The 54577-nt window shown below is 46.4% G+C and carries 67 protein-coding genes and 1 other RNA gene (1 of these 68 cut by a window edge); 15 read left to right on the forward strand and 53 right to left on the reverse strand.

Going from position 1 to position 54577, the window contains the following annotated elements:
• Positions 1-132: 132 nt before the first annotated feature.
• A complete protein-coding gene (locus KFE26_RS13570; protein ID WP_028761276.1) occupies positions 133-693 on the reverse strand; it encodes a DUF4136 domain-containing protein in 561 nt (186 codons plus the stop codon).
• Between the two features lie 179 nt (positions 694-872).
• On the opposite strand from KFE26_RS13570, the gene KFE26_RS13575 reads away from it, so the two are divergent.
• The 4 genes from KFE26_RS13575 to ruvX all read left to right on the forward strand — a co-directional run bounded on the left by KFE26_RS13575 (position 873) and on the right by ruvX (position 2782).
• The gene (locus KFE26_RS13575; protein WP_105253083.1) at positions 873-1190 is read left to right on the forward strand and encodes a hypothetical protein; all 318 of its coding nucleotides are present in this window, start codon (positions 873-875) and stop codon (positions 1188-1190) included.
• A gap of 177 nt (positions 1191-1367) precedes the next feature.
• Complete coding sequence (yciH, locus tag KFE26_RS13580) at positions 1368-1697, forward strand: stress response translation initiation inhibitor YciH (protein WP_028761277.1); 330 nt, start codon at positions 1368-1370, stop codon at positions 1695-1697.
• Between the two features lie 66 nt (positions 1698-1763).
• The gene (locus tag KFE26_RS13585) at positions 1764-2327 is read left to right on the forward strand and encodes a YqgE/AlgH family protein (RefSeq protein WP_173243658.1); all 564 of its coding nucleotides are present in this window, start codon (positions 1764-1766) and stop codon (positions 2325-2327) included.
• Positions 2328-2356: 29 nt separating this feature from the next.
• On the forward strand, positions 2357-2782 hold the full coding sequence (gene ruvX / locus KFE26_RS13590) for a Holliday junction resolvase RuvX (RefSeq protein ID WP_212600716.1): 426 nt from the start codon (positions 2357-2359) through the stop codon (positions 2780-2782).
• A gap of 86 nt (positions 2783-2868) precedes the next feature.
• Here ruvX and hemH read toward each other — a convergent pair whose 3' ends face one another.
• The 4 genes from hemH to KFE26_RS13610 all read right to left on the reverse strand — a co-directional run bounded on the left by hemH (position 2869) and on the right by KFE26_RS13610 (position 6801).
• Positions 2869-3882, reverse strand: coding sequence for a ferrochelatase (hemH, locus tag KFE26_RS13595; protein ID WP_212600717.1), 1014 nt, complete (start codon positions 3880-3882; stop codon positions 2869-2871).
• 32 nt (positions 3883-3914) lie between these two features.
• A complete protein-coding gene (locus KFE26_RS13600; RefSeq protein ID WP_173243652.1) occupies positions 3915-4454 on the reverse strand; it encodes a glutathione peroxidase in 540 nt (179 codons plus the stop codon).
• 187 nt (positions 4455-4641) lie between these two features.
• Positions 4642-5754 (reverse strand): PilT/PilU family type 4a pilus ATPase, encoded by a 1113-nt coding sequence (locus KFE26_RS13605; protein ID WP_028761282.1) that lies wholly within the window; start codon positions 5752-5754, stop codon positions 4642-4644.
• Between the two features lie 9 nt (positions 5755-5763).
• Entirely contained in the window at positions 5764-6801 is a 1038-nt protein-coding gene (locus tag KFE26_RS13610; protein ID WP_006082517.1) for a type IV pilus twitching motility protein PilT, read from the reverse strand.
• 35 nt (positions 6802-6836) lie between these two features.
• Here KFE26_RS13610 and KFE26_RS13615 point away from each other — a divergent pair, with 35 nt between their 5' ends.
• The 8 genes from KFE26_RS13615 to KFE26_RS13650 all read left to right on the forward strand — a co-directional run bounded on the left by KFE26_RS13615 (position 6837) and on the right by KFE26_RS13650 (position 13949).
• A complete protein-coding gene (locus KFE26_RS13615; protein ID WP_212600718.1) occupies positions 6837-7535 on the forward strand; it encodes a YggS family pyridoxal phosphate-dependent enzyme in 699 nt (232 codons plus the stop codon).
• Between the two features lie 216 nt (positions 7536-7751).
• Positions 7752-8570: a pyrroline-5-carboxylate reductase gene (gene proC, locus KFE26_RS13620; RefSeq protein ID WP_212600719.1), complete on the forward strand. Its 819-nt coding sequence runs from the start codon at positions 7752-7754 to the stop codon at positions 8568-8570.
• Between the two features lie 46 nt (positions 8571-8616).
• The gene (locus KFE26_RS13625; protein WP_105251874.1) at positions 8617-9165 is read left to right on the forward strand and encodes a YggT family protein; all 549 of its coding nucleotides are present in this window, start codon (positions 8617-8619) and stop codon (positions 9163-9165) included.
• Entirely contained in the window at positions 9165-9470 is a 306-nt protein-coding gene (yggU, locus tag KFE26_RS13630; RefSeq protein ID WP_028761286.1) for a DUF167 family protein YggU, read from the forward strand. Before KFE26_RS13625 ends, yggU begins: the two co-directional genes overlap by 1 nt.
• A gap of 135 nt (positions 9471-9605) precedes the next feature.
• Positions 9606-10040 (forward strand): DUF4426 domain-containing protein, encoded by a 435-nt coding sequence (locus KFE26_RS13635; RefSeq protein ID WP_105251872.1) that lies wholly within the window; start codon positions 9606-9608, stop codon positions 10038-10040.
• A 122-nt stretch (positions 10041-10162) separates the two neighbouring features.
• A complete protein-coding gene (gene rdgB / locus KFE26_RS13640) occupies positions 10163-10780 on the forward strand; it encodes an RdgB/HAM1 family non-canonical purine NTP pyrophosphatase (RefSeq protein WP_028761288.1) in 618 nt (205 codons plus the stop codon).
• The gene (hemW, locus tag KFE26_RS13645) at positions 10780-11946 is read left to right on the forward strand and encodes a radical SAM family heme chaperone HemW (protein WP_028761289.1); all 1167 of its coding nucleotides are present in this window, start codon (positions 10780-10782) and stop codon (positions 11944-11946) included. Before rdgB ends, hemW begins: the two co-directional genes overlap by 1 nt.
• Positions 11947-12098: 152 nt before the next feature.
• A complete protein-coding gene (locus KFE26_RS13650) occupies positions 12099-13949 on the forward strand; it encodes a DUF885 family protein (RefSeq protein WP_212600720.1) in 1851 nt (616 codons plus the stop codon).
• 655 nt (positions 13950-14604) lie between these two features.
• Here KFE26_RS13650 and KFE26_RS13655 read toward each other — a convergent pair.
• The 5 genes from KFE26_RS13655 to trmB all read right to left on the reverse strand — a co-directional run bounded on the left by KFE26_RS13655 (position 14605) and on the right by trmB (position 18996).
• Positions 14605-15546: a LysR family transcriptional regulator gene (locus KFE26_RS13655; RefSeq protein ID WP_006082526.1), complete on the reverse strand. Its 942-nt coding sequence runs from the start codon at positions 15544-15546 to the stop codon at positions 14605-14607.
• Between the two features lie 439 nt (positions 15547-15985).
• Entirely contained in the window at positions 15986-16807 is an 822-nt protein-coding gene (locus KFE26_RS13660) for a YggN family protein (protein WP_212600721.1), read from the reverse strand.
• Positions 16808-16990: 183 nt separating this feature from the next.
• On the reverse strand, positions 16991-17905 hold the full coding sequence (gene glsB / locus KFE26_RS13665; protein WP_113939414.1) for a glutaminase B: 915 nt from the start codon (positions 17903-17905) through the stop codon (positions 16991-16993).
• Positions 17905-18231, reverse strand: coding sequence for a YggL family protein (locus KFE26_RS13670; RefSeq protein WP_028761293.1), 327 nt, complete (start codon positions 18229-18231; stop codon positions 17905-17907). Before KFE26_RS13670 ends, glsB begins: the two co-directional genes overlap by 1 nt.
• Positions 18232-18279: 48 nt before the next feature.
• Complete coding sequence (trmB, locus tag KFE26_RS13675) at positions 18280-18996, reverse strand: tRNA (guanosine(46)-N7)-methyltransferase TrmB (protein WP_105251866.1); 717 nt, start codon at positions 18994-18996, stop codon at positions 18280-18282.
• A gap of 200 nt (positions 18997-19196) precedes the next feature.
• Between trmB and mutY the strand changes: the two genes are divergently transcribed.
• Both mutY and KFE26_RS13685 read left to right on the forward strand, forming a co-directional pair.
• Positions 19197-20288, forward strand: a complete 1092-nt coding sequence (gene mutY, locus KFE26_RS13680; RefSeq protein ID WP_113939413.1) for an A/G-specific adenine glycosylase — start codon at positions 19197-19199, stop codon at positions 20286-20288.
• A gap of 2 nt (positions 20289-20290) precedes the next feature.
• Positions 20291-20569, forward strand: coding sequence for an oxidative damage protection protein (locus KFE26_RS13685; protein ID WP_006082532.1), 279 nt, complete (start codon positions 20291-20293; stop codon positions 20567-20569).
• Positions 20570-21015: 446 nt separating this feature from the next.
• Here the strand turns inward: KFE26_RS13685 and KFE26_RS13690 are convergent, their stop codons facing one another.
• The 17 genes from KFE26_RS13690 to KFE26_RS13770 all read right to left on the reverse strand — a co-directional run bounded on the left by KFE26_RS13690 (position 21016) and on the right by KFE26_RS13770 (position 38188).
• Positions 21016-21777 (reverse strand): DNA adenine methylase, encoded by a 762-nt coding sequence (locus KFE26_RS13690; protein WP_212600722.1) that lies wholly within the window; start codon positions 21775-21777, stop codon positions 21016-21018.
• Between the two features lie 145 nt (positions 21778-21922).
• Positions 21923-22144: a hypothetical protein gene (locus tag KFE26_RS13695; protein WP_076500504.1), complete on the reverse strand. Its 222-nt coding sequence runs from the start codon at positions 22142-22144 to the stop codon at positions 21923-21925.
• The gene (locus KFE26_RS13700) at positions 22141-23928 is read right to left on the reverse strand and encodes a hypothetical protein (protein WP_212600723.1); all 1788 of its coding nucleotides are present in this window, start codon (positions 23926-23928) and stop codon (positions 22141-22143) included. The genes KFE26_RS13695 and KFE26_RS13700 overlap by 4 nt, the downstream gene beginning before the upstream one ends.
• Entirely contained in the window at positions 23925-24227 is a 303-nt protein-coding gene (locus KFE26_RS13705; protein WP_212600724.1) for a hypothetical protein, read from the reverse strand. The genes KFE26_RS13700 and KFE26_RS13705 overlap by 4 nt, the downstream gene beginning before the upstream one ends.
• Positions 24220-25179 carry a hypothetical protein gene (locus KFE26_RS13710; protein WP_212600725.1) on the reverse strand — a complete coding sequence of 320 codons (960 nt, stop codon included), beginning with the start codon at positions 25177-25179 and terminating at the stop codon, positions 24220-24222. Before KFE26_RS13710 ends, KFE26_RS13705 begins: the two co-directional genes overlap by 8 nt.
• Before the next feature lie 11 nt (positions 25180-25190).
• Positions 25191-27665 carry a hypothetical protein gene (locus KFE26_RS13715; protein WP_212600726.1) on the reverse strand — a complete coding sequence of 825 codons (2475 nt, stop codon included), beginning with the start codon at positions 27663-27665 and terminating at the stop codon, positions 25191-25193.
• Between the two features lie 12 nt (positions 27666-27677).
• Positions 27678-28043, reverse strand: coding sequence for a hypothetical protein (locus KFE26_RS13720; protein WP_212600727.1), 366 nt, complete (start codon positions 28041-28043; stop codon positions 27678-27680).
• Entirely contained in the window at positions 28040-31966 is a 3927-nt protein-coding gene (locus tag KFE26_RS13725) for a tape measure protein (RefSeq protein ID WP_212600728.1), read from the reverse strand. Before KFE26_RS13725 ends, KFE26_RS13720 begins: the two co-directional genes overlap by 4 nt.
• Positions 31967-32085: 119 nt before the next feature.
• Positions 32086-32832 carry a hypothetical protein gene (locus KFE26_RS13730; RefSeq protein WP_212600729.1) on the reverse strand — a complete coding sequence of 249 codons (747 nt, stop codon included), beginning with the start codon at positions 32830-32832 and terminating at the stop codon, positions 32086-32088.
• Positions 32833-32860: 28 nt separating this feature from the next.
• Positions 32861-33304 carry a hypothetical protein gene (locus KFE26_RS13735; protein ID WP_212600730.1) on the reverse strand — a complete coding sequence of 148 codons (444 nt, stop codon included), beginning with the start codon at positions 33302-33304 and terminating at the stop codon, positions 32861-32863.
• Positions 33304-33744 (reverse strand): gp436 family protein, encoded by a 441-nt coding sequence (locus KFE26_RS13740; RefSeq protein WP_212600731.1) that lies wholly within the window; start codon positions 33742-33744, stop codon positions 33304-33306. Before KFE26_RS13740 ends, KFE26_RS13735 begins: the two co-directional genes overlap by 1 nt.
• Positions 33745-33746: 2 nt before the next feature.
• A complete protein-coding gene (locus KFE26_RS13745; protein ID WP_212600732.1) occupies positions 33747-34259 on the reverse strand; it encodes an HI1506-related protein in 513 nt (170 codons plus the stop codon).
• Between the two features lie 82 nt (positions 34260-34341).
• Positions 34342-35262, reverse strand: coding sequence for a Mu-like prophage major head subunit gpT family protein (locus KFE26_RS13750; RefSeq protein WP_212600733.1), 921 nt, complete (start codon positions 35260-35262; stop codon positions 34342-34344).
• A complete protein-coding gene (locus KFE26_RS13755) occupies positions 35262-36419 on the reverse strand; it encodes a phage protease (protein WP_212600734.1) in 1158 nt (385 codons plus the stop codon). The genes KFE26_RS13750 and KFE26_RS13755 overlap by 1 nt, the downstream gene beginning before the upstream one ends.
• A gap of 79 nt (positions 36420-36498) precedes the next feature.
• A complete protein-coding gene (locus tag KFE26_RS13760; RefSeq protein ID WP_212600735.1) occupies positions 36499-36825 on the reverse strand; it encodes a hypothetical protein in 327 nt (108 codons plus the stop codon).
• Positions 36826-36945: 120 nt separating this feature from the next.
• Positions 36946-37902 (reverse strand): reverse transcriptase family protein, encoded by a 957-nt coding sequence (locus tag KFE26_RS13765; protein WP_212600736.1) that lies wholly within the window; start codon positions 37900-37902, stop codon positions 36946-36948.
• Positions 37877-38188: a helix-turn-helix domain-containing protein gene (locus KFE26_RS13770; RefSeq protein ID WP_212600737.1), complete on the reverse strand. Its 312-nt coding sequence runs from the start codon at positions 38186-38188 to the stop codon at positions 37877-37879. The genes KFE26_RS13765 and KFE26_RS13770 overlap by 26 nt, the downstream gene beginning before the upstream one ends.
• A 729-nt stretch (positions 38189-38917) precedes the next feature.
• Here KFE26_RS13770 and KFE26_RS13775 point away from each other — a divergent pair.
• Positions 38918-39772 carry a hypothetical protein gene (locus KFE26_RS13775; protein ID WP_212600738.1) on the forward strand — a complete coding sequence of 285 codons (855 nt, stop codon included), beginning with the start codon at positions 38918-38920 and terminating at the stop codon, positions 39770-39772.
• Here KFE26_RS13775 and KFE26_RS13780 read toward each other — a convergent pair.
• The 26 genes from KFE26_RS13780 to KFE26_RS13905 form a co-directional block, all read right to left on the reverse strand.
• Positions 39755-40216 carry a phage virion morphogenesis protein gene (locus KFE26_RS13780; RefSeq protein ID WP_212600739.1) on the reverse strand — a complete coding sequence of 154 codons (462 nt, stop codon included), beginning with the start codon at positions 40214-40216 and terminating at the stop codon, positions 39755-39757. The two genes, KFE26_RS13775 and KFE26_RS13780, sit on opposite strands and share 18 nt — an antisense overlap.
• 9 nt (positions 40217-40225) lie before the next feature.
• A complete protein-coding gene (locus KFE26_RS13785; RefSeq protein WP_212600740.1) occupies positions 40226-41551 on the reverse strand; it encodes a phage minor head protein in 1326 nt (441 codons plus the stop codon).
• On the reverse strand, positions 41544-43145 hold the full coding sequence (locus KFE26_RS13790) for a DUF935 domain-containing protein (RefSeq protein WP_212600741.1): 1602 nt from the start codon (positions 43143-43145) through the stop codon (positions 41544-41546). The genes KFE26_RS13785 and KFE26_RS13790 overlap by 8 nt, the downstream gene beginning before the upstream one ends.
• The gene (locus KFE26_RS13795) at positions 43145-44785 is read right to left on the reverse strand and encodes a hypothetical protein (protein ID WP_212600742.1); all 1641 of its coding nucleotides are present in this window, start codon (positions 44783-44785) and stop codon (positions 43145-43147) included. Before KFE26_RS13795 ends, KFE26_RS13790 begins: the two co-directional genes overlap by 1 nt.
• A complete protein-coding gene (locus tag KFE26_RS13800; RefSeq protein WP_212600743.1) occupies positions 44785-45354 on the reverse strand; it encodes a DUF3486 family protein in 570 nt (189 codons plus the stop codon). Before KFE26_RS13800 ends, KFE26_RS13795 begins: the two co-directional genes overlap by 1 nt.
• Positions 45344-45616: a hypothetical protein gene (locus KFE26_RS13805; RefSeq protein ID WP_212600744.1), complete on the reverse strand. Its 273-nt coding sequence runs from the start codon at positions 45614-45616 to the stop codon at positions 45344-45346. The genes KFE26_RS13800 and KFE26_RS13805 overlap by 11 nt, the downstream gene beginning before the upstream one ends.
• A 2-nt stretch (positions 45617-45618) precedes the next feature.
• Positions 45619-45915: a hypothetical protein gene (locus KFE26_RS13810; protein WP_006087224.1), complete on the reverse strand. Its 297-nt coding sequence runs from the start codon at positions 45913-45915 to the stop codon at positions 45619-45621.
• Positions 45915-46253: a DUF2730 domain-containing protein gene (locus KFE26_RS13815; protein ID WP_006087225.1), complete on the reverse strand. Its 339-nt coding sequence runs from the start codon at positions 46251-46253 to the stop codon at positions 45915-45917. Before KFE26_RS13815 ends, KFE26_RS13810 begins: the two co-directional genes overlap by 1 nt.
• Positions 46250-46474, reverse strand: coding sequence for a hypothetical protein (locus KFE26_RS13820; RefSeq protein ID WP_028760753.1), 225 nt, complete (start codon positions 46472-46474; stop codon positions 46250-46252). The genes KFE26_RS13815 and KFE26_RS13820 overlap by 4 nt, the downstream gene beginning before the upstream one ends.
• Positions 46475-46558: 84 nt before the next feature.
• Entirely contained in the window at positions 46559-47128 is a 570-nt protein-coding gene (locus KFE26_RS13825; protein WP_212600745.1) for a hypothetical protein, read from the reverse strand.
• Positions 47125-47685 (reverse strand): lysozyme, encoded by a 561-nt coding sequence (locus tag KFE26_RS13830; protein WP_212600746.1) that lies wholly within the window; start codon positions 47683-47685, stop codon positions 47125-47127. The genes KFE26_RS13825 and KFE26_RS13830 overlap by 4 nt, the downstream gene beginning before the upstream one ends.
• On the reverse strand, positions 47675-47983 hold the full coding sequence (locus KFE26_RS13835) for a hypothetical protein (RefSeq protein ID WP_212600747.1): 309 nt from the start codon (positions 47981-47983) through the stop codon (positions 47675-47677). Before KFE26_RS13835 ends, KFE26_RS13830 begins: the two co-directional genes overlap by 11 nt.
• 84 nt (positions 47984-48067) lie before the next feature.
• Entirely contained in the window at positions 48068-48502 is a 435-nt protein-coding gene (locus KFE26_RS13840) for a hypothetical protein (protein WP_212600748.1), read from the reverse strand.
• A 28-nt stretch (positions 48503-48530) separates the two neighbouring features.
• Positions 48531-49088, reverse strand: a complete 558-nt coding sequence (locus tag KFE26_RS13845) for a hypothetical protein (protein WP_212600749.1) — start codon at positions 49086-49088, stop codon at positions 48531-48533.
• Positions 49089-49131: 43 nt separating this feature from the next.
• Entirely contained in the window at positions 49132-50040 is a 909-nt protein-coding gene (locus KFE26_RS13850; RefSeq protein WP_212600750.1) for an SDH family Clp fold serine proteinase, read from the reverse strand.
• Positions 50041-50116: 76 nt separating this feature from the next.
• Positions 50117-50314 (reverse strand): hypothetical protein, encoded by a 198-nt coding sequence (locus KFE26_RS13855; protein ID WP_212600751.1) that lies wholly within the window; start codon positions 50312-50314, stop codon positions 50117-50119.
• 232 nt (positions 50315-50546) lie between these two features.
• Positions 50547-51002 (reverse strand): Mor transcription activator family protein, encoded by a 456-nt coding sequence (locus KFE26_RS13860; RefSeq protein ID WP_006087231.1) that lies wholly within the window; start codon positions 51000-51002, stop codon positions 50547-50549.
• Positions 50995-51615: a gp16 family protein gene (locus tag KFE26_RS13865; protein WP_212600752.1), complete on the reverse strand. Its 621-nt coding sequence runs from the start codon at positions 51613-51615 to the stop codon at positions 50995-50997. Before KFE26_RS13865 ends, KFE26_RS13860 begins: the two co-directional genes overlap by 8 nt.
• Entirely contained in the window at positions 51609-51830 is a 222-nt protein-coding gene (locus KFE26_RS13870) for a hypothetical protein (protein ID WP_212600753.1), read from the reverse strand. Before KFE26_RS13870 ends, KFE26_RS13865 begins: the two co-directional genes overlap by 7 nt.
• Positions 51831-51846: 16 nt before the next feature.
• An RNA gene (locus tag KFE26_RS13875) (hammerhead ribozyme type II) lies at positions 51847-51919 on the reverse strand.
• Between the two features lie 2 nt (positions 51920-51921).
• Positions 51922-52230, reverse strand: coding sequence for a hypothetical protein (locus tag KFE26_RS13880; RefSeq protein WP_212600754.1), 309 nt, complete (start codon positions 52228-52230; stop codon positions 51922-51924).
• 19 nt (positions 52231-52249) lie between these two features.
• Positions 52250-52885, reverse strand: a complete 636-nt coding sequence (locus KFE26_RS13885) for a DUF3164 family protein (protein ID WP_212600755.1) — start codon at positions 52883-52885, stop codon at positions 52250-52252.
• A 1-nt stretch (position 52886) separates the two neighbouring features.
• The gene (locus KFE26_RS13890; RefSeq protein ID WP_212600756.1) at positions 52887-53105 is read right to left on the reverse strand and encodes a hypothetical protein; all 219 of its coding nucleotides are present in this window, start codon (positions 53103-53105) and stop codon (positions 52887-52889) included.
• The gene (locus KFE26_RS13895) at positions 53105-53599 is read right to left on the reverse strand and encodes a helix-turn-helix transcriptional regulator (RefSeq protein WP_212600757.1); all 495 of its coding nucleotides are present in this window, start codon (positions 53597-53599) and stop codon (positions 53105-53107) included. Before KFE26_RS13895 ends, KFE26_RS13890 begins: the two co-directional genes overlap by 1 nt.
• Positions 53586-54152 carry a hypothetical protein gene (locus KFE26_RS13900; protein WP_212600758.1) on the reverse strand — a complete coding sequence of 189 codons (567 nt, stop codon included), beginning with the start codon at positions 54150-54152 and terminating at the stop codon, positions 53586-53588. The genes KFE26_RS13895 and KFE26_RS13900 overlap by 14 nt, the downstream gene beginning before the upstream one ends.
• Positions 54153-54207: 55 nt before the next feature.
• A protein-coding gene (locus KFE26_RS13905; RefSeq protein WP_173497580.1) for an AAA family ATPase crosses the window boundary here: on the reverse strand, positions 54208-54577 show its 3' portion. The gene runs 350 nt beyond the window's last position; 370 of the gene's 720 nt are visible here — the last part of the coding sequence; its start codon lies off the right edge, out of view; it ends in the stop codon at positions 54208-54210.

Raw genomic sequence — 54577 nt, forward strand, 5'->3', positions numbered from 1 at the left:
GTATTAATAACGTAAATCCAATCAGATGATAAATAACTGCAGATCATCTAATACCGTAGACAAAAAGCATAAAAATCAACCACAAAAAAGCGGCCCTTAGGCCGCTTAATGTTCATTCAAACTGAATCAGAACTATTTAGTGTCAGGCTTAGGTGGATAATTTGCCATTACACTGCCCACTGCTTGATTGATGATCTGTACTCTTTCTTCTGGGGTATTTTTGTCGCGAATGGTATCGGCAACAGAACCACGCCAGATCAGTTTAGTGGTTTTATTATCAACCAAATCAATAATCAGGGTACCGACTTCATATTCTCTTACTGTGGTTTGGGTCTGCATATTGCCGCCCCAACCCCATCCTGGACCATAGTATGGGTTGTAGCCAAAATTACTATTGAAGGTATCAACATTAATCTTCTTATCAACTTTGGTCAGATAATTAACAAGTACATCAGCATCTTTTGCATCAACTAATGTCATCCCCTTACTCGCTAACTGGCTATTCACCGCTTCTCTGACCCGTTGATCCATCAAGCCATCTAGATGATATCCGGCAGAATCCGTTTTCTGAGCAACCCAAGCATAGGTTTTATATTGGGTAAAATTTGCGCTAGGGTCAAAATCCCAACCAGACTTCATCGAACTACAGGCACTGAGTGCCAACACAGCTAATGCTACAAAAATATTTTTCATCTTAATTTCCTCAGATGTTCGACCCGAACAAAGACAAGTATCAGAGATATGAATTTAGCTTACAGAGCAATAGCCAAATCTACAACTCAATTGATTAAAAAGCAGCATCTCATTCAGCTTGACTTCAGCAAAGCCAAAGATGATAATGATTATCAATTAAGATTTAAAGGGGTGTTGAAATGTACTGGTTTATTAGCGCGTTTATGGTTGCATCTGCCATTTTTTTCCTTGCACCAGAAAAAATTTCTCTCGAGGCGAATAACGCAAAAATTAAACGTCATTTGCCTACCAGTTTACTGATATTACCCCTCCTAGTGCTTGGCTGGTTGGTTATTGATACCATTGCTAATGGCACTAACTATGCCACAGTCGCCGCATTTGGTTTTGTTACAACAGCCTGCTTAATTGCATTACCTAAGTTACATAAATTTATTATGCCCAGTGCATTACTCACCGCTGTGGCGCTGATAGCCATGGTATTCATGCGAATGAATTAATCCTGAGCTTTAAGCTTACTTTTCAAAAATATGCTTACTTCCCTGCAAAGAGTTAGCATTTTGTATTGGCCACTTAAGGAGAATCCTCAAGTGGTCTTTTTTTACCTCCCAGAACCTCTGCAAATTTGATAAACTGAGTCGGTATAAGTCACCTTCTAATATCAATGAATGAAACCAATGAAAGCAGATCCTAATGTATCCTTAGTGTACAGCACCGACAAAGGCCGTATAAATGCAGAGCCCGCCACTAAAGCGATTCCGGAATCCGATGGCATAGTCAGGATCCATAGAGACAGTAAAGGCCGCAAAGGTAAAGGCGTTTCGATTATCTCTGGGTTAGGTCTCGATGAAGCAGCGTTAAAAGCAATGGCACAAACCCTTAAGAAACAATGTGGTTGTGGTGGTACGGTTAAAGATTTCACTATTGAAGTCCAAACGGACAACCGCGAGCAATTAAAGCTATTACTTGAGAAACAAAACTACAAAGTTAAATTAGCTGGCGGTTAATCTCGCCCGACTTAGCAATATAGCAGCAAGCTAGATCAACTTAGCCACATCAAACGGAGTAGTTTAATGGAGAGTTTGCAGAACCATTTCTTAATTGCGATGCCCTCACTACACGGTACGTTTTTTGAACGCTCAGTCATTTATATCTGTGAACATGATGCCAAAGGCGCCATGGGGCTGGTGATCAATAAACCGCTCGGTATCGAAGTTAATTCGCTATTAGAACAAATGGATTTGCCGGCAGAGCAAGTCTCCGCGGATTTAGTGCTCAATGCCAATGTCATGATGGGCGGCCCCGTCTCCCAAGATCGCGGCTTTGTGCTGCATACCTCTCAGCCCTATTGGGCCAATAGCACAGATCTGGGTTGTGGTTTAATGCTAACCACTTCACGTGATGTGTTAACCGCGATTGGAAGCAACAGATCGCCCGAGAAGTTCCTCGTCGCCTTAGGTTATGCAGGGTGGAGTAAAGATCAGCTCGAACAAGAGCTTGCCGATAATTCTTGGCTCACAATTCCAGCAACGAATGCGCTCTTGTTTGACATTAAACACGAAGACCGTTGGCCACAGGCCAGTCGTGCTCTCGGATTTGATGCTTGGCAAGTTTCAGCTCAAGCGGGTCACGCTTAAGCCTATTTATTAATATAAGTCCGCATACTATGAATTCGAAAACCGTATTAGGCTTTGATTTTGGCACTAAGAGCATTGGTGTGGCTATAGGCCAAGAGATCACAGCCAGCGCCACACCATTATTATCACTCAAGGCCGTCGATGGTATCCCAAATTGGGATCAGATAGGCGAATTAATCAAAGAGTGGCAACCAGACTTAGTCGTCGTTGGCCTCCCCTTGAACATGGATGGCACAGAGCAAGATATGACCCACAGGGCGCGTAAATTTGCGAACCGCATCAATGCTAAGTTCAAAGTCAAAATAGCCACTCAAGATGAGCGATTAACTACCACTGATGCTAAGGCCAGATTATTCGAATTGGGCGGGTTTAAGGCACTGACCAAAGGTCAAGTCGATGCGGTGTCTGCCGTCCTTATCATCGAAAGCTACTTCGAAAATAACTTCAGCAAGTAATGCCACAATAAATAAAACTACAAAAAAAGAAAAGGATAAGTTGCCTTATCCTTTTAGTTTGATGTTTAACCCGATAAATTACCGGATCAAAAATGTGGCTTCACTAAGTTGGCCATCATAGTAATGTGTGCATCATCATCGTTTAGTGCAGCGATGTAACGGAACTTCTCACCACCCGCCTCGGCAAAGAGATGACCATTCTCACCAACAATTTCTTCCAGCGTTTCTAAACAATCAGCGCTAAAAGCTGGGCAGACGATAGCAATATCACGCACGCCTTGTTGCGGCAACGCTTTCAAAGTCGCATCGGTATAAGGTTGTAGCCATTTGGCTTTACCGAAACGCGATTGGAAAGTCATGACAAACTCATCTTTACCTAACCCAAGCTTTTCGGTGACAAGTCGAGTTGTTTTCATGCAGAAGCAGTAATACGGATCACCTAAATGCAAATTACGTTCAGGCATTCCATGGTATGACAACACCAATTTTTGCGGTTTACCATGGGCTTCAAAATCAGCCGTGATCGAATTGGCTAAAGCATTAATAAAGTCAGCATTGTCATGATAAGTATTAATAAAATGCAGTGCTGGAATATAGCGCCACTTGGACAACTCAGCCGCAATCGCATCAAAAGCAGAACCCGTAGTTGGCGCCGCATATTGGGGATACAGAGGTAACACCACGATTTTATCAATGCCATTTTGATGCATAGTTTGCAATGTACTGGCGACCGATGGACTGCCATAACGCATGGCTAAATGCACAGAAACATCATGGTTATCAGAGTTAAGCTTATCCGCTAACTTTGCCGTTTGACGCAAACTAATGTCCATTAACGGTGAACCTGCCGCAGTCCATACCTTTTGGTATAATGCTGCCGATTTTGCTGGCCGTACCCGCAAAATAATCCCGTGTAAAATCAACATCCACACTAGCTTAGGAATTTCGACGACTCGGGGATCCGCTAAAAACTCTGCAAGATAACGTCTAACAGCAGATGCTGTGGGTTCATCTGGAGTACCTAAATTCAACAACAACACGCCTACTTTGCCGCGCTGCCCGTGTCCAACTTCTTTGGATAAGCCTGAAAATTTAGCCAAAACAGCCTCTTAATTAATAAATATTCGTAAGATTAAAGTACAGATTCTATCGCTTGCTTAAGCTCTTCACTATCTGGCTTCACTTTAGAATTGAACTGTTGCACAACCGCACCATCACCGCTGACGACATACTTATAAAAATTCCACTTAGGCGCACCGGTTTTTTCGGCTAAGTATTTGAAGACACTATTAGCGTCACTACCACGTACTGGCGATGTCGACAGCATAGTAAAGGTGACACCGTAATTGATGTAACACACCTTAGCCGTATCTTTCTCATCATTTTCTTCTTGGAAAAAATCATCCGATGGGAAACCAATGACCACTAAGCCTTTATCTTTGTAGTTTTCATGCAATTTTTCGAGCGCTTTAAACTGCGGGGTGTAACCACAGTTACTGGCCGTGTTAACAATCAACACTGGTTTTCCCTGAGTCAATTCACACAGATTAACTGTCTCTTCAGAATGTAATTTTCGTACTTCAAGGTTCAGATACTCGGGACAAGTGGCCGCCATAGCGCCAACACTCATCAAGCTCGCTGTCATAGCGAATATCATGGGTAATTTTTTCATTGCTTTCTCCTTTACCAGTACATTACGCAAACGCACAAGGTAAAGATCATATTGAATTAAAAAATAAAAGCTATGGTTAACGACTGCATAGCGATGAAGTAAAACCGATTGAGCTGAACGAAAATCTAACTACACCAACAAAAAGCAGCCCATAAAGAGCTGCCTAACCCAGAACCTGACTATCGCGTTAGTCCATGTCTAAGGTGACACCTTCCATAAAACCTGAGCCCGTGGATTCTTTATTCTGCAATTTAATCATCAAACGTAAATCGTTTGGTGAATCAGCATGGTGCAGCGCATCGGCGTAACTAATCTCGCCATCGACATAAAGTTTCAGCAAGGCCTGATCGAACGTCTGCATGCCCTGCTCGTTGGATTTTGCCATGGTTTCTTTGAGTAAATGCAGCTCGTTCTTCGCAATTAAACTCGCCACCCTTGGGGTGTTAATCAATACTTCAATCGCGGCGCGACGCCCTGTGCCATCGACTTTAGGGATCAATTGTTGCGCCACAATACCGCGTAAATTCAATGATAAATCGAACAATAACTGTTGGTGTTTACTCTCAGGCACGAGATGCATAATCCGGTCTAACGCTTGGTTGGCGTTGTTGGCATGCAAGGTTGCCATACAAAGGTGACCCGTTTCAGCAAATGACAGCGCAAACTCCATCGTCTCTTGGGTACGAATTTCACCAATCAAGATCACATCGGGAGCTTGGCGAAGGGAGCTTTTTAGCGCCGCATCAAAAGACTCAGTATCTATACCCACTTCACGCTGAGTGATTATGCTTTTTCTGTGGTCGTGAACGAATTCAACCGGATCTTCAATAGTCAAAATATGCCCACGGGCATGACCATTGCGATAACCCACCAAGGCCGCCAAAGACGTTGACTTACCCGTTCCCGTTCCGCCTACCATAATGATGAGACCACGTTTACTCATCACCAGATCTTTTAGAATAGGCGGCAATTTTAAATCATCGACATCAGGGATTTTAGTCTCAATACGGCGCATCACGCAGCCAGGCGATTCACGCTGCCAAAAAGCGCTCACCCGAAAACGACCTAAATCCTTTGCCGCAAAAGCGAAGTTACACTCACGAGTGGAATGAAACTCTTGCTTCTGAGCCTCTGTCATTAACGACTCAACAAAATCCAGTGATTGTGCTGGTGTAAACGCACTTTCTGCCAAGGGACGCAATTCACCGTCAATCTTGGCACTCGGCGGAAAACCCGCTGTGATGAACAAGTCGGAGGCTTTGCGTTCCACTATCACTTTTAAAAACGGACGAACATCCATCATAAATCCTTAAAATGTCGCTTGTTTATTCGAACTTTTCGCCATTGCATCTTCACGAGTGATAAGACCGCGATTGACTAAGTTTTGTAAACATTGCTCTAAGGTCTGCATTCCATGGGCCATACCTGTTTGAATTGCCGAATACATTTGCGCCACTTTGTCTTCACGAATTAAATTGCGGATAGCGGGCGTGCCCATCATGATTTCATGGGCGGCGACACGGCCTCCGCCTACCTTTTTAATCAGGGTTTGCGAAATAACCGCTTGCAGCGATTCCGACAACATAGTGCGCACCATGTCTTTTTCACCGGCGGGGAATACGTCGACCACACGGTCAATAGTTTTCGCGGCAGAGGTCGTATGCAAGGTACCAAACACTAAGTGGCCTGTTTCAGCGGCAGTCATAGCCAAACGAATGGTCTCAAGGTCACGCATCTCACCGACTAAAATCACGTCTGGGTCTTCACGCAGTGCACTTCTAAGCGCCGCATTAAAGCTGTGGGTATGGCGGTGAACTTCACGTTGGTTAATCAAACATTGCTTATTTTGGTGAACGAATTCGATAGGATCTTCAATGGTTAAGATATGATCATGTCGATTTTCATTCACGTAATCCACCATGGCGGCAAGTGTGGTACTCTTACCGGACCCCGTAGGTCCAGTCACTAGCACCAATCCGCGAGGGAAACTGGCAATTTTTTTAAAAATTTCCGGCGCACCTAATTGCTCAAGTGACAAAATGTCACTTGGAATGGTACGAAACACAGCCGCTGCACCACGGGATTGATTGAATGCGTTAACACGAAAGCGTGCAAGATTAGGGACTTCAAACGAGAAATCGATTTCTAAATGTTCTTCGTAGTCCTTACGCTGCTTATCATTCATTATGTCGTACACTAAACTGTGTACACCTTGATGATCGAGCGCGGGCAGGTTAATTTTTCTCACTTCACCGTCAACACGGATCATAGGAGATATCCCTGCAGAAAGGTGTAGATCCGAGGCTTTGTGTTTTACACTAAATGCCAATAACTCAGTGATTTCCATCGTTTGGGATATCCTTGCAACTAGATAATTACATCATGACAACAATAGCAGACAGACTCGCAATCGCACAGCGCAGGATCACACAAGCAGCGCAAAAATGTGCCCGCCACCCCAGCAGTATTCGCTTACTTGCCGTCAGCAAGACTAAACCTATTGAAGACATTATAGCAGCCTACCAAGCGGGTCAGCGTTGCTTTGGCGAAAACTACGTCCAAGAAGGCGCTGAAAAAATTACTGCACTCAAGGGGGATTTCCCGGACATAGAATGGCATTTTATCGGCCCACTCCAATCCAATAAAACCAGCATAGTCGCCCAGCATTTCGATTGGATGCATACCCTCTCACGCGACAAAATTGCCCTGCGACTCAATGAGCAACGTCCGGCCGAATTGACGCCATTAAACGTCTGTATTCAAATTAATATCAGTGCTGAAGACACAAAATCTGGCATAGATGCGGCTCAAATGCTGCCACTGGCCGAACTGATAGCTCAGCTACCTAACTTAGCACTGAGGGGCCTAATGGCAATTCCAACGGCTACCGCGGATACAGAGTTACAGCTTAAAGAGTTTTCCATGTTAAACAATCTATTTCAAGAACTTAAAACGCATTATCCCGCTGTAGACACGCTTTCAATGGGGATGAGTAATGACCTAGATACAGCGATTAGCAGCGGTTCAACTATGGTGCGTATTGGCAGTGCCATTTTTGGTGAGCGCAATTACGCTGTGTAAAATCCACTTTAGGCATTTAGTTAGAAGTCAGTTTAACCTTGTTTTTAGCTCTTTATGCCCAAATACTGTATTTAAGAACACCGAACATTAACGATTTAAGAGCAATTTGCGAGAGTCGATAATCAGGCTCAGTCATTCAAATGACTAACCGTTTTATCATCTTAATTTAAGGTGAAGATGTTACAAGTCAACGGTTAACACACTGAAGAGAATCAAATGGATCAACAGAAAATCTGCTTTATCGGTGCCGGCAATATGACGCGCAGCATCATCAGTGGCTTAGTCAATAGCGGCTATCCAGCTCAACTCATCCAAGCGACTAATCCCAGCCAAGGTAAACTCGATGCACTAAAAGCCGATTTTGGGATTTTGGTTTCTCAAGATAATTTAGCCGCGGCGCAAGCTGCCGATGTCATAGTACTTTCGGTAAAACCACAATTGATGCAACAAGTTTGTGAAGCATTACAGACAGTCGAGCTGTCGAATAAGTTAGTCATCACTATCGCTGCGGGCATTAAAGCAAAGCGATATACCGACTATCTGGCACAAGACATCAAGCTTATCCGCGCCATGCCAAATACGCCGATGCAAATTAGTGTGGGTATGACTGGCCTCTATGCGCCTCAAAGCATTACTCCCGAGCAGAAAGCCATTTGCGATCGTTTGATGTCAAGCGGCGGCGAAATAGTGTGGGTAAATGAAGAGTCAGATTTAGATCAAGTGATTGCACTATCGGGCAGTTCACCGGCTTATTTCTTTTTGCTAATGGAGTCTATGATAGATGCAGGCAAAGAAATGGGAATGGATGAAACAAAAGCCAGAAGTTTAGTGCAGCAAGCTGCGCTTGGCGCTGCTATGATGGCAAAGCAAAACCCACAACTGACCTTAGGTAATTTAAGGGAGAATGTTACTTCAAAGGGCGGCACCACCGCACAAGCGCTGGCGACATTTGAAGCTGCGGATATGCGCGGCTTAGTAAAAAAAGCCATGGAAAACTGTATTAATCGTGCAGAAGAAATGGCTAAAACATTTTGATCCACTAACACGTTTTTATATCGAACTTTAATAGGTAGAAATCTCGATGAATGCATTTACCTTTTTAATCACCACTCTATTCGATCTCTATTTGATGGTGGTGATTTTGCGGATTTGGTTACAACTGGCAAGGGCTGATTTTTACAATCCTTTTAGCCAATTTATTGTTAAAGCAACTCACCCGCTCATCGCACCAATGCGCCGTATTTTGCCTTCCTTAGGGCGATTTGATACCGCATCTTTCGTCCTCGCATTATTGGTTGTGATAGCCAAGCTGCTACTAATTAGCCTCATTGCGGGCGGTGGCATAGACATACTGTTATTTTTGCTGTTTGCCGTTGTATCTGTGGTCAAAAAAGCAGGGGTACTGCTATTTTGGATGCTATTAATACGCGCAATCTTAAGCTGGTTTAACCAAGGCTATAATCCAATTGTAATGATCATGGGTCAGTTAACTGAACCCGTATTAGCACCAATACGTCGTATCATACCGCCAATTGGTGGTTTAGATTTATCCGTAATGCTGGTCATTATTGGTATGAATTTCCTCAATATGTTACTTGCTCAATATATCCCTTATTGGGCTGTGATCTAATGAGTGCAGTGACTTTGCAGCAAGGTGACTTGCTGCTTAATCTCTACATTCAGCCTAAGGCTAGCCGAGATCAAATTGTAGGATTGCACGGTGATGAGCTAAAAGTAGCCATCACTGCGCCGCCTATTGATGGCAAAGCGAATGCCCATTTAAGCAAGTACTTAGCAAAAGCTTTTAAAGTGCCAAAGAGCGACATTCACATAATAAAAGGTGAACTTGGCCGACATAAACAAATCCGCATTATTGACCCTAAGATCATCCCAAGTGTCATTACTGAACTGATGGGGCAAGATAGTGAAAAGTAATTCAGTTGAAAGATCAATTAGTTAAAGAATCGTACAACTGAAAACGAATTAATCCTTTGAATGCTATTAATTTATTGAAAAAAATAGTCACAGCGGCCCTATAATCCAACATTCCCTAATATGAGGTATCCCATCATGTTCCGTAATCTTCTCGCTGTATTAGCCCTCACGGCCAGCCTTTGCGGTGTTGCAAATGCCGAGCAAAAAGAAACTGTCGGCAATTTTGATATTCATTACATGGCACTTGGCAGTACATTTTTAACGCCTAGCATAGCCAAATCCTATGGCATTAAGCGCAGTAACTACACTGGCATCATCAATATTGCCGTATTAGATATTAGCGAAGCGAATAAGCCCGCAGTACCCGTTGAAATTACTGGAGTTGCTAATAATTTGTTAGATGCGCGAATCAATCTAACGTTTAAAGAGATCCGCGAAGGTGATGCGATTTATTACATTGCCGAAGTGCCCTACCGCGATGATCAGGAAATCAACTTCAATATCGCAATTAAATATGGCAATCAACTGAACACGAACTTACAGTTCAAGCAAAAATTCTACGTTGAATAAACCTATTTTATACCTTTGTTGGCGTTGCTTTCCTGTAGCGCCAACCCCTTTCCCTGTCCTTTACTATTGAGCTTGGGTATCATAGTGCCAACGCACGTCGTCCCATTTATGATAGGTATTCCATGCAACAAATCGTCCTCGCCAGCGGTAATAAAGGCAAACTCGCCGAATTCGATCAAATGCTCGCAAGCTACCGTGTCACTGTACTGCCGCAGAGCCAGTTTAATGTCAGCGAAGTAGCAGAAACGGGTACCACTTTTGTAGAGAATGCCATTATCAAAGCAAGGCATGCCGCCGAAATCACCGGACTTGCGGCCATTGCCGATGATTCGGGTTTAGAAGTGGATTTACTCCAAGGCGCTCCAGGCATTTATTCAGCACGTTACGCAGGCGAAAATGCCAAAGATCAAGACAACGTATTGAAACTACTTGAGACGTTAAAAGACCAGCCAGCACCTCGCGGGGCAAGATTCCAATGCGTACTGGTATATATGCGCCATGCGAAAGACCCTACCCCGATTATTTGCCAAGCCTCATGGGAAGGCCAAATCGACTTTAGCCAACGCGGCGCCAATGGCCATGGTTACGATCCGATTTTTATCCCTGAAAATTATCAATGTAGCGCGGCAGAGCTGAGCAGCAACGAGAAAAATGCCTTAAGTCATCGTGGTAAAGCTCTAGTGCAACTCATCGCCGCCATGCAAGCCCAAGGCGTATTAACAGGCGGGAATGCACAATAATGTCGTCAACTGCCGTGACTACTGCAATGAAGCTCGAACTGCCACCACTCAGTCTGTATATCCATATTCCCTGGTGCGTACAAAAGTGTCCCTATTGTGACTTTAATTCCCATGGCCAAAATGGCGAACTGCCACAAGAGGCTTATGTTGATGCGCTATTGGAAGACTTACGCCAAGATTTACATCTCGTCCAAGGGCGGCAAATTCATACCATTTTTATCGGTGGCGGCACGCCATCATTATTCGATGCTAAACAAATCAAACGCATACTCGATGGTGCCAATGCGCTAATTCCCTTTAGTGACAATATCGAAATCACTATGGAAGCCAATCCTGGCACTTTAGAACACGATGACTTTAGTGCCTATCGTGCAGCGGGCGTCACTCGTTTATCTATCGGGGTGCAGAGCTTTTCTAAGGATAAACTCAACTTACTTGGACGTATTCACGATCAAAACGAGGCACAAGTCGCCGCTCAAAAAGCCAGCCAAGCGAGATACTTGAGTTTTAACCTCGATTTAATGCATGGATTACCCAACCAAAGTTTTGCTGAAGCTATGGCCGATATCGACACGGCAGCGGCGCTTAACCCGCCACACCTATCTTGGTACCAGTTAACGATTGAGCCCAACACCCTATTCCACTCAAAACCGCCGCAGCTGCCCGATGACGAAGCGCTCTGGCATATCTATGAGCAAGGTCAACAAAAGCTGGCCGCATTAGGGTATGAGCAATACGAAATATCTGCCTACGCAAAACCTGGTTACCAATGTAGGCACAATCTCAACTACTGGCAGTTTGGTGATTATCTAGGCATAGGCTGTGGCGCACACGGCAAAGTGACGCTGCCAAAAGAAAACCGCATCATACGCACGGTAAAAATTAAACATCCCAAGGGATATCTGAGTGCCCACAACTACACCTTCGAATCGATTGAAGTTGCAGAGGAAGACCGCGCGCTCGAATATTTAATGAATCGCCTGCGTCTGATGACACCTATTCCTAAGCAAGAATTTGAACTGCGCACCGGACAACACAGAGACACATTGACCGAAGGAATGGAAAAAGCCAAACAACGCGGTTTACTCACAGAATCCGCTGAACATTGGCAATTAACCAGTAAAGGTCATATGTTTGTTAATGATTTACTGACACAATTCTGCTAAGCCTGCCGTTAAAATAGCTCTATAAATAATGTGTTAGCTTTCAATAGTGCAGTTTAATACTATTACTGCTAACACATTTTCTAACACTAATATCCATACATTCTTGTTCCGCTTCTTTAGTATTGATGCAAATCAATCTAGGAAGCCTGATCATGCCAATAAAAACTAAAATCAGCTTAGTCGCACTGACCCTTTCAGCTCTGCTGACCATTCCCGCATATGCAGCATCAACTTCGCCAGCCTTAAACAGTGCAAGCGAACCTGTGAATGCAGTAGCGCAAACCGAGTCAGAAAAAGCCAATGCTCTGTTCGAAACCATCTTCATGGAAAACATTATGGCGAGTCCCATTTCGCAGACCTATATGGGGATCAAGCAAGACTATGATAAATGGGATGAACTGGGTGATGCCGCCGATGATAAAACCTTAGATCGCACAAAAAAACAACTGGCGCAAGTCAATCAGATTGATGCGGCCAAACTCGATCCACAAACAAACCTTAGCCTCACGTTACTGAAGCAAAATCTGCAAAATGACATCGAAGATGACCAATGGCGCTATCATAATTATCCTGTGAATCAGATGTATGGCGGCCACTCTATGATCGCCTCCTTCTTAATTAACCAACATCAAATCACAGATGTCAGCGATGCTAAGGCCTATATCAGCCGCTTGAATGGCATGCCCAAACGCTTAAGTCAATTACAGACAGTATTAGACGTTCGCGCAGATAAAGGCATTATCGCGCCTAAGTTTGTATTCGCTTATGTGATTTCAGACAGCCAAAACATTATCAAAGGTGCGCCTTTTGATAAGGGCGACGATAGCGCGCTACTCGCAGATTTTCGCCGTAAAGTGAACGCATTAGCGATTCAAGAGACAGAGAAGCAAGCACTGCTTCAACAAGCTGAACAAGCACTAGTGACTCAAGTCGAGCCCGCCTATAACAAACTCATCAGTTACGTAAAAACCTTAGCAGCTAAAGCTGATGACCGCGATGGTGCTTGGAAACTCCCTAACGGCTCCGCCTATTACAATAATGCCTTGGCACGAACGACCACGACAAACATGAGCGCCGATCAAATCCATGACTTAGGACTTTCTGAGGTGGAACGTATTCACAATGAAATGCGTGCCATCATGAAGAAGGTCAATTTTAAAGGCGATTTGCAGCAATTCTTTAGCTTTATGCGTGATGATCCCCAGTTCTACTACCCCAATACCGCCGAAGGCAAAGCCGCCTATTTAGCTGAGGCGACTAAGTTCATCGACAATATGAAGTCGCGCTTGGATGAAGTGTTCAAAGTAAAACCTAAGGCCGCCATGGTAGTGAAGCAGGTTGAAGCCTTTAGGGAAAAATCTGCTGGTAAAGCCTTCTATGAACAACCGGCACCGAATGGTTCGCGTCCCGGTAGCTACTATGCAAACCTATATGACATGAAAGCCATGCCAAAATACCAAATGGAGGCGCTGGCCTACCACGAAGGTATTCCGGGTCATCATATGCAGATCGCCATTTCCCAAGAACTGCAAAATATTCCTAAGTTCCGTAAGTTTGGTGGCTATACCGCGTATATTGAGGGCTGGGGTTTATATAGCGAATTTTTCCCAAAAGAAATGGGACTCTACGCCGATCCATATTCTGACTTTGGTCGCCTAGCAATGGAGCTATGGCGTGCCTGTCGCTTAGTCGTTGATACTGGTATCCACGCTAAAAAGTGGACCCGCGAGCAAGGCATAACCTATTACGTGGATAATACGCCAAATGCTAAATCAGATGCGGTGAAAATGGTTGAACGCCATATCGTTATGCCATCACAAGCGACAGCCTATAAAGTGGGCATGATTAAGCTGCAGGAACTCAGACATAAAGCAGAGCAACAGCTTGGCAGTCAATTTGATATCCGCGACTTCCATACGCTAGTACTTGCTAACGGCGCATTGCCACTGGATGTGTTAGAACAACAAGTCGCTCTCTGGATAGCCAGTAAGAAGAAGGCCTAATGCCTTAATGCTTAGCCGTGAAGCACTGTTAACTTGCTTCACGACTAAAGCGACATAAGTGAAAGTCTTAAGCTGCGCCCAATAAAAAAGCCACTCGAAAGTGGCTTTTTTATTGGTACCATTATCCCGTTAGATAACAGAACCCTTCTCACTGTGGGTCACTATATTTGTTGCATTAATATATGCTTTAGCACTCGCCTTCACATCATTTAACACACAGTTGCGACTTTAGGGTACAGGGAGACAAAACTTGTGCTCAAGGCTGCAAACCATCAATAAAAAATTACCTCAGCGATAAGGCTGAGGTAAACCAAAAACTAGGATGATGGTTTAAAGAGCCAACATTGTTTTAGTTCTCAAACTTCTGTTGGCTGTGATCCAAAACTGCATTAACGCCGACCTGTATACAAAAATTGAAAGGGGTCATTTCCAATAAACGTATAGGACTCAGATCATTCCGAATCAACTGTTACCATTGTATTCAATTAAGAACAGAGTTCAAGGATGTTATAAAAAAGTGCTTTAGTAACCCCTAAAAAACCATCAACAAATGTACTCATTAACTCAACCTAAAGCATTGATTTTAAATGACCAGAAAAGTACCTGCCCAATTTAAAACCACATAAGACTGCTTTTGAGAACAATGTTTCCTATTTTACTGACGTTTACTGAATAATTCGACATAGGGAGCATCCCAATACGGTGGCGTTCCTATGTGATCTTTGATGAATTCGATAAAAGAACTAACCTTAGGTGCTAAGTGCTTACGACGGGGATAAACCGCCTGCAATGGCAGATGGTGGGTCAATTGCCAATCCTTCAGTAAAGGCACTAATGTCCCTTTGGCAATTTCATCTTCCATCAGATAACTCGCAAGATACACAACGCCAAGACCACTGATTGCAGCAGATTTTAATGCAGGCGCATTATCCACCCTGAAATTACCCGATACGCCAATTTCACAGTAGTCATCACCCTTCTTAAATTGCCACATGCTGTGCTCGTGCCACTCGCCTTGATAGACCAAACAGTTGTGGTCAACTAGCTGCTCAGGTCGAGTTGGCTCGCCATGTTGAGCAATATAGCCAGGCGAAGCAACTAACAGGAATTGGCACTTCATCAGAGGTCTAGCAACCATGCCAAGCGGTAATTGCTCAGACATAGTTAACAGTAAGTCTAAGCCTTCGCTCACGACATCCACTTTATGGTCCAGTAAGCTCACTTGTAGCTCAAGCTCAGGGTGTTTTGCCATAAAAGATGGCAACGCAGGAATGATATGCATCACCCCAAAGGATTGGGAAATTCCCACCTTAAGCACGCCGCGGGTCGCATCATTTAAGTTATGCACGCTGGCTATCGCTTGTTCAGCGTCACGTAGCAATTCTTCACCTTGCAGATACAGCAAATGCCCTGCTTCAGTCAGACTTAAGCTGCGGGTGGTACGTTGAATTAATTGAACACCAAGTCTATGTTCAAGATCGGCGACTTGTGTACTGACCTTAGACTTAGAGATCCCAAGCCTTCTTGCGGCGGCACTAAAACTACCTGCTCTGGCCACATGAGTAAAAATCGCAATAGGTTCTAACAGTTCTAACATGGAAGTCGCCTTAAGCTGTTTACGACAATGATATTAACTTTCGGTGAGCAGCTATGGTTAGCGTAATCATCGCTTAAAAATAACCATAGCATTGATATCTCGCATTAAAATGATATAACGCAGAGATTTAGACCGAAAAAGTCCACTAAAGTAGGGGGTTATATCTGACTGATATGCCAGCTTTTAATTATATTTTAAGAGTATACCAAATATTCGTCTCTAGACTGTAACATTCCGAACTAAATCGCTGCAAGCCTAGCCTATAAGCCACATCAACTTAGCCATAAAGGTTGTCACCACGATTAAACAGTAGCCAATAAAAAAGCCCCTAGTCGATTAATTGACTAGGGGCGTAGCATTCAAGTTTGACTCATGCACAAGGAGATAGAAGTTATTGCAGTTAAAACTAAGGGCTATTCGCAAGAGATATTTACAAGAACTATTCACGCAGTTCCTTGGTTGAGTTTTGTGTCAACACATAAGGTGCTAGTTCTGGCACTTCTTGGCGCAATTGATTTTCAAGCACTAACAAATTTTCAAATCGGTCGCACAAACGGTCAGCCTTAGTTTCTAATCCCTTAGATTGGCTCTCAATTTGTTGCTCAATATCTTTGCCTAAATTGTCCATTTTTTTGGAGAAGGTATCCATCTTGGCTTCAAAATTTTCACCGCCACCAGACATGATTTGGCCACCTAAGTTCATCATAATTGCGCCAATTGAATTCTGGACAATTTGTTCCATTTCCTGCTCGAATTCATCGTTAAATGTACTTTGCATCGAGTCTTCAGTCGCCCCTAAATAGAAGCTATCACCATTCTTATAAGCCACTGAATCAACCCGTTTTTGAACGCCAGCCATCATTTCATCAAATTTTGCACCAGCGGCATCACCCATTAAAGGTGTTAAGGCCATACCAACCGCTTTGGAAGCAAAAGATACTGCCTCATTCACCAGTTCAATCACTTCTGGCACTTGAGTCGAAACTTCATCGGCATATTGAGTAACCAATTTTTTCTGCTTGTCGGTTAAGTTAACTTGCTTACCTTCCACAAATAACTTGTCAACTTCGATACGATACTTTTCTGTGCCCTTCTCGCTCATGACTAATTTTTTAGGCTCAACCATAACGTCATAATTTAAGGCGACTTCACAGCGTTCATCTATTTTTGGCTCTGTTTGTGCTTGCGCCAGCTGTACGCTAGATGTTCCTAAAATCACGCCAGATAATGCAAATCCAGTTAATAACTTATTTAATTTCATTTTTGTTCGTCCTTTAATCTGAATAATTCGATAAACCTAAACTACTGAATAGCTTATAGCAGGAGATGTGCCAACTTTATAACAATATGATTATGTTGGATTTTGAAATTTAGCACTAAAAGGTCATTAGCGAAATTCGCTAACATTTAGTCTGATAGTGCTAATAAAAAACGAGAGATAAGACTAGAAAATAGAACGACCGAGACGCTGACTGAGATGCTCAAGCATCGCAGTGCCCGCAAGTGAGTTGCCATTATTATCGAGTTCTGGCGACCATACACAAATCGACAGTTCTCCAGGGATCACGGCAATAATACCGCCGCCGACGCCACTTTTACCTGGCATACCAACACGATAAGCAAACTCACCAGCACCATCATATAAGCCCGAGGTTGCCAACAGAGCGTTAAGTTGCCGAGTTTGCACTTGAGAAATAAGCTCAGTCCCTGTGATACTTTTGCCGCGATTAGCCAAATACAACATGGCCTTAGACAAGTCAGCACAATTCATCTTCAAGGCGCAATAATGAAAATAGGTGCGCAGCACTGTATCAACATCGCCTTGAAAATTACCAAACGACTTCATCAAATAAGCGATAGCCGCATTGCGCGCACTATGCTGATATTCTGAATCTGCCACTTGTTTATCGAAACACACTTTATCGTTTTGGCTTAGTTGCCTGACTAACTCAAGCATTCTGTGTTTAGGAGCACCTAAACGACTCTGCAATAAGTCAGCAATCACTAACGCGCCAGCATTGATAAAGGGATTACGCGGCTTGCCACGTTCTAACTCGACTTGTACTAAAGAGTTGAATGAATGGCCCGAAGGTTCTTTGCCAACACGGCTCCAGATTTCGGCTTCTTCATATAAAGTTAACGCTAAGGTTAAGCTGAAAACTTTGGAGATACTTTGAATCGAAAACGGCTCAAGGTAATCGCCCGCACCTAAAGTTTCACCGTCAACAGTCGTGACGGCAATGCCTAATTTGCCAGCATCAACGCTGGCCAGTGCGGGGATATAATTTGCAACCTTTCCTTGGCCGAGCAAGGGTCGAACTTTCTCGACCACTTCCTCAAGTAATGCCAACTCGGGCATTAACCCCACCAAATGTCGTACAGTTCGCTAACTTCAACCTGAGATACTTTTTGGGTCGCCCAGAATGCCTTAACTGCAGCAATATCTTCTTCGGTACATTTACCAATCGTTTGGGTGGCGATAATGCCTTCCCATTCGATGTGGCCGCCGCCATGGAAACCTAATTTACGGGTTTCGATCACTTCATCGATGAATTTATCTACAGTTGCATCGATATCGGCTTCAGATACTGATGCATCAAAAGTCCAAGCCATATCGAAACCTAACTCTTGGAATTCATCAACGCGCATTTTCTTACGTAAACGACGGCTACGATTAGTTGCCATAGTGATTTTCCCTTTTGTGTTTAAAATTAGCTAAAATTGAGTTCGTGATTAAGCGATACGCTCAAACATCAGATCCCATACACCGTGACCCAGTCTATGGCCGCGGGCTTCAAACTTTGTCAATGGACGATGATCAGGACGCGGCACCACACTGCCGTCGGCCGACTGGTTTTGATAACCCGGTGCGGCTTGCATCACCTCTAACATATGCTCGCTGTACTCTTCCCAGTCAGTTGCCATATGGAAAACACCGCCAATTTTTAGCTTGCGACGAATAAGTTCGGCAAATTCAGCTTGTACGATGCGGCGTTTATGGTGACGTTTTTTATGCCAAGGATCTGGGAAGAACAATTGCACTCGGGCTAATGAACCGTCAGCAATCGCATGTTCTAATACTTCCATGGCATCGTGATGATACACACGTAAATTAGTCACACCAGCAATGGCGGCATCACTAAGGCAAGAGCCTACACCCGGTTTATGTACTTCAATACCAATGAAATTTTGCTCTGGTGCATCTTTAGCCATTTGTACTAAAGAGGCGCCCATGCCAAAGCCAATTTCCAGCACAGTATCAGCTTCACGACCAAAAACGTCGCTTAGTACCAATGGCACTGGGCTGTAATCTAAACCCATTGTTGGCCACTGGCTTTCAATAGCGTGTGCTTGGCCTTTGGTTAGGCGACCTTCTCTCAGGACAAAGCTTCTGATCTTGCGCAGATACTTGCCTTCTTCATTAAATTCAGCGGTAGTGACTTCGCTCATTTTTGCCTCGTCTAGTGGACAACACCATCATAAAAGAAGGGCATTATCCAAAGTTCAACATACAGTGCAAGCACTAATGGGGCGAAAGTATACCAAGATTATTTAAGAGTGCGAATTTAGCAGCGATTTTTAGCTTTAGATCCCTTGCCAACTTATCTTTGACGCTTGTCTAAGAAGATAACTGCCGCTACACTGCGCCGATGAAATCTACAGCCTCCTTCGCTACACGTATCGTCTCTTGGTACGACAATCACGGTCGTAAAACCCTCCCTTGGCAGCAAGATAAAACCCCATATCGCGTATGGGTTTCTGAAATTATGCTGCAACAAACTCAGGTTGCGACTGTTATTCCCTATTATCTTAAATTTATGGCGCGTTTCCCCGATGTGTTAGCACTTGCTAACGCGCCAGACGATGAGGTATTACATCATTGGACCGGTCTTGGCTATTACGCTAGGGCGCGTAATCTGCATAAAGCAGCCAAAATAATCCGCGATGATTATCAGGGATTATTTCCAACACATTTTGAACAAGTGCTCGCCCTACCTGGCATCGGCCGCTCGACGGCAGGCGCAGTATTGTCATTGTCACTTGGGCAACATCACCCCATTCTCGATGGCAACGTAAAACGTGTATTAGCAAGACATGGGGCAATCGCAGGTTGGCCAGGGCAAAAGACGGTTGAAGAGCAACTTTGGCAACTGACGGATGCCTTCACACCGCAGCAAGATATTCAGAAATATAATCAAGCTATGATGGATATCGGCGCCAGTATTTGCACTCGTAGCAAACCTAACTGTGCCGCTTGCCCTGTAGCGATTGATTGCAAAGCTCAACTGATTGGCAGACAAACCGATTTCCCTGGCAAAAAACCTAAAAAAACCATACCAACCAAAGCGGCGTGGATGTTAGTGATGATGCAAGACAACCAAGTCTTTTTAGCTAAACGTCCGCCAGCGGGAATTTGGGGCGGACTCTGGTGTTTCCCTGAATTCGCTACCCAAGCCACCCTTGAAACTCATCTTGAAGAGCAAGGGTTTGATGCGCAGCAACTCGAATGGTTAACTGGCTTTAGGCACACATTTAGCCACTTTCATTTAGATATTCAGCCCATGATGCTTAATCTAGATAAAGCCCTCGGCAATAAAGAGAGCGTGGGCGCTGTCATGGAACAAAACCAGTCTCTCTGGTATAACATAAGTCATCCTTCCAAAGTGGGACTCGCCGCCGCCACCGAGCGCGTGCTAGCCAATTTGGGATCACTCGTTCAATCCGCAGTCAGTAAGGAATAATCATGGCGCGTACAGTCAATTGCGTATATTTAAATAAAGAAGCCGACGGCCTAGACTTTCAACTGTATCCAGGTGATTTAGGTAAGCGCATTTTTGATAACATCAGCAAAGAAGCTTGGGGCCTATGGCAAAAAAAGCAAACCATGCTGATCAACGAGAAAAAACTCAACATGATGAATGTTGATGATCGTAAATTTCTTGAAGAACAAATGACCTCTTTCCTATTTGAAGGTAAAGAAGTAGAAATTGAAGGTTTTGTACCAGAAAAAGACCAAGATTAATTCTGGTCGTTAGTCGTGTAGCGCGCCGACCAAAGTGAGAAATGGTATCGCCTATATGAGAAAAAGCAAAGGCCCTCACTAAGAGGGCCTTTCGTTTAGTCATCCTTAGACTGAATGTGGTTACAGTATGCACATCGCTTAGTCTTAAAATATACCGCTCTTTCGTCATAGGAGATTAAGCCACCATGGATCTCACATCTATAATCTTCTAATAACGCCTTGGTATTCCAATCGTCTTCATTCTGAAGTTGCCTTGCTTTCTCTCTTCCCATAACTTACTCCTTAACATTTCTTAATACCCAAGCATCAGAGTAAGGAATAGTCACCAGAGTGCAAGCAACCAATTTTTAGCCAGTTTTTTATAGTGATGTAGCCAAAAAAACTGGAGGTTTAACAGGAGTCTAAAAAGCTGAACTGGCCACATTGAGTGGCCATTATCATTTACTTTACCAATTCCAGATGAGTAGCTCTTGCTGCTCTCCTGAACGGCCTGAGCCTCCTACCGTGTAACGTATTCCCAGCGTCTTCATTTGTAGCCCAGCGAATGCCTCGCGCATCTCTGGTATGTCATTCACACTGATCACCATCTTGCCTTTGATTGTCTTCGCAAGCTCGGCCATCAAGGCATATTGTTCTAGTCCAAACTCTACACCATAGCCTGCCGTACTCCAGTAAGGCGGGTCTAAATAGAACAAGGTTTCTGGCTTATCGTATCGTCTTACGCACTCAGCCCAGTCCAACCGCTCGATATAGGTTCTTGCCAAGCGTAGGTGAGCAACGCTGAGATCTTCCTCAATCCTTAACAAGTTCAAACCAGCGGGGCGAGACGCTGAACACCCAAAATTCTGACCTGATACTTTCCCGCCAAACGCCAGCTTTTGAAGATAGTAGAAGCGACTCGCTCGCTGAATATCGGTTAGTGTTTCAGGGTTAGTATTCTTCTGCCATAAAAACTCTTCACGGCTAATTAAAGCCCATTTAAAGTGCCTTATAAACTCCTCTAAATGATGTTTAATGACTCGATAAAGATTCACCAAGTCGCCATTCATATCATTAACGACTTCCACCCGCGCTTCGTCTTTGCTGAAGAACATTGCAGCACCGCCGCAGAAGGGTTCTACATAGGTATGGTGTTCAGGGAATATCGGTAAAATCTGCTTAACTAATCTACGCTTACCGCCCATCCAAGGGATAATCGGTTTTGGCATGTGAGCCTCCTTTTTTAGGATTTTTTATGCTAGGCTCGGTTCGCCGTGTCGACGCGGTGAGGGAGCCTTGGTTGGCTCACAGGGTGTTATCCTGTGTGTTGACGGTCTAGCAGTGTTGGTAGCATTGCTAGACCGCTCTCTTTTATCAAATCTCTAATTCAACATACGTCAGGTCGGCGGCTTGGCCTTGGATCTGACCATCGACGATATACACTTTCCCGCTGGCAACTGAGTCACCCAAAACGGTCTGATAACTGCCATCGGCGTGTTGTACTGTCGTGGTGCCATTCGTCACGTTAATCACAGTGGCAACACTGCGCTGGGGCTTAGGGTTTAAGTTCGCTAAGCGTTGATAGATGTTGCTCATGCAGCCACCTCATTACGCAATAGCGTCACGGTCTGATTCACTGTAACCATCCCCGTTGACTCATTAACGCTGCCGCTTATGCTGAAGCTTTCACACACTGACTTAAACACCTCGGCACCTTTGCGAACCCCAATTAACATGCCTGGTCGCATGGGTGGCAAATCCGCCATGACCTTTGCGCGAATGCTGTTTTGCACCTTATTACCTGCGTTGGCTAATTCGGCCGTTGCGCGCATTCTTGCGGCTTGATTATCAGTGATTAACTTATCCACTATATCACCAGCAAAGTTGTCACCAGCGGTCCCGAAACGTTTCACTTTCGCCGCCACGCCTTGCTGTTCACCACGTACAAACACCGCATTAGCATCGGGACGAATGTCGATACGCTCGTTAAATTCGAGGATCACTCCATCATGCAAAATCACATCGGGAATTGCGCTTGCGGTATTCCAAGGCACGACTGGCCACTGAGGGATCACAGTTATAGTCTGAGTTTCATCGTTCACATCGAGCATGGCCCCAATGCTATTTGCCATCATGTTAATCGCTTCAGCGGGTGTTTTAGCGGCATAGCTAAAGGCGTTTGCGGGTACAGGGTAATCACTAATTTTACTGGCGACAGTCCACCCAGTATTGGCCACAATATCGGCCATCAAACCAATAAAGCTGCGGGCTACCACGTTCACATAGTTGATGGCCTTTCGGTTCGGGCTGGCGAGTGTGGCTAAGCGGCCTCGACCTGTCGCGCTATAACTGGTTTTGCCAAAGGCTTTTGACTCACTGGGAGACTCACAAAGCAGGTAAAAGTCATAGCCATTAATGCTTATTTTCAGTAATTCATTAGCGGCACGCTCGGCATCAATACGGGATGAAAACGCTAAGCTTCCGCTACTGGCCCATTGCGAACGGGATTGAGAAATGGATACTGATTTGAGCACCACAGCAACGCCGTCACTCACACGAACACAACTGATTTGAGGCTGCATGAGGTAACTCCTTCTGATTTGCGGTTCGATAGGGATCTTAAAATCAATGGTGGGTAACGATGGATTTGTGCCTATCAAGCCGCCGCCATCATCCCAGTAACATATGTTTGGTGAAGGGGTAAAGTTGAGCACAATCGGGCTGGCTGCATTTACCCAAGGATCGCTAAAGTTAATGGTGATCTTGCCTTTGGGTGGTCGATACTTACTCGAGCACACCCACCGCGCAGCATGTGGCCCCCATGCTATTCCTTTCATATCGCCTGCAGCACGAATATTCGAGTGGGCAAGCTTAACCTCAGTCGCGACTAACTCACCTTGCCTTAAACCCAGTGCGATAATCTGCGTGGTAGCCTCTGGCTGCCGCCATAGCATTTCAACCCGTGATGGCACTAAATCAGGCAATAGCCATAGGCTAGAAGCTTGCACACCATGTAACTGTGGCACCAACCAAAGCAAATCAGCTTTACATGGCACTAGGTTATTCCAGCGCCATACCACTGAGGTGGTAATGCCCATTAATGCCTTAGCTTGCCACTTGGCCGTCACGATTTGCGTCACATGGCCAACTTGCCATTGTGACGTTAACTGTGTGGCATGGCTTTGGGTGGCTTCTTTAATGGTTAGCTGCTGTACAACACTCGGCGCAATCGCAATACCTATGCCGCACATTATACCAATTGTACCTGGGCTAATGGGTACCTCTGGTATCTCTGGCGTGGGTTCATCGGTAAAGCTAATGACAATAGGTGAGGCTGAGGCAATCCATGGCTTATCAAAATTGATAACAATGGCTGTCATGGGCGAATCGTCACTTGATTGCCGTTAATTAAATCGGCTTGCCGACCATCTAATAATTTAGCGTTATAGTTGCGGTCATCATCGAGTATGCCGACCAATAACTCATTGTTTGTTGTATGTTCCAATGGCATTATTAATTTGACATTCTTCACTTGATTGCAATTAAAAACATAATAAATTTCGCATGTTAAGCGATTCATTACAATTAATCGCTCTGCGTTGTTATCAACTTTAATATCTATAACTGCTTGATGATAAACCGATGACTTTACGGGTTTTACATCGATAAATTTACTCATACCAGTCACCCGTACTAATCCATAACTTATTGTTGTAAACAGATCTGAGTAAAATGTAAGTTATCCCGTCAAAGATTCGATCAACTGGCCAGTTGTTATTACCGTAGCCAACAAATGAGGAAACCTTCATCCCTGGTGCTGTCCCTCGACAAGCTGGTAATGACGTGCTGATATTTGCAGGAACTCCACTTGCATCATTGATGTTGTATGCAATCTCTAAATACGGCATAACAAAATTATGTTGTAAGTTCGACACCTCTGCATCGTTAAGAAATGGTGCTCCTGGTGAGCTTGTATTGACAAACGGAAGAGTCATTGAATACATTCGGCTAGTATTGACACCATCAACCGCATATAACTGGGCAGAAAGTGTCGTAGTCCAACCAATGACACTACCTGCAGGTGTTGAAGGTAAATCACCAGCGGTGTTATTACCTGAAATAAGTGAAAAACAGTTGATATCATTAGAATAAAAACTATGAATATCACCAATGAAGTAACACCAAAAGATAGTGTTAGCAGCAACAAGCATCTTTGGTGAATCAGTCCGATGCTGCATTAGGTAGAATCCCCTTGATGTACCTATAATTTCCCACCCTTTACCAGAGTTTGAAAGTGTTGCAGCTCTAAGACCACAAGCTTTAGAAAATACATCTATAGCAGACATATCCCCTGCACATTTTATATAACAACCTTGCTGCGAAGTATTGCCACCATTAGCTGACCAAAATTGAAAATAGCCCCCTGAGCCACCATTCGCGAGTGAGTTTCTAAATGCCACCTTAAACGCTGCGGCATTCTCGAATTCAAGAGTCCAGCCTAGCGGGGCTTTATTGCCATAACCCTCAACCAGCACTTTTTTTAGGATGTTAATCCACTCTGAGGGGGTGGCATTAACCAACTGTGGCGCACCTGGGTCTGTGTAGCGATAAACTGTAACTGGTAATCCCATTTCAATTGCTCCTATGACTCGTTACCGAAAAATGACAATACGGCTTTATCTGTAGTGATTTGGCTGTGGCCAACCTGCACATTTCGCAGCAGCATAATCGGATTTGAGGCCGCAAACGTGGCGAAACGAATCGCTTCGCCTTGCTGCCAACCGCCACCCCATGCACCTGAGCGAATAATGAAATAAGGGGCATTAGTCAGTGGGTTAATCGGTGCAAAATCATTGAGTGTGTCACCTGTGGCGATTTGGCCAAGACGGCGGCCAACACAACGAAATGCGCTGGCTGAGGTCATAATCAATACCCAATCTTCATTCACTGCAGTGGTGTTTTTGACCTCAAACGGATAGTCAACCGCATTCACGTTGCCCGTAGCTGGGTCGCCATCGAGGTCCCAATTGTTGGCCCATGCCGTCATATCCCGCACTCTACCAACACGCGCCTGCAGGTCACCAAGGATTTGCACACTGGCTAATGTGGTACCTGCTGGATATTCACGGGACAAAGGCTTGGCCAACACAACGCTATTGCCTGAAAACGATGAAACTAGACCGAGTTCCATAATGGTATCGCTCAGCACAAACGGCGCAGCAAACCCAGTAAAATCACTGTTAATCGTGACCGTTCCTGCCACCTTGTTTACCGTAAAATGGTCATTATTAGTGGTCCATAGGCTTGCGCCATTGGCATCGGTAATATCAACAAACTGAGCATTTTCACGAATAGTAAACACTGTGCCGACAGAGCCTGTGACTTGCTGCACTTGAGTATGAGAAAGCGCGACAGTGCCCCATCGTCTGAACATATCGACAATGCCGTCATTGGGGATACGCAGTGGGTTTAGCCCGTAAATCTCGGCGGGGGGTAGCTGGCGCAATTGGTCGGTAATGTCATAGCGCAGCGTGGTTAAATCCACCGGATTGGTAAATAACAGTTCAACCAAACCATCAACAATGGTCCCTTCAATACCGCTACCGGATATGACTCCTTGGTTGTCAGATGAGGCGCTAATAATGGCATGATCGGATATCCGTTCAACCTGCACGTAAAAGCTCTCTAACAATGGATTAGCCACACTCAAGGCAAATTTAGCCGTAGTATCGCCTGCAGCCGCTGCAGTGGTTGATTCAACTAAACCTGAATAGGTCAATTCAAAATCACCACGGCTGACCGTTTGCTTGGTAACGACACCCGTAAAATAATCAATGGTCGCCAGTAACTCAGTGGTGTCATACAGCTTACCGATACCGCTATTCACATTTTCAAATACATCCTGAGGCACATAGTTACTATCGGCAAACACAGCGCGGCCTTTGATACTGCCGACCGTTAGCTGCTTATTGGCTGGGAATGCATTAGCACTTGAGTAAATGCTGTATTTATACGCAGAAACATAATAGAGCGAGACTGTGGGATTATAGGCAACGCGCACATCAGGCCGTAGCGTAACGGTCACGTTCCCCGTTCCGACAGTAATCGACTGAACTAATGAACTATTCCCACCGAAAACGCCAAAAGGATCGGTAGAAACTGCAGTGACAACATCAGTGTCTATCAATAAATCCGCTGTGGTGAAGGTATAGCTGTACGTCCCTTCTGCACTTGGCTGACTAATCACTTTGCGGATCACTTGGCTAACAGTGGCATCGCCGTTATCACTGCCACCCGTGATGGTGTTACCTGGCTTTGGCGCTAAGGTGGTAATCGCAGGCAGTAACGATAATTGAGTCGCGCCCACAGCTAAACTTACCCCGCTGGCGGCGGCAGTCAGCTTAGTTACCCCGTGGAATTTCAATGGTGATGCAGTGTTAGATAATCGCAAGCGAGTGCATTTACTCTGGCCATTGATTTGCAAACCTGGTTCTGGTGTCGCAAACGGTATCGGCGGCTCGAATACAACAGTGCCCACCGCGCCAGGCACTATGCTAGTACGAGTGACTTTGCAAAAATGGGTTTTGCGGGGCCATGCCACGTTTTCAATGCCAGGATATTCCACGGTGATGCAGATCACTTGGCCAACCTGTAGATAAGTGGTTTTCCAATAGTCGCGGTCATTAAAGCGATAGGACGACTGCAGGTAATCTGAGGAAAACGAGTTTTGGTTCACAAGGAAGCCTGGACCACCTTCACGGATCAATTCCCCTGCTGTGACTGACGACTCAATGATCTCTTTCATATCTGTCATGCGAGACTCATCATCCAGCGCGGCAGACTCGATCATGAATACGTTAACTAATGGGTCTATGGGTGGCTCACTGATAAACACATGTGCATCAATCAAAGTGCTGGTGTCTGGCGTATCGAGCGCAGGGAACGCTTTTACAATGTCGATACTGGATTGGGCATGGTCGATATCGGATATCGCTGAAAATAGCTCATTAAGCTTGCCAGACTGCACCACTTGTTTAGTCCGTTGGCCGCCTGCCTCATTACTTGAACCCAGTAACTCGGGCTTAAATACTTTTAAATCTAAACGGGAAATAGTCATATTAAACGGCCTTTAAACAGTGATTAACTTCAAGGTTATAGCCTCGATTTCGTCGGGGTCGGTATCGCTGTAATTGATCGCTGGCGTGCCGCTAATGGGCTGTTCGCTGTAGTCCCACATCACAGTTAATGCAGTGCCATTGATATCCAGGTTAAAGCTGTTCGCGCCCTTTGAATTGGCGTGGGCCTCAAGGGCGTTAAACACAGATAAGGCTTCTGCATCGCTGAATAACACCACAGGGCGGCCCGCTTGTTTGGCGGCTACTTCAACATGCTGCGAGCCATCGAGCGCAAACTCAGTGCTACTCACAAAGGGCGTATACCCAAAGCGGTTAAGCCAAATAAAATGCGGTAATTGAAGCGTGTCTAAGGTGATCATGAGGTGGCCTTAATCTGTTCTAGTTCGCGCAAAAACAGCTGCTTAAACTCATCAAGCAAATCGGCTTTCACCACATTGCCCGATGGCATTGCCAGCTCTAACCGATAAATTTGTACACTGCCGCCTGTGTTCTGATTGCTCATCGATGGCGAAGTGGTTTGGCTTGAGGGACTGCGAGTGGAATTCGTCGCGGTGCTTGCACTGCTTGATGCACGCTCGATCGCCTGTGCGTTACGTTCTGCCGATTCAGCTTCGATTTGTTTTAGCTTAGTACTGTAGATTTGCTGACTCAGTTGCAGTGCTTCTTGGGCACTGGCGATGGACTCTTTATCCTGGGCTGTGCGGGCAGCATCGAGCTGCGCCTTAAGCTCAGCCTGTTGCTGCTCATAGCGACGCTTCTCGATAGCGGCTTGGTTATTGTTGAGCTGATCCATCTCATCTTTGAGACTGTCCAAGGTCGCGTTGATATCGTCACGCAGGCCGAGAATACGATCACGGGTAGCATCAATGGCCGCTTGCAGAGGCTTAAGTTCTTCGTCGCCTAGCTCGCGTATATTCCACTTTGCCTCGCGGCTAATTTGATTGACGCGATCGAGGCTAATGCTGGAGCTTTCAAGTTCATCAGTCCATTTACGGGTCAGTAAGGTTTCATTGATGATCTGCTTTTCGCGGATAAAGGCTTGGTTACTGAGCTGCGCCAGCACACCCCAAAAGCCAGTATTCACCCGCATATTGTTCATGATGCTTTTAGTCAGCTCATCAACGCGGGCGTTGAGTTTTTCGGTGCTATCTTCGTTAAAATTGAACTGTTTGTTTAAGTGGGCATAGGCACCCGCGAACAGGTTTACATACTCAGTAGCACGGCCAGTGGTTTCCTCTAATTGTTCAAGTTCTTCACGTTGCTCAATTAAGGTTTTAGTGGTCTTTTTTACCTGTTCGTCAGTCTCTTGCTCACCATCTTCCAAACCGCCCATTAAGCGTTGCAATATTCTGAGCACTTCAACTAAGCGCTCTTTTTGTCGCAGGTATTCTTCCGCCGTGATGCCGCCGTCTTTATAGGCTTGTTCGAGCCTTAACATCTCGTCAGATACAGCGGCATACTTGCTTTTTATCTGTTCATAATTAGCCGCTTCGAGCGCCTGAACCTCACTGAGCTGCTTAGTTTGGTCACTTAACTTGCCCTGTAAACTAATCAGATCTTGTTGAGCTTTTGCTTTGGCTTTACTCGATACCGTCGAGCTGTTCATCACATCATGGCATTGCTTCAAACGTGCTTCAGTTTCTGCCACTGCGCGGCTTAGCTTGGCTTGCTCGGGTGAAAGCTCCTTCACGCTGTCTGTATAGCCGTATTGCTTTGCTGTCAGCTCGCTCAGTTCTTTGGTTAGCCCAAGGGTGGCGGCTTGCGCTTTCAAGGTTTCTGGTACCGCAGCACCCGTCGCTTCGGCGGCTGTTAATGCCGCTTTCGCCCAGGCTAAAAACGCATCCTTTTGTTGCTCAATCGGTTCACGGTTGTTCTTAATCAGATTAAAGGCCGCTTCGGCTTTCGTATTCACCTGCTCTAAGGCATGGCTACTGGTCAGCCCTAAGTCCTTATAGGCTTGCTCCAATGCCTCGGTGCCCTTAGCCGTGGCATCTAGATAGGTTTGCTGCTCTTCAAACTTGGTGCGCAGTATTGTGAGTAACTTAACGTGGCCTTCGTATTGATCCCCCGCCGCCTTTAACGGCACTAAGGCGGCGTCAATTTGCCGAATGAAACCGCCCATACCACCTTTAACGCCATCGAGCGTTTTAGTTTGTTCGCTTAAGGTAAAGGTCAGGCGCAGCGCTTCTTCAACCGTTAATTTAATCGGCGCTACGACGTCAACCGCAGCCTGTTTGACTTCTTCCATGGCTTTAGCGGCGTTCTTCCACTTACCAGTGGCATCGTCATAAATCAGTTTGCCTTCATCAACCGCCTTGTTGAACTCGGCCATAGTGGTAAAGGCAACGCCCGTTTGCTCGCTGAGATCCTTAAGTGAGTACTCCAACTGTTTGGAGCTAGACGCGGCAGCGCGTTTAGATTTTTCCAGTGCTTCTTCAGCGATTAATAACTCTTGGTATACCCGAGCAACCTCGATCAACTCGCTAATCAGGGCTAAGTACAAACCCGCTTTAGCCGCTGCTGCCAAGGCGGTTTTAAGTTTGCCAGCAGCTAAGGCCGCGCCCTCACTCGCCGCAGTGGTACCCATGATCGCGCCAGTGTAAAGACGCATCACGCCGATGGAGGCATTGGCTCCGATGATCACATCACTAAAATAGCTACCGACTTTTAACGCGAGAAATGCCTTAGCCACAAAACCAATTTCATCACGGTAGTGGTACAGCATAGCAGCGCCATCTTGCACCGCTGAGCCTATGCTCACGATCGTATCGCTGACTTGCTGCGCCCATTCCTTTAAACGGCCATCGGTGGCCATGGCGGCAAACTCAAGATTCAACTCACTGATCTGGCCCTTGAGCCAATCAAGTGCACCGGACTGAGCCACGAGATCATAGAAGGATGAAAGGTTATCTTTGAGGTTTGATACTTGGCCACTGAGCAAAGCCATCTGCGACGCTGCGCTGCCATTAGCGGCTCGGCCCATTTCATCAATCAAGCCTTGGATCACATCGCGGCCAAGCTTGCCTTGCTCACTGAGTTTTTGCAGTTCGGTGGTGTTCTTTCCCGTGACCTTAGCCAGCATGTCCCATACGGGCACGCCGCGCTCAATCAACTGCAGGATCTCTTCGCCCTGTAGCTTTTGTTTTGCCCAGGCTTGGCCGAGTGCCAAGGTGATCCCCTCGACCTCTTGAAAACCGCCACCGAGTTTAAAGGCTTGATCCACAATCGCCTTCATGGTGCCGTTCATAGGATCAAGGCCAAAGGCTTTGGCCTTCACAAACGCTTGGTTGACTTCGTTCAGTTGCAGTGGCACATCGATGGCGAATTGCTTTACCCAAGCGGTGGCTTGTTTGCCAGATTCAAAACCGCCCATCACAGCATTCATTTGCACGCCAAGACGTTCGAATTGATCGCCCGTGGCAAAGACATCCTTCAACGCTTGTGCCACGCGGTCAAAGCCCAAATAAGCACCCGCTAAGGCGGTCACTTGGCCGATCACGCCACGCAGGGAACTGGCATGATCACGGGCGCTGGCATTGCCCTTATCTAACTGATTGGCAAACTTATCGACATTGCGGCCAGTGCCGTCAAATTCGGCGCTTAACTTGCGCTGCGCTGTGGTCAGGTTGTTGTAGTCAATGCCCGATTTCGACAGGGCATTTTGCAGCTTAGTGTGGCTGGATGATTGCTGCGCTAACTCGCGCTGCATTTGCTCCAGCTCTTTTTCGGCCACATCAATAGAGCGTGCCAGCTGCACAAAAGGCGCATCCGTTTGGCTGGCACGTTGCTTTAAGTCCTGCAGTGCTAAGGCGGTAGCAGTGACAGCAAGCTCTTGTTGTTCAAGCTCATTACGTGACCGCTTAAAGGTGTTGATCAGGTCTTGCTGGTTAGCCAGCTCATCGAGCTTATTGGCTAAGGTATTGGCTTTTTGGCTGGTCGATTGGCTGCTATCGCCTACGTCATCAAGCCCAGTTGCTAAAGGCTTGAGATCATTAGTGAGCTGCTCTGTTTGGTTGCTGGTATTGCGGCCGCTTTGGGCCACTTGGTCTAACTGGTCGCTTAACGGATCAAGGCTATTTTTGAGTTCATCAACTTGGTTAGCACTTGCTTGGCTGGCATCACTCACGCCATCGAGTTCATCAGCGAGCGCCTGCGTCTTAGGATTCGCCGCATCCGACTCAGTGCCGATGCGCTTAAGCTCATCGACTAAAGCCGCTATGTGTTGCTTGCCCGTGGCTTCTGCCACGATCCGCAGGGCGAGTTCTAAGGTTTTATCAGCCATGGCTATCTCGTTAATGCTCTCGTTAGTATCTAAATAATCGGTGTTTAAACGGCGGTTAAATGGGGATTAAAGGGCATGGCAATTGAGTACGGCCATGCCCTTGGGTTAAGCAAAACCGCTTACGCATCCAGCTCTAGGTACTCGAACGGATGATCCTTACCCGCGACTAACTGGGCTTTACCCGCAAGGGTGGCGCTCACAAACTCACTGGCGGCAAAATCGATCGCAGCCGTAGGCGATAAGCTGGCGTCGAAAACATCGAGCTTAATCGGCTTGCCTGTTTCTAAGTTGGTACCTTCGCCGAAGATCCGCGCGCGGGTTTGGGCGTTAATGCCACCGCGAATGAGGGTGCCGCTAATGGCGTTATGCTGGCCTGTCACCGTCACCGCGCCGCCCGCTTCAATTGCGCCGCCTTTTACGGCGCGCACTAGCCCTAGGGCATAGTTCACCTCATAGTCAGTGCCCAGCACTAAGGTGGCAGCGTCTTTCTTCACCACAAAACCGAGGGCAGCAAAGTTACTTTTAGGTAGCTGTATCCAACGCTGATTATCAGGCAAGGTCACGGCCTCATCAGTTAAGGTGCCGCTGCCCGTGTTCAGCACTTGGGTATCACCCAGCAGTGCCATAGCAATCAGTTCGGCGGGTTGATCGTCAAACGACCATTCCACCTCAACAGGTTTTGCAATTTTCACCACGCTTAAAGCTTGGCCATAGCTGTCTTTCTTTTTACTGCCACGTACCTTTTCGTCGGCGTCGGTTTTAATGGCGAGCTTAGTGGTGTTGATGGGACCAATGATCCCCGTTGATTGCCCTTGGGCATTTAAGCGGTCAACAAAAAAGTTGCCTGCGACTAATAATCCATTCATAGGATTTTCCTCATCTTAAGTTGTTGGGTTAGCTGGGTTTGAATCTCAGTTGCACACTCACGGCCACGGGGTAATAACCGTGGCTTTTAGTGAAACGGGGTTTAACGGGACTGTTAACGCGCACAAAGGGGCCAAGCATCTGACCATCCACCGCAATGGACTTACCCACAATCGCGTTTAACAGGCTGACTAATAGCTCACCTGCTTGGCCTTCGTGGATAGATAAACGGCAAGCCAATACCACAAGCCAAGTCTGCTTAATTTGGCTGGTGTTGCCGCCTTGTGCGGTATCCGCCAGCGTATCGCCCAGATACAGCACATGGGCGGCGGGGGTGATTTGGCTGCGCTCATCCACTTCACTTAGCTCATTGGCTTGATAGACCTTTTTCAGCTTCTGGCTCATCACTAATGGCTCAAGCAGTTGAGTCAGCGCATCACCTGCAGCAAGGTAGTTATCTTTAATCTCAAACATCAGATAAACCCCTTAGATGCACGGCGGCCAAACACGCTGCCTGCACTTTCGATGCTGACCACTAACTCACTTTGGCTAGCGACTTCTCCCGTATCAGCTAGCCCCAAACTGATATCGCCTTTGCTCACTGCGGTTAAAAACTTCACCACAGCGGTATAGCGTTTCTCGACTTGTTCAGGGGCTTTATCGCCATACAAGAAGTAACGGGCGATATCGCAGCAGTTACGCTCAAGCACGGCGGGAACCGTGGTTAACGGCAAGGTGTAACGGCCCACGATATAGCCATCAATCTCAGCCGCAGCATCACGCAATGCTTGCTCAAGCACGACGGTATTGATTTCCCCTGGCACACTGTCTTCACGCTCGGTAAGCAGCATTAAGTCCTGTGCACCAAAGCGACTCAGCATGTTGTCAGGGGTGGCGTACATCAATTGGGCCATGGCTATTCACCTGCTGCGTTGGTGACGGTGCCCGATGGTTCAGTGCCTTTCGTTTCAGTGCTAGGCATTTCAGCGCCTGGATTAGCAGTTTCGTTTTCACCTGGCACAGTGACTTTTACTGCCTGAATAGCACTAATTAAGTCATTTTTATTCATCGAGTTAACACCCGTGATCGCCAAGTCTTTTGCCAGTTCTTTCAGCTCTTTTACTGACAGTTCACCCAAGGCTTTCTCTTCAGCATTGGGCTCTTTCACACCAGTGAGCGTGCCTGTGATATCGGAGCCTAATGCCTGATCACCGTCTGGAATGTCCACACTCCCCGACGCTGGTGCCATATCACGCACGGATACTTTAAGGCGCTGATCAGCTTCAAACGCTGCAACTTGCTCATCCGACAACTCGGCCAGCGGTATAAGGTTTTCGCCTTTGGTAAGCGCCATGCCCGCACGGCGATAGCCAGTGTGCGCAAGACAGATAACCAACAGGACTTGAATGTTCTTAGAAGGATTCGCCATTTCATTGTTACCTCACTCGATGTTGGGGTGCGGGCGCATCCTTGCGCCTGCGATTCGCTGCTCAAACTTAAGGGGTGAACACCTAAAGCTGTGGCACCACAAGGATCTCGAACTTGCCTTTCAGTTCGTTATCCACGGTCACGCCACCTTCATCAATGCGCTCACGGGTCATTAACTTGAGTGCGACGTCTTCAAGAGAAGCTGGGATCACCAACAAATTGGGGCGTATCTTGAGCTTCTTACCGCCATCGCTGGTAAAAGCTTGCATGGCTTTGTAAGCGCTCCATAGGTTGGTGGCATTGAGAGTACGCTTGTTGGCGAAGGCCATTTGCCAGAAGCCAAAGCCCGCTTCACAGCGCATATCGGTGCCGAACTGGAACTCGTTATTGGTCCAAACTGCAGGGTCGGTTGGATTAAACAGGGTGTTTAAATCCAGCTTGCGACGCTCTTGAAAGATGAGTGGCTTTAATGGGCGCGTGGTATCGAGCAAAAACCAAGGTTCCCCTGAATAAGCGCCATCAACCACCATATTGGCCACCGATACGTCAGCCCCCGTACCATCGTGCTTCTCGTTAACGGGATGGTCAGTGTCAAAAAAGTTCTGCCCGTCATAACACAAAGTGCCAAAGCCTTCGGCTAATAGCTCGAACACCAAGTCGTCGGGAAACTCTTCACCTTCCTGCGCCAATGCCTGCACCATAGGTTTGTAAATCCCTAAAGTGTCATCTTCCACATCATCACGACTAATACCGATGGTGGTTTCAAAGGTACGGTTAGTGATTGAATAACCATGCTCTTTGATGGAGTTGATCACCCGCGCACCAATCCATTCGCGCATAGTCGGCATGGAGCCTAACCAGCCATAGGTATTGGACTTAGTATTGCTTGGCACGACTGAGGCAATTTTTAAATACAGTGGATCAGTCTTAGCTAAAGCATTTTGAAACTCGCTACGCACCATAGTGCGCAGAGCTTGTAATACTGGGGCGTTAATAGCAGCCATTATTTGTGCTCCTGATCAGCGGCGATAGCTTTAGCAAAGTCAGCGTGCGACATGCCCCAAGAATCGGCCATTTTGATTTCGTCGGCAGTCAGTGCCGCGAGTTTGGTTTCCTTGTCCTTGATAGGATCGGGAACTGTGGTGGTTTGCTTGGCCGTTAATGCGGCAATAGCCACACGCTCACCCAAGTTGGCTGTAAGCGCCGCCATGGATTGCTTGCCTAACTTGGTTAGGTAATCACGTTCGCACTCAAAGGCTTTGCCTTCATCTATCGCCGCCTTCACGGTTTGCTCAACGGTAAGCACACCGTTTTCAGCAGTTAGCGCAACCAGCTGCGCGCGCAGGGCCGCGACCGTGGCCACAGGAACGTACTGGCTTAGATCAACCGAGGGCGATGTAGCACTCAGCGCGGTAAGCTGTTGCTTTAAGCCATCAGCGCTATTTGCTGCCGTGGTTAGCGTATTAAGTGCAGATAGCGCCGCGACCTCTTGCTCAGCGGTTAAAGCTGTCACGTCATCTGGAATTTCAACGCCCAAGGCAGCTAAGATTTTTTTAAGTAATGGGTTCACATGGAGTTCCTCCGTGTCGGTGGATTGGATAGGTTCGTGTGGATTGAGGCTTGTATTAAGTGCAGCCAGAGCAGCCAATGATGCGAGTGGCAACATGCCATCGACACCAGGGCGGTTAGTTAACGCGGCTGAGTGGATAAATTGCGGGCGGCCAGTGCTGGTGTCATAACCGAACACTAGGCTGAAGTACTTGTATTCTTTGGCGGTGAGGTAAGCGATGGCGTTCTCGGTAAAGCGCGGCTTAATGAACAAGCCCTTCCCTTGTCGATATTGCACGTCATCAATGTTAAACCAACCCGCAGCGGGTGCAGGCTGGCCATTCTTCTCCTTGTTGAGGGTTTGGTGTTCGTAGTCAATAACCAGATCACCGGCTTTATGGGGAGTATTTGCTTGCAGGGCCGCGAACGCAACGCAATCCATCAACCACTTGCCACCAGCTACATCATCAGGGCGACCATCTACGCTGGCAAAGTGGCCATCAGGCAGTGCCTGAATGTAGCCATCTTCACCAACCACAAAGGCGGCTTCTGGATTGACATTTAACTGGCTGCTTAAGGCGGCAAAGCCCAAAGCGATGGATGTTGCAGGCATAAAAAAGGCACTCTCAATTACATTGGAGTGCCTATGATGATCTCGCTTGACTTGCTAGCGGATTGGAAAGGTTTCGGGATTAATCTTCTGCGGGAACACGAGAAATTATATAATCTAATTGGTCATTGATTAGAGATTGGAGCACATTAATTTCATAATGCACTTTATTTTCGCCACCATTTTCCTGACGAAAACATTTCTTATGATCAAAATAAATGACTAACCAACGTCTTATCTTGCCCACTTTTTCCTGAATGTAACTGTCACGCGAATACATTCTGTCGCACAAGCCTAAGGCTTGTGAAAGTAAGCGCTGGTCTGTACCAGGGTAACTTTGGTTAAGTAGTTTTCCGAGTTCTTCATTTGCAACTTTAATCGAGTTCAAGTGTTCTAATAAGTTCAGCAAGTTAACTCCTTAAGTTATCGTTTTAAGGTAGCACTGTACATGTTTTACAGAAGAAACCCCTAAACTTGAAGGTGTACAAGAAAAATCAAATTGAAACAAAGTAGTTAACACCACATTTTGCTAAACTTGTGGGTTAGGTTTGTAATTTTTGATGCTTCTAGCTTTATCTTTAAGCCTTGGTTCCACAACAGACAAAGAATTAAGACGGCCAAGTAATCTATTTTTTAAGCTCGCAGGTACATATTTGTCTCTAACAACTTTCCAAAGTAAAATATCTTCATGAATTTTTTTATGTTGTTGATTTTTTATTGCTATTTTACTTCCACTCAAAACAACTCCAGTAATAACCTTAGTGTCATCACCTTTGTACAAAACAGTTTTTCTGGGATGCATTAAATGCCCATGCCGACTGATAATACTTTTAACAGTCTTAGTGAAGAGTTTGTTTATGGTAACACCAGAAAATGTCACATCATCAACGTAGACAGTCATACATACGTCATGCATATTGGACAATTTCTCGAGTTCAAAAAACATTTCTGCATTAACCCAAAATGCCAATGGCATACTAATCCTACTACCTGTTGGTAAATGACCATTGACAGAGCAAATATCGGCAAGAATATCTGCAACATTCGAAGAACATTTCAAGGTTTTATAAAAAAACCTAAAAATCATTTCTCTTGTCGTAGAAGGAAAAAATGACTTTATATCAGTCGTCAAAACTTTGCTGTTTGTAGAATGAGACTGTGCATTAGTGATGTGTGATAACCCCTTCATTCCTGAGTGAAGAAATGGTGGAGGTTCAATTCTACACATCAAACTAGCAATTCTAGTGTGAACTTTCTCTAATTTCTCTCGTGGGTGCTCGATTACTCGCTCTTTTTCATTATTACCTTTCTGAATAAAAACATTATATCTTTCAGGTGAATACCTTAAATATGATAGTTCTTCGGAAGTAATACAAAGAATAGATAATAAACGACTTTGTTTGATTAACTTATAGAAAGGAGAGTCATGTAATCTGTATGATTTTCCAGCAGTATTTATTTTAAGCCTTAACTTTTTCCGTGTCATTTTTATCGTTCAACCATTCCATTAACTGAATTAGCTTACCTGTAAAAGCCAGTCTTATTTTCTTTGGAATTTTCCCTTCGTTTCCAAGACTCTCTGAGAAAAAAACTAGCGACGACACAGGGATATCAAAGAGCTTTGAATACCCTTCTAAGAGACTCATTGTTACAGTTTTCTTACCACTTTCAATTTCTGATAGGTGAGATTTAGAAATACCTAGACGACTAGCCAGTTCGACCTGAGTCAAATCGTGAAATTGTCTAACAACTTTCAATGCTTTATGAATCATAATATGAATTCCTTCGGAAAATCTAAGGGGAACACTGTACTCATAATCAAATGTCGAATTCAGAATCTGTGAAAAGTTTATAAATCCAAACGGCTATTCTAACGCTCCATTTGAATGTTAACAAAGCCCATTTTTTGAACTTTTTCTTCCGATTTTTTTCTTGTGTCTGCTGGTTGTGATCACTATTTACCATTTAAGTCTCCTTTGATTGCCATTCACAACACGTGAATGGTCTCGCCCAATCTCAGGAATGAGAGTAACCAGCATTAACCCCTAGTTTTCCGGCTACGGAGCTCGCCCCGTAGCCGAGTCCCCCCCACGTGATCCCGATGCAGAACTACATGAGCTGCTGGGCATCGTGCGGCGGTCAAAATGTTAGAGAATTTCTTCTCCACGCCCCAAATTAAAAGCAGGCACTTGTTATGGCGAATGTCTCTCAAATAATCACGAAATAATCATAACTTAGATTAACGTCTAGCACAAGCAAAAGTTCGCACACAGCGAACTTTTGCTTACAGAAAGGGGTAATGAGGTTTAGGCATACTTTATTTTAACTCCTTTATTGTGTTTAAACCCCGTTTAAATCCTTTGTAAAGCGTTTAAGTTGTGTTGAGATAAGCCGTTGTACCAAGTTGAGAGTTAAGTTGCTTAAATCGCGTTTGAGAGCTTTACGCTTCGGAGCTTGTCACCTTAGAATACCGTTATTACTTTTAAAACCATGGACGGCACATGACCACCAATCCCCCTAAGCAACCCCAAACAGAACAGGCACAAACTCCTCGCGCTGAAACATCGTTTAAATGGCTCATCATTCTACTGGCCATAGTTGCAGGCTGTTTGCTGGCTTTCTACTTTTCAAACTTCCACGGGGGTATCGGGGATAAAGGCGACTTTGGAGCCTTTGGGGATTACTTTGGTGGTGTACTAAACCCTATTCTTGGTTTTGCCACCGTTGGGCTGCTTGTATGGTCATTAAAGTATCAGCTGGATGAGCTAGCGCTTTCACGGCAAGAACTTGCTCTGACTCGCCAAGAGCTCGCAGAGACCAAAGAAGAAACGGCTCTAAGTCGGAAGGCTATGGAGGAGCAAGTGGCCCACATACAAAAAGAAGCAAAGTTAAATGAGCTTATGCGATTAATGTCAGATTTGAGGTCACAGTATCAAATTTTACTAAGCCAGGAGCTCAAGAGTTACACGAGTGACTTAAGTACCCAGATATACTACCATTATTCAGGTAAGGAAATTATTACAATTGATAGTGTCATCTATGGTAATAAACCGTATTCAGCCAGTGTAGCTGAATCAATAAGAATCGCATTGAAGAATGCATATGATTTTTTCGCACAGCAAAATATGGTTTGTCAATTTAAAACGCTTGAGGAAATCTTAAACTTATATACCACTGTCGTATGCAGATATTCTCTTAGTTCTAGTCACTCTGATATTTCAACAATTTATTTAAATGAGGCAAGGCAAATGCTCCAACCTTTTCAGGATGTATTCTGGAGCGAAGCTATTAGTGAGCAACTTAAAAAAATAAACTCATTCTATGAATTGGCAAAAAAATCAAACACCACTGCTTAGAAACAGTTCCAATATTTTCAATACTTGGTGTTTATCTTCTTGCCCTAAACCCAAATAAGCCCTTGCAGAAATCCCCGCTGGGCCTGCGGGCATATCGTCGGTGCCACCGAATTGGTGAATAGCGGCATAGATTTTATTGCTACCAATCGCCGCCCAAAAGTCGCCGCTGTCGGCAGTCACGCTGGCAGCTAATCCACCTGCACTGGCTTGTAATATCTTACCGCCTTGGCGTTTAGGGTTGGCCTTAAGGTAGGCATCACTTAAGGATGCCCAGGCTTGACCTGTCGTGGGATCGGCCTCTGCTTCAAAGGCTGATTCGGTGGCGGACTCTAGCACAGCGGCAATATCGTTCATGGGTTCGCTTAAGTCATCGAGCTTAATCAGCAAGCTATCAAGCACCTGCAATACAGTGCCGTTGGTAAACTGAATATCCACTTTATTCATAGTGCATCCCTACCCTTTTAACTGACCTTCAAGCACTTGGTATTGGGCTTGCTGCAATTCAACTAGCGATAACTTAAGTACTTCCACTTGGCCCTCATTAGGTGTGCGCTGTAATGACCAATGGTTCGCGATAAGTAATTTACTATTACTAGCAGGGTCATTGGTTGCTTGCCCTTCCATTGGATACACATAGAGCAAGGTTTGATTATCGTTATCCCATAGCACGGCCTCGGGCTTAGCCAGTAGCAGCGGTAATTGCTGTAACTGGTTAGGCGTCACCGAGGCTTGCGCTGTACTGAGTTGCCGCTCAGTTATAGCGAGCAATGCGCTAGGTTCTCGCCCTAAACGCGCTGTCACTGCGGTTTGAATCGAGGGCGTCATAAAACCTAAAGCCTGTACGCCTAAGCCTGGTCGTCGTTTCTGCCCTGGATTGGCGGCAAGGACTTCATCCGTCCATTGGGCAAACTGGGCGTGGCGCAGTGGGCTATTATTGAGTGCTTGAATAAACTGCGCGCGGGTATCGAGGGATTGAATAGTGCCAAGCTTTTTAGCGACGGCCACGTCGGTACCAAAGGCGGCTTCGCCTGGACTATAGGCCCAGCCTAAATCGGGGCTCATGCTGCTGCCATCGGGCAGATCGATACGCGCATGGGGCACGGTCAATACTTCACCCGTTCCGCGCGCGACAGTCTCAGTATCAAAGCGCTGGATATAACCTTCGCCATTTTCGACAGTGATCCCCATCGCCTTAACCTGCGCTTCAGTTAACGCCCGAACGCGGCAACGACAGCCCCAACCATTGGGCGGATAGATGATGTCCCATATTGGATCGTCAAAGCGGAACACTTTACCCCTAAGCCGCGCATGGGCTGGCCGTGTCTGGCCGTCATCTATCGCCACATACTGCCAATAGGGGTGGGTTTTGCTGCGCGATAACATGCGCCGATAGCGCCCAGCCATGTAAGCGGTTTGCAGGTTTTGACGATAGATAGTGTTTAAGCGGTAGGGACTACCCAGCTGTACCTCGCGGCCATCGACTTCCTTTTTACCCCACCATCCGAGCTTTTCGAGTTGAGGTTTAAGGTTGGCCTGAAACTGCTTAGCGGTTAACCCTTGGCTTAGGGCTGCATCCACTTCATTACGGATCGCCGTGAGCACATCCATCTGTGCCGCCTTGGCCACAGTAAACGCACGGGCGTGGGCGCGGGTCCACACGTCTTGCCAATCGTCACTTATAGCAAAGCCTTTGGCACGGAAATAGGCCACCGCATCGGCGGGGGCTTGGTTAATGGCAATGCTTAAATCAACGGTTTTAGGCACTCTTGGTTTAGGCATTGGCCATGCCCCACAGTTCGGCCACAAACATTAACCGCGCTAAGGTTTCGGTAAGCTGCTCGGTATCCATGGCGGGATAGTCCTGTTCCAGTTGCGCCCGCAACTGCTCCGGCTCGCTCTGCAGTTGTGCCAGTAATGGCTCTACCATCGCCATATAGGCTTCGCTCATTTGACCTTGAGTGAGTGCATCCAAGGCTTTATCTAAGGCGGTTTGGCTCGGTTCACTCAACGGGGCATCTGACTGCTTAGCGGCCCCCTCTTGCGCAGAGAGCGCAGCCAATGCCGTCTGGTTAGCAGCGCTGGCATTGGGGTCTTCTTGCTGGATCACCAACACGGCTTCGCCATTAGCGGGCTTAGGGATACGGGTCTTTTCATGCAGCCAGTTTTGTGGGATCTGCATGCCCATGCTGACGAACGCACGCAGCGGATACGCTAAGGCCCGTAAGTCTTCGGCTTCTGTGGTATCAAAGACTAAACGTGGATGACGACGGTGGCTTTGATAACTCTTGCAGTTAAGCGCATATAAAGGGGCCACTAAGTCGCGGGTTAAGGTTTCGGCAATCAGGGTAAGGTCAGCATCACGCAGCTCTTGGCGCACTTCGTTATGCACGTTACCGAGCGCATTGGTTGAGCTTTTACCGTCGGCTTGGCTGGTCAAGGTGCCGCCTAAAATCACCTTGCTCATGGTCTTTTCAGCCCAGCTAATCATCAAATCAAAGGGATCGGCTTGACCTGTGGCGGCACTCTCAAAATCCATCACCATGCCCTTGGGCATAATGCCACCCGCGTTATGGCCAATGCTCATCACTGCATTTAACAGGGCGCGCTTTTCCTCATCGCTGGCACCCGCTGGATACTGACCAATACGCAGCGGCAAACCGTAGATCTCAAGGAACTCGGCTAAGTCGCGCACACTGTAGTTTTTAAAAATAAACGGCCAGATTAACTGACGCACTAAACCACTGCGGCTAACATAGCCCGACTTGGCAGGGTGAATATGTTTGATCCAACCAAAGGGCCACAGGTCAGCGCCATTGACCGTGGCATCACGCAGCCGCAGTTCGTTGCGCCGCTCAGGATGAGTCATAAACCAAGACGGATCGCGATACTCTGGCACTTCAATAAACCATTCGCCCAGCTCACGCGTCCAGGCTAACTCGTGCATGCTAAAGCCCTTGAGAATGGCATCACTCATTGACTTAATGAGCGTCTTTATCCAGTTACCTTCCTCAAGCATTTCTTGCAGATATTCAGTGTCGGCCTTTTCCTGTGGCGTCGGGTTACGTGGTGGCACTAAGTAATAGTCCACGCCGATCAGCGCCCGTTTGCGCTTGTCTAACTCGGCATAAAGGTGGCCGTCTTTCTCTTCGATATCTTCGGCTAGTTCACATTGGGCAATGAGATCGCCTTGCTCGGCGGCCTGCAAAATATTGGCTGCACTGGCGGGCGTTAAGCCACTACTGGGGTGCTGACTAAAGGTACGTTGCAGGCCAATTAAACGCACATCGTCGGTCTGCAGCGCTTTGGCTTCACGCTGTTTAAACGGCCGACCACTGGCGTCCAAAATACGTGATTCAGTTGTTTTTTCTTGCATTACCAGCAACCTCGCTGCGTTTGATGATCATCATCCTCATGGGCACTTGCATGGGCATTAGGATTACGGTGATCACTTCTAGGAATGGGGGTGAACTCTATGGGGGCACCGTCTAAGGTGGAGGCGTATACCATCAAGAACAGGCTGATTGCGGCATCACCGTGACGTTCTTTTTCTTGGCCTGTGCGTACATCGCCAAGGCATGGCGTACCTCGACGGTTAATGCTTAAGGCCCTCAGATCAGTACTGGTGTCGTCATCCCTTGGGATAGTGATTAAGCCGTCTTCAAAGTGACTTTTAAAACGTGGCATTTGCTCGCGGTAAAAGGACTCAGATAGCATCACACAGGCGATCACTTCACTACCGTATTTATCCTGGGCGTATTCCGCTAACGCTTGGCCATTCCCGCGCGCATCCATCGCGCCGCCCCTCATCCGTGGCAAGCGGTCCACAATGTAAAACAGGATCTGTTCTTGTTGGCGAAAGGGAATGTTTTTAAGCTCAACCTGTAACTTGGTTTTAATGTGGAGATCTTGGGCTATTTCACCCACGTCAATCACGGTTAAGTCACCACTACGGGCAAAATCTTCACCAAAGCAATGGGGGCGTGCAGGATCTAAGCTATCGAGAACCGGCTTGAGTTCATCCTCACACCACTTAAGGATCTCCGCCGCCCGTAAACTCTCTGACCATTGTCCAAAAGCATCGTCTTTTTTAAGGCGAATAACGGGGCCGCTATCTGTCACGCTGGCCATGCGGGCTTCGATTAACGCGCGGTTAAGATAGGCACCACCGCCCGACTTTGGCACGCAGAAGTATTCCTCTAACGCATCCTCTTCGGTGGCGGTGGCTTTGAGTAATTTCGCTTTCCAGTCATCCTCGGCCGCTTGGCTCCATTCGATGCCGCGCACTTGGCAAATACGCTTATACAGCCCCTCATTACAGGCATCATCTAAGGTGACGCGGTGAATGGAGTAATCTTTTTTACCCGCACGGGAATCGTTAATCAACTCATTGAACTGGTTATCAATGCCATTATGGGTGGAGATCAAGCGTACCTTCGCGCCCCACATGGTCAGCGCCAATGCCGCTTTTAGCACTTCGGCCAAGCGTTCGTGGAACGCCGCTTCGTCTATAGTCACATTGCCTTGCATACCGCGCAGGTTCGAGGGATTACTCGATAGCGCCTGCACCTTAAAACCTGAGGCAAAGTAAATGGCAAAGGTCAGGATCTCTTTACCATCTTGGCCTTCATCAACAAACACTTCTTCTTGGATTTCGCCTGCGGCTTTATCAAATACTTTGGCCCACATGGCCGCAGCGTCGATAAATTCCCGCGCCATCTCCTTGTTACTGCCCACATAAAAATGGTTAGTCCCCCCTTGGCCACGGGCAGCGCCTGCGGTAAGAGAAGCATCGGCAGCCTCAGCCCAAGTGAGTCCAGTTCGGCGCGACTTTTCGGCAATTTTCAGCGGTGACTCGTCGGCTATCCAGCGTTTCTGATAACCGAGCAGCACCTCTTTAGGATCAAAGCGACTTAGGCAACTTGCCTCATACGTGGGATCAAAGCTGCTTGCCGTTGGCGTGATGGCTAGCGCTACCGCAGTCGCGGCTGCTAACACCTTTTTCTTAATGGTCATCAGGCAATCCCCAGTATTTCGCGCTTAAGCAAGGCCACGGCATCACTGGTTAAGCCAGCGGTTTTCGCGACCTTCTCGGCGGCATTAGCCGCTTCGGCCGCGAACGCGGTGCGGATCTCTTTCTCGCGCTTATGGCTGGCCATGGCAGCAGACTCCAAACGCTGCACCGCTAACATGGCATCTTTAATCATGCCAACATCGGCACCTTCGCCCGTTTCATCTTGGTTTAATAGGGCTTTAAACAGCTGCGAACGCGCCATTTCGAGGATGAGTTTAGTCACTTCACCCGTGGGCTTGTCACCCAGCTCTGCCGTCCACACTTGGGTGATCTCACGCATTTCGCGCAGGGATTTACCCACAGCCTCCATCTTGGTGGCATAGCGGTTGATGCCTGCGCGGGAAAGCTGGTTTTCCTCAGGCAAGCCTGCGGCTTTAATCAGCGCATTGATTTCATCGAGCAAATCAATCTGCTGAATCGAACCATTACGCAGCCCCGCATCGAGCTTTTTACGGATAGGATCGGGCAGTAAATCCACCTTAGAGCGGCGACCTCGGGTTTCATTTGCCATTGTCAGCTCCTTTAGAAGACTTTATCGAAGCAGCAAGATCCTTCTGCGCTTGAGCCATGGCTTTTTGCAAAGCTCTTTCGGCCTGTGCGACTTGGGGCACTTTGGCGAAATACATCTTGCGGAACTCACCTTCGATATACCGCTTACCTTCTTTTTCCATCATGGGTTTAATGACTTGGTTTTCTACATCAGCGGTAACCAAAGCGAGGGCTAAGTGATAAAGCACGTTCTTTTGTCCAGCAGTTAACGGCTTAACGGCCATGGCTACTCTCCCGCCCGTGGACGTTTAACCCCTGGCACTACCGCGCGGCCTGTCGCCACATCTTGGCCGCGACCTGTTAGCGTGGCCGTGGTCACTTTGCCCACTAACTCGGTTTTAATCAGCCCTTGCTCATTAAGCCAAGCGAGCTGCACCAGCAAGGCATCGCGGCTAATGTCGAGGCCGTAGGCATTTAAGCCATCTTGTAAGATGGACTCATTGAGCGCGAAGGCTCCCGCCTCGGTCAGTAATCGAAGCACCACAAGGCGTTGGTGCTCATTGATAATTTGCTGCATCGCCATTATTGGTGGCCTCCTTTCAGTTCGTTTTCGAGAAGCATGTCGGTCTTGGTTTCTAAGCGCCTAATGCCTTGTTCCATTGCGCCAAAGCGCTCACCTAAACCTGTGAGGGTTTTATCGAGCGCATGCAGTTCGTCACGGGTAGGCATGTACTCCAATTGCATTTCAGTTTCGCTAAGGCGCTTGTCGATTTCAGCCACCTTTTGGATCACCTTTTCATGCTCAATTCGTGGGGTAAATCGCGTGCTAAACCACGCCATCAGCAGTGCACATAAAACGCTAATGACGCTGCCAATGAAGCCCCAATACTTACCGAAATATTCAAATAGCGATTCGATCATAAACGCTTCCCATAGCGCATCTTCTGGCGCTTATCTTCATCCTGTTGGCAACTGATACAGCGCAACTCGTTAAGCCGCTGTGGCTCATTTGGCTCTAAGCAATCAATACAGATGCCATTGCCAGTGCTGTGTTGTTTGTGCCTGGCGGCATCCCTTACTGCATCAACACAGGCAGCTCGCTCGCGGGTTTCCATATTGCTAGCCCAATCGGTTTCGTCCATGGGGTTCCTTATTTTGTTTGGTCAATTTGATGGCGTTGCCGCCAATCGTGCAGGGCTTGCCAGTCGAGGTTGCATTGCCCAAGGTCAGCGGTGAGAGACAGCATCAACTCGGCTAATGCTGGGTTGGCTAGGCACAAAGTTTGTTGAGTCAGTAGGCACTGGATCACTGGCTGTGGCACTTGGGTCACTTGGCACTCGCGCATCAGTGCTGCGGGCGGCAACACATACGCTGTCGTGTAAACGGGCACGTTGCGCACAATCGGCTGCGTGGCTGAGCAAGCGCACAACATCATTAGGCACAGGAGCATCGCGCCATGCTTTAGCATCTTCATCGGTAGTGTCCTGCAACAGTTGATTGAGTTGGTTTTTAAGGGCGTGATGGCGGCCCATTAGCTCTGCCTTTTGCAGCGAGACTTGCTGTAATTGCAAGGCAAGCTGCTCTGACTCAGCCGCTAATGCGGCCTTATCGGCATTGGATTTGCGCAAGCTATCAGCCAAGTTATCAGCATCGGTTTGCAGCGTTGATTTATCCGCGAGCGCTTGGGTAAGTTGGCTTCTTGTCGTGGCTAATTGGTATTGAGCTAAACAAAGCACTGCCACAAAAAGCGACACAATCAACCATTGAATGGCGATACTAATTTGGGAGGGCGTCATTGCGTTATACCTCCGGCCATGAGTTCGCTTAGGCAAATGGTTTGCTCTTCGACACGGCGCTTGATGAGGCCATTTAGGCGCACCTTGTTACCGAATAGGTCGGTGCCATACGTCCAGCCATTACAGACGCGCTCACCCGTTTGCTTATTGGTTGAACAGGCTTGGGTTAGCTCTTTGCACGCGCCCACTCTGTCGCCCGCTAACAGCTTTTTACGCAAGGTTGAGCTGGCAAAGTTGCCGTATCCCGCCCAGTGCAAAAACGATAAATAGGCGGCGTGCTCGCTGTGGGTGAGCGTTACGGGCGCGGTGAGGCTGAGCAACTGCTTATCCTCCTTGGCGATATCCTTGGCAAAGATCTCCATGCATTGCTGCTCGGTGAAGATTTGATCAAGCTTTAAGTCTTTGCTCGTATGGCCACGACAGGCGGTCAGTACACCCACCGCATCGACATAGACGCTCAGGCTATTGCCTTCCCATTTATCGGTAAGCTGTGCGCCCGTGATGGCCGCCGAACTTAAGCCTGCGGCCAATAAAATCGCCTTGAGTTTACTGTTCATTAGGCACCGCCATAGCTTGCACTTTAGCTCGTTTACGCGCTTTTAAAATGTCCAGATGGGTGACGGCTTGCCAGCCTTGATCAAAGTAGCTTTGGCGGGTGAGGCTGTGACTGTACAAAAGCAGGGTAGCAGGCGCATTGCCAGTGAGGTCAGCCGCTAACTCTGCACGAAGGCGAGCATTAAAACCGTCCTTAGCGCACTGGCGATAGACTCGGTTTTGTATGCGTTTGGGCTGCGCATTCGCAATCGGCATACTGTTAACGCCGCTACGAAAGTTATTGTGGGTGACAAAGGCCATAAAAAAACCGAGACAGTGAACATGGGTTCATTGTCTCGGCTTAAGGGTTTGGAGCGGATTGGAAAGGTTTCGGGATTAGTTGTGTTAATAAGTCTCTACACCAAAATGAGTTAGAAAACTCTTTAGTACAACTTTTGTCACGTACTCTTCAACGTCACTAGGTTCATCTAACCCGAAGGAGCCTAAAAGTCTCCCTGATTCAGGAAGATTTAGATCACATCGTCCTGAAGAATCGACATATAGTGTCATTAACTCATGTTTTTGAATAGGCTTTGATAACGGATCAACTATCAAATTGAATTCAACTTTTCCAATAATAAACTCAGCTGAAATTGGAGAAATTGATATCTCGACAGTTTCACCGAGAATAATAAATGTCTTTATTTTAGTTGTAGACTTACTACATTCCCCAAATTCTTTTTCAACTATACACCTATTAAACTCATCAATTAATAACCCAAAGTTTTCTAAAGTTTTTTTGTAACTTTTACAAGCTGAAAATACGCCTACCTTTGCCATAATTTTATCCTTAATTTTATACGAACCACTAAAGCTGGATTGTTCTTACATCAATATCTTGCACTAAACTTTTATTATTAATTTCAATTTTCTGAGATAAGACGCCATCTCGAGGAACTACCCTTAACCATAGGTATTCTTCAGTTCCCAAGCCGATTTGTCGCTTTGATTCCGCAACTAATACGACACTATCAAGGCGCGAGCGCGTAAAATCAAATTTCCCGTCTTTATCGGTCAGAATGATCTTATCCGCAGGAAATTTAATATCTTTCAACAAAGTAGCAGTTTCACAGGACACTATAAGCTCATAATTTTCCTTAGCATTATCTCGGTTAGGACCACCATTAAGATAAGCCAATTCGACCTCATTTTTATCAGGCAGTCCCATACACTCTTTATTTGCATAACTTTGCTTATCGAACAGGGCTTTCTTGAATTCTTTGAGCGGGTAAACCTTGATCTGGGTGATAGGCATCGGCACTACATTGGCGGAGTTTGTTACGACATAGAGAGAGCCTGTCACTTTGACAGGTATGAAGATATAAGTTGATGCTACAATTAGTATGATAAGTATGGCTTTTTTCATGTAGAAAATCCCTTTTCTTAGATGAACTGTCGTAGTACTTGAGCTAGTAAGTCAGGATAAATCTTTTACCCGTCTGGGACTCTATAAGCTTTGATGTATTGGTCATCATCAATGTTGCTGTATAGGCATGATGTAACGACAAAACGAGATTTTGTAAATCTTGGTCAGCCTCAAGCAAACTCACTTTTAGCCCTAAATCTTGTGCTTTATCAAAGTGGATATGTCTTGAATGCTCCTTTGTTTCACTTGGATTATTTAGATTTGACATGATTTTTTCAATTCTCTCTTGACGCACGTCATCATCTAAATCTGACAGCATTCCAGAATTTAACCAGTTCGGCACTATCGAGTTAGCTAGTTCTATTGCTCTTTCACATTGCTCTAAAAATGCTGGAGGGTATCTACTTAGTAAAGCCTGCCATAATGGAATAGTATGAGGCTCTAACTGAATCTGTCGCGCTGCGCGGTTAAACTCATCAAACACTGAAAATGCAGATACTGTAGCTAATTGCGGGTCAAATGGGCCGATACATGATTGATGCCCCATGATGATATTTCTGGCACTACACGCAATCATTGTCCCCGCTGACATGGCCATCTGTGGAATGATCACTTCAATATTGGTGCCAAACTTTTTTCGTAGATAATAGCCAAGAGATTCTGCAGCCGTGATTGAACCTCCAGGTGTATGCAGCACCAAATCTAATCCCTTTGTACAATCCATTTCATAAATAGCGTTCATAAAGCCATTTTTGTCGTTGTCATCAATAGATAGATTCGGTACAGGTTGTCCATTAGTGGTTAGCCAACCAGAATAATAACAAATGACATTTCTGCCTCGGTATTGGGACAACAACTGAATGTATTTTTCCCTTATACCATCTGGGCCAAAGACTGCCCCATCCTCGTTGGGTGTATTCATTTCGGCAATAATTGCATTCAAGCCTGGCATTTAACGTCCTATGTCTCTGAAACAAAAAAGACCTACATCATAGCAGGTCTTTTTTGTTAATAAATAGTTTCAATTTTTATATGCGAATAGAAGTAAAATTCGCAATAGAAGGCTGAGCCTTAAGTTTAGTTTTATTCGCAATGCCACTAGTCTTAAACTTCATGCTTAATGCATTAGAAGGAAACCCTCCGAACCCAAAACTAGCAATTGCTTGAACATCCACACTCTTACCGCATATTTGCTCTTGCATTACTTTTAAATTTGTATTCTTCATAAAAGCCTCCTTATTAATACCCATATATAGTGCCAAACATCCATGAGCACCACCACATGTAGTATCCCTCACCATTTTAAAACCAAAAAACCTCAATGGATTGAGGTTTAAAATAAAACATCTGTATTTTTTTATATCAACATTAACGGGTCTTTAAACCTACCTACAGCTCAAATTTAGCGCAGTTTTAGCCATTAAGTCAAACTCAAAAGTAAAAAATGGGATTTAAATACTAAAACAATCTCCTCTGCTTCCTAGCCACAAACGCAGCCCTTTGCTCTGCCACTATCTGACTGATCCGGCGCTCGGTGAGTCCATAGTCGCGGCTTAACTGCTCAAGATTATTGCCCTTAAACTCCCGCCAAATTCGGATATCACGCAGCGCATCTTTAAGGCGTTCGCCATTGGGGATGTAGATATCACGCCCACCGAGATAGGCGCTTAGACTAGTGGCTAAGGCTTCGCTCACATTATCCGCGTTATCAATATCGTATTGCTTTAGGGTTTGGCGCATCACATCGCACAAGCTTTGTAGAGTTGAGGGCCAGCGGCGAATGAAGTCCTCACGCTCATCTGGCTTAAGCGTGGCTAAGGTTTCGAGGGCTTGTTCCAGCTCGGCGGCGCTGGTGGACAATAAATCCAACTGGTTTTCGGGAATGCTAACCGCGTTTAGGATGTTCTTACTCATGGCCATGCCCCTCGTATTGCGCGACGATCACTTCATAGTTTGCGGGGCGAGTGCCGTTTTCATTCATTTTTAAACGCTCACCACGGACAATAATGCGCTCGATAAGTACGCGCTTATGCCAGTTTTTCAGGCTTTCAAGTACCTTGTAGGCTTGCGGTTCTGTCATCCAAGCGGTGGCATCCACACCTTCACTTTTACTACGAAGAGTCATGCGGCGCACATAGGCATCGAGTGCCAACTCGCTGTTATCTTGGATTACTAAGTGGTGGCCCATGGTGATCCAAATGGCGCGGATTTTATCTATGCTGGCCAATTTGCTTTTACCCGCAGCAGGACTTAAACGGCGTTTAACCGCTGTTTTATTGTTGGTTACAGTAGGTTTAAAGCCCTTTTGTTTAAACACTTCTAACACCTGTTCAAGCTCGGGCAAGTTCATTGCCCGCAGGGAATCTTTACCCGTGGCATTTTTCAGCATGGCGCGGTAGATGGCTTCATCGAGCTGCAATGATCCCTTAGCCACATTGATTAAAGTGATAAGGCGCTTCTTGTGTTGAGCGACTGGGTGCGCCTGCGCATTAGTCTGCACAGGGACTTTTTGATTACTTTCTAACATTCGTCATCCTCATCGGTTGTCGCACTGGATACTAACTTGATGGCTTTAGGCTGACTCTTAAGCTGCTGCCAATTCGGTGTTGCTGCATTTAAAAAGTTAACAGCCCATTGCTCGCGATCACTGCGTAGTTCAGCTTTGGTTTTGCCCTTACGTACTTGACGAATGGGGCAATAATCCATGGCATATTTGAGTAAGCGTTTAGCATAGGGTGTCATTCATCTTTGCTCTTTTTGTTAGCTGCTCATCAGTACCCAGCCACTACGCTGGATAGACCTCGCCCCACTGACTGGAGCGGGTTTCGCAGGGTTAACGCATTGCAGACTTTGGTTCTAGCAGTTCTAAATTATTGAGTGACTTCTCCATAAAAAAGGCGATCACAGCGCGGCGCTCGCCCGCAAACTCTTTGCTTAACTCCTTAAGTGCATTGAGCAAAGCAGCGCACATCATTAAGCAGTAATGCGGCCTTTCCGCCGCTAGGCCACTGAGTTCGCTGCGCAGATTGTCAAAGCTGGCTTCAAGTAAGGTCGCTTGGCGTAATTGAAACGCCACCCGATCGAGTGCGGCTTGGTTGTCATCGAATAGGTGTTGAATGCCCGATTGTGTGCTGGGTGTCATGATGTGCTCCTTGCCCACCCTAAAGGGTGCTGATATCCAGTGGTAGTTGGGTGTATTTGCCGTTGGGTTGACGCTCATATAAACGCAGGTACTGGCTAGTACCTGTGATTTGAATCGCGTCGGCTATAGCGTCCATGGCCCGTTTCCAATTGGCATCATCGATATCCAGCTGGCGCAGGCTGAGCACTTGGTTAACGTCGATACGACCTTGTTGGTTTACCCGAAAGGCATGCTCAACCATGGCCATCAGGCGGGTATCCGCGCCACCGCTCCAGCTTTTAATGCAATCATCAATCAAGGTTTTAGCGGTTTGAATGCGCTCATCAAACACGCGGTGTTCACCCACTGCACGGCGAACTTGGTACTTGCCATCAAAGCTAGTAAGTAAAATATTGCCCTTACTACCACCAACCTTAACGCCATATTCACTGGCCGATAGTTCTACAAAACCATCAATTTGCGCCATAGTCATCAGTTTGAAATTAAGCATCTGTTCACGCAGCTCTTTAGCAGAACCGACAATAGCCAGCACGACTTCATCGCGCAGTTTGTCCACGGCCTTAATACGATCTTCATGAACCAAATCGCCTACCGCGTTTTTGCGGTAGCCCTGCGGAATAGCGGCTTGGTTGTGGGTTTGTTCTTGTATGTTCATCTTATTTGTCCTCATTCCAGCGCACTGTCACGCCATGAAATTGCACCGCCATACAACGGCGACGAATGCCTTTAATGTTCTCGATAATGTCCACGGCCATGCGCCGAAAATCAGCGGTTGGCTTGTCGATTTGCACGACTTTTACGCCACTGTGGATTACCTTCATACCGCGCAGTCTTAGGGCGCTAATCACATCGAATTTTGGGTTGTGGTGTCTCATCAGTTTTGTTCCTTCATCACTCGATTAAACTTGGTTCCAAGGTGTTTAAGCTCATCTTTGAGTAAGTTAATCAGTACCGATTTATCCTCCCCCGCTTGCAGTTGTAAGCGACGAATTGCTCCTTCGGCGTCATATTCGTTACGGCGGGCTTGGAGGCTAGACTGCACGCTAAAAATCTGAGCCATATCCAAACTGCTGCTAGGACAGCCTGAACGACAAGCGCGGTACAACTTGATGCGAATAGGACTGCCAGTGGTGCGGATATTGCGCTGGTGATCAAGGCACTCATTTAGGGGAATATCCCCCAGCACAGGGCAATGTACTGTGCGGTTCATGTATGCCCCTTCAACTAGCTTTTGGATGCGATCCATATCACCAGGATATTTGTGGTTGAGAACTTGGCTAACAGTGGTGCGGGAAATTTTTAGCTTTTCCGCCACCGCTCTTTGTCCATGCAGTTCGACCTGTTCGGCCATCACTTCAAGCCACTTCATAGTGGATCTCCTTGTTTAAATTGGCGTCGAAAAGCACTTTATATCGACGCTTCGGTGCGATGGGACCTGTATCTTTAATCAAGCGATATACGGCATAAACGCCTGTTCGCTCTGCAGTTGGCAGATGATCAGAGCGACCTCGTACCATACGCACATAGCCAAACTTGATAAGAAAGTTGGTATAAACTCTGGCAGTGCTCATGCTGACTTCAGCAGTGGCCACCAGATCTGGGTATGAAAAGTTGCGCAACAAACGCATAGATTGCCAAACACACTGTTGCCCAGTGCCTGCGCGGTGTTTCTGCGCCCTCCCTGAACCACGATGTTTGTATTCAGCCTGCTTGCATGGTTTGTAACGCTTAGGGGTAAAGCCCCCTTTGAAACGCTCTGGTGTAGGGTATGCAGTAGGTTTTATACAGCCTTGTTTTTTAAGTGCTTCAATAATGCTCGAGCACTGATCAAGCGGTAGTTCGATGGCCGCTGCTAACTCATCCCTGGTGAAACTCTTTTGAGCTTGGGCCCATGCCCATGCCATTTCGGTTTTGTTCGTCATGACCTATCCCTAAAAATGACCTAACCCTTATTTGCTCTAAGTGGCGTGGGTTTGGTTAACGCCTAAATTCTAAAAACAATGGCTGGTCGCCCCAGTTGTCGAGGGTGACAATATCCATGTCATTAGCGATTGCGCTGCGCTCAATCTTCTCTAGCGCAGTCAGGATACGGCGTACCTCACCGCCGCTGCGTTTGCGAATATGCTCCAACAGATCATCGGCCACGGTAACTCGGTCATCTAAAAGCTCAGTAGCAAAGTTGTGAACGTCGGATAAGTCGGCTGGCTGGAACTCCACCCACTCGCTCACACGGTTGAAAAGCTGCTTGCGGTGACTGATACGGCGGGCGATTTCTTCCATGCCGACTAGCACTACAGGTTGTTCGGTGGCGTCATAGAGATCGCGAATGGTTTCCATGATCTTGTTT

The sequence above is a fragment of the Shewanella sp. M16 genome, assembly GCF_018224605.1.
Classification (GTDB): Bacteria; Pseudomonadota; Gammaproteobacteria; order Enterobacterales; family Shewanellaceae; genus Shewanella; species Shewanella oncorhynchi.

Excerpts from the sequence above, each read along its gene's own strand:
- KFE26_RS13570 (WP_028761276.1), bottom strand. The coding sequence starts at position 693 with ATGAAAAATATTTTTGTAGCATTAGCTGTGTTGGCACTCAGTGCCTGT.
- KFE26_RS13575 (WP_105253083.1), top strand. The coding sequence starts at position 873 with ATGTACTGGTTTATTAGCGCGTTTATGGTTGCATCTGCCATTTTTTTC.
- yciH (WP_028761277.1), top strand. The coding sequence starts at position 1,368 with ATGAAAGCAGATCCTAATGTATCCTTAGTGTACAGCACCGACAAAGGC.
- KFE26_RS13585 (WP_173243658.1), top strand. The coding sequence starts at position 1,764 with ATGGAGAGTTTGCAGAACCATTTCTTAATTGCGATGCCCTCACTACAC.
- ruvX (WP_212600716.1), top strand. The coding sequence starts at position 2,357 with ATGAATTCGAAAACCGTATTAGGCTTTGATTTTGGCACTAAGAGCATT.
- KFE26_RS13600 (WP_173243652.1), bottom strand. The coding sequence starts at position 4,454 with ATGAAAAAATTACCCATGATATTCGCTATGACAGCGAGCTTGATGAGT.
- KFE26_RS13605 (WP_028761282.1), bottom strand. The coding sequence starts at position 5,754 with ATGGATGTTCGTCCGTTTTTAAAAGTGATAGTGGAACGCAAAGCCTCC.
- KFE26_RS13610 (WP_006082517.1), bottom strand. The coding sequence starts at position 6,801 with ATGGAAATCACTGAGTTATTGGCATTTAGTGTAAAACACAAAGCCTCG.
- KFE26_RS13615 (WP_212600718.1), top strand. The coding sequence starts at position 6,837 with ATGACAACAATAGCAGACAGACTCGCAATCGCACAGCGCAGGATCACA.
- proC (WP_212600719.1), top strand. The coding sequence starts at position 7,752 with ATGGATCAACAGAAAATCTGCTTTATCGGTGCCGGCAATATGACGCGC.
- KFE26_RS13625 (WP_105251874.1), top strand. The coding sequence starts at position 8,617 with ATGAATGCATTTACCTTTTTAATCACCACTCTATTCGATCTCTATTTG.
- yggU (WP_028761286.1), top strand. The coding sequence starts at position 9,165 with ATGAGTGCAGTGACTTTGCAGCAAGGTGACTTGCTGCTTAATCTCTAC.
- KFE26_RS13635 (WP_105251872.1), top strand. The coding sequence starts at position 9,606 with ATGTTCCGTAATCTTCTCGCTGTATTAGCCCTCACGGCCAGCCTTTGC.
- rdgB (WP_028761288.1), top strand. The coding sequence starts at position 10,163 with ATGCAACAAATCGTCCTCGCCAGCGGTAATAAAGGCAAACTCGCCGAA.
- hemW (WP_028761289.1), top strand. The coding sequence starts at position 10,780 with ATGTCGTCAACTGCCGTGACTACTGCAATGAAGCTCGAACTGCCACCA.
- KFE26_RS13650 (WP_212600720.1), top strand. The coding sequence starts at position 12,099 with ATGCCAATAAAAACTAAAATCAGCTTAGTCGCACTGACCCTTTCAGCT.
- KFE26_RS13655 (WP_006082526.1), bottom strand. The coding sequence starts at position 15,546 with ATGTTAGAACTGTTAGAACCTATTGCGATTTTTACTCATGTGGCCAGA.
- KFE26_RS13660 (WP_212600721.1), bottom strand. The coding sequence starts at position 16,807 with ATGAAATTAAATAAGTTATTAACTGGATTTGCATTATCTGGCGTGATT.
- glsB (WP_113939414.1), bottom strand. The coding sequence starts at position 17,905 with ATGCCCGAGTTGGCATTACTTGAGGAAGTGGTCGAGAAAGTTCGACCC.
- KFE26_RS13670 (WP_028761293.1), bottom strand. The coding sequence starts at position 18,231 with ATGGCAACTAATCGTAGCCGTCGTTTACGTAAGAAAATGCGCGTTGAT.
- trmB (WP_105251866.1), bottom strand. The coding sequence starts at position 18,996 with ATGAGCGAAGTCACTACCGCTGAATTTAATGAAGAAGGCAAGTATCTG.
- mutY (WP_113939413.1), top strand. The coding sequence starts at position 19,197 with ATGAAATCTACAGCCTCCTTCGCTACACGTATCGTCTCTTGGTACGAC.
- KFE26_RS13685 (WP_006082532.1), top strand. The coding sequence starts at position 20,291 with ATGGCGCGTACAGTCAATTGCGTATATTTAAATAAAGAAGCCGACGGC.
- KFE26_RS13690 (WP_212600722.1), bottom strand. The coding sequence starts at position 21,777 with ATGCCAAAACCGATTATCCCTTGGATGGGCGGTAAGCGTAGATTAGTT.
- KFE26_RS13695 (WP_076500504.1), bottom strand. The coding sequence starts at position 22,144 with ATGAGCAACATCTATCAACGCTTAGCGAACTTAAACCCTAAGCCCCAG.
- KFE26_RS13700 (WP_212600723.1), bottom strand. The coding sequence starts at position 23,928 with ATGACAGCCATTGTTATCAATTTTGATAAGCCATGGATTGCCTCAGCC.
- KFE26_RS13705 (WP_212600724.1), bottom strand. The coding sequence starts at position 24,227 with ATGAGTAAATTTATCGATGTAAAACCCGTAAAGTCATCGGTTTATCAT.
- KFE26_RS13710 (WP_212600725.1), bottom strand. The coding sequence starts at position 25,179 with ATGGGATTACCAGTTACAGTTTATCGCTACACAGACCCAGGTGCGCCA.
- KFE26_RS13715 (WP_212600726.1), bottom strand. The coding sequence starts at position 27,665 with ATGACTATTTCCCGTTTAGATTTAAAAGTATTTAAGCCCGAGTTACTG.
- KFE26_RS13720 (WP_212600727.1), bottom strand. The coding sequence starts at position 28,043 with ATGATCACCTTAGACACGCTTCAATTACCGCATTTTATTTGGCTTAAC.
- KFE26_RS13725 (WP_212600728.1), bottom strand. The coding sequence starts at position 31,966 with ATGGCTGATAAAACCTTAGAACTCGCCCTGCGGATCGTGGCAGAAGCC.
- KFE26_RS13730 (WP_212600729.1), bottom strand. The coding sequence starts at position 32,832 with ATGAATGGATTATTAGTCGCAGGCAACTTTTTTGTTGACCGCTTAAAT.
- KFE26_RS13735 (WP_212600730.1), bottom strand. The coding sequence starts at position 33,304 with ATGTTTGAGATTAAAGATAACTACCTTGCTGCAGGTGATGCGCTGACT.
- KFE26_RS13740 (WP_212600731.1), bottom strand. The coding sequence starts at position 33,744 with ATGGCCCAATTGATGTACGCCACCCCTGACAACATGCTGAGTCGCTTT.
- KFE26_RS13745 (WP_212600732.1), bottom strand. The coding sequence starts at position 34,259 with ATGGCGAATCCTTCTAAGAACATTCAAGTCCTGTTGGTTATCTGTCTT.
- KFE26_RS13750 (WP_212600733.1), bottom strand. The coding sequence starts at position 35,262 with ATGGCTGCTATTAACGCCCCAGTATTACAAGCTCTGCGCACTATGGTG.
- KFE26_RS13755 (WP_212600734.1), bottom strand. The coding sequence starts at position 36,419 with ATGCCTGCAACATCCATCGCTTTGGGCTTTGCCGCCTTAAGCAGCCAG.
- KFE26_RS13765 (WP_212600736.1), bottom strand. The coding sequence starts at position 37,902 with ATGACACGGAAAAAGTTAAGGCTTAAAATAAATACTGCTGGAAAATCA.
- KFE26_RS13770 (WP_212600737.1), bottom strand. The coding sequence starts at position 38,188 with ATGATTCATAAAGCATTGAAAGTTGTTAGACAATTTCACGATTTGACT.
- KFE26_RS13775 (WP_212600738.1), top strand. The coding sequence starts at position 38,918 with ATGACCACCAATCCCCCTAAGCAACCCCAAACAGAACAGGCACAAACT.
- KFE26_RS13780 (WP_212600739.1), bottom strand. The coding sequence starts at position 40,216 with ATGAATAAAGTGGATATTCAGTTTACCAACGGCACTGTATTGCAGGTG.
- KFE26_RS13785 (WP_212600740.1), bottom strand. The coding sequence starts at position 41,551 with ATGCCTAAACCAAGAGTGCCTAAAACCGTTGATTTAAGCATTGCCATT.
- KFE26_RS13790 (WP_212600741.1), bottom strand. The coding sequence starts at position 43,145 with ATGCAAGAAAAAACAACTGAATCACGTATTTTGGACGCCAGTGGTCGG.
- KFE26_RS13795 (WP_212600742.1), bottom strand. The coding sequence starts at position 44,785 with ATGACCATTAAGAAAAAGGTGTTAGCAGCCGCGACTGCGGTAGCGCTA.
- KFE26_RS13800 (WP_212600743.1), bottom strand. The coding sequence starts at position 45,354 with ATGGCAAATGAAACCCGAGGTCGCCGCTCTAAGGTGGATTTACTGCCC.
- KFE26_RS13805 (WP_212600744.1), bottom strand. The coding sequence starts at position 45,616 with ATGGCCGTTAAGCCGTTAACTGCTGGACAAAAGAACGTGCTTTATCAC.
- KFE26_RS13810 (WP_006087224.1), bottom strand. The coding sequence starts at position 45,915 with ATGGCGATGCAGCAAATTATCAATGAGCACCAACGCCTTGTGGTGCTT.
- KFE26_RS13815 (WP_006087225.1), bottom strand. The coding sequence starts at position 46,253 with ATGATCGAATCGCTATTTGAATATTTCGGTAAGTATTGGGGCTTCATT.
- KFE26_RS13820 (WP_028760753.1), bottom strand. The coding sequence starts at position 46,474 with ATGGACGAAACCGATTGGGCTAGCAATATGGAAACCCGCGAGCGAGCT.
- KFE26_RS13825 (WP_212600745.1), bottom strand. The coding sequence starts at position 47,128 with ATGACGCCCTCCCAAATTAGTATCGCCATTCAATGGTTGATTGTGTCG.
- KFE26_RS13830 (WP_212600746.1), bottom strand. The coding sequence starts at position 47,685 with ATGAACAGTAAACTCAAGGCGATTTTATTGGCCGCAGGCTTAAGTTCG.
- KFE26_RS13835 (WP_212600747.1), bottom strand. The coding sequence starts at position 47,983 with ATGGCCTTTGTCACCCACAATAACTTTCGTAGCGGCGTTAACAGTATG.
- KFE26_RS13840 (WP_212600748.1), bottom strand. The coding sequence starts at position 48,502 with ATGGCAAAGGTAGGCGTATTTTCAGCTTGTAAAAGTTACAAAAAAACT.
- KFE26_RS13845 (WP_212600749.1), bottom strand. The coding sequence starts at position 49,088 with ATGAAAAAAGCCATACTTATCATACTAATTGTAGCATCAACTTATATC.
- KFE26_RS13850 (WP_212600750.1), bottom strand. The coding sequence starts at position 50,040 with ATGCCAGGCTTGAATGCAATTATTGCCGAAATGAATACACCCAACGAG.
- KFE26_RS13855 (WP_212600751.1), bottom strand. The coding sequence starts at position 50,314 with ATGAAGAATACAAATTTAAAAGTAATGCAAGAGCAAATATGCGGTAAG.
- KFE26_RS13860 (WP_006087231.1), bottom strand. The coding sequence starts at position 51,002 with ATGAGTAAGAACATCCTAAACGCGGTTAGCATTCCCGAAAACCAGTTG.
- KFE26_RS13865 (WP_212600752.1), bottom strand. The coding sequence starts at position 51,615 with ATGTTAGAAAGTAATCAAAAAGTCCCTGTGCAGACTAATGCGCAGGCG.
- KFE26_RS13870 (WP_212600753.1), bottom strand. The coding sequence starts at position 51,830 with ATGACACCCTATGCTAAACGCTTACTCAAATATGCCATGGATTATTGC.
- KFE26_RS13880 (WP_212600754.1), bottom strand. The coding sequence starts at position 52,230 with ATGACACCCAGCACACAATCGGGCATTCAACACCTATTCGATGACAAC.
- KFE26_RS13885 (WP_212600755.1), bottom strand. The coding sequence starts at position 52,885 with ATGAACATACAAGAACAAACCCACAACCAAGCCGCTATTCCGCAGGGC.
- KFE26_RS13890 (WP_212600756.1), bottom strand. The coding sequence starts at position 53,105 with ATGAGACACCACAACCCAAAATTCGATGTGATTAGCGCCCTAAGACTG.
- KFE26_RS13895 (WP_212600757.1), bottom strand. The coding sequence starts at position 53,599 with ATGAAGTGGCTTGAAGTGATGGCCGAACAGGTCGAACTGCATGGACAA.
- KFE26_RS13900 (WP_212600758.1), bottom strand. The coding sequence starts at position 54,152 with ATGACGAACAAAACCGAAATGGCATGGGCATGGGCCCAAGCTCAAAAG.